Genomic DNA, 57,671 nt, shown 5'->3' on the forward strand with positions numbered 1-57,671 from the left:
CGAGTCCACCAGATAACACCGCACGCCCGCATAAGGATGTACGCTGTTTCCGCAAGTCAGGAAAGCGGCAATTGCGGATATCGGATAACCGCCGTTTACTGCGCGGAGGCGTAGGTATCGGCCAAGGCCGAGGCCTGGCGCATATCGGCTTCGTTCAGCAGGTGGCTGCCGTCTATGGTCTTCATCAGGTTCTGCCCGTCGGGATCGCCGTCACCGGCCGCCAGCAGCGCCCAGGCATAGGCTTTCACCCTGTCCTGCGGCACGATTTCGCCGACATAGTAGAGACCGGCCATGCGGCTTTGCGCCAGGGGAAAGCCCTGTTTCGCCGAGGCTTCCACCAGGCCCAGCCCTTTGGCCGTATCCTTGTCGACGCCATGCCCGGTCAGGTACATGTTGCCGAGATTGTAGCGCGCCGGTGCATTGCCCTGGTCGGCGGCCTTCTGATACCAGTCACGCGCCGAAGCGAGGTCCTGAAGCACGCCCTGCCCCGCCTCGAACATGGTAGCGACATTGAACTGGGCGATATCATAGCCCTGCCGCGCCGCCTTCAGATACCAGTCGAAGGCGGTCTTCAGGTCGGCCTCGACCCCCAGGCCGTTATCATAGGCGACACCGAGATTATACTGCGCCCCGACATAGCCCTGCTCAGCCGCGATGCGCGTCCAGTGGATGGCTTCCTTGTAATCGACCGGCGTGACGTCATAGCCCTTGGCATACATCAGGCCCAGTTCGGTCTGGGCTTCCGGATTGCCGGCATTGGCCGCCTTCCTGTACCAGTCGAACGCCTTGGCATAGTCCTGACCTATGCCATTGCCGGTGAAATAATCATCGGCCAGTTGCACCTGGGCGTTCACGTCCCCGGCCTGCGCCTGAATTTGAAGGGTGGCGATATCGGCGGTTTCGGCCTTGAGGTTCTGATCGACCACGGCTTGCGGCGGCAGGACGCCGGAGGTCTGCGCCAGCACCGGCGTAGAGAAGACCATCAGGGCCGCAAGGCCGATAAAGGAATGAGGTTTCATGACGTATCTCGCCGTTCGATATGGCGATTATATGGATGGTCAGGCCAAATTCTGCCAGTATGGAGCGAGCAACATTATCGCATTGCAACACTATTGCCACGCACCTGCGGCATCATGGCCACAGTTTGACGCGCTTTCTGTGCGATTCTGGCCGGATATAGTCATAAATCGCCAGGCCGGCATCCGGATCGCTGAAGGTCCGCCAGCTTGTTTCGGCCACGGCTATGCCGGCGTCATGACGGCCGTCATGCCAGTGCTCCTCCAGTGAGGCGCGCCAGAATTCGTAGTCCTTGGACTGGATCTCGCGGCGGTTGGCCCGGTTGATGATATGGACCAGACTGACCCGGCCGCTGTAGAGATCGGTCGGTTCGTCGCTGCCGCACAGGCTTTCCAGCACGTCCGCCGGCACATATTTCGCCAGTTCGCGCACCGCCTGGCGCAGGCGGTATTTCTCCAGGAAAGCGTCGGTATTGAGGCGCGTCCGGCTGGAATAGGTGATGTCCTTCATCCGCTCCTGCACCTCGTCCATGGTGGCCGGTTCCGGCCCTTCGGCGCTGAAGAGGTCGATCTGGAAGATCAGCGTATCCTTCGCCACCCCGGCATCGAGCACATAGGACAGCGGCGTGTTGGAGACCAGGCCGCCATCCCAGTAGGCTTCGCCATCGATATGCACGGCCGGAAAGCCTGGCGGCAGGGCGGCACTGGCCATGACATGTTCCGGGCCGATGCGGCGATCGCGGTTGTCGAAATAGACAAAATTACCCGTCTTGATATGGACCGCGCCCAGGCTCAGGCGCATAGGCCCGGCATTGATGCGGTCGAAATCGACATGGCGCTCCAGGCTTTCGCGCAGAGGCGCCGTGTCATAAAAGCTGGTCGCTTCCGGCGTGCCCGGCTTGTTGAACCAGGGCGGCAGAAACCATGGCCGGTAGAAATTCTGCACGCCGGCCATCAGGCCCAGGAATCCGCTCATCTGGCGGAAGGTGAAATCGCTGATATCGTGCGTACGGGCCAGGTTTTCACCCGGCATGACGGTGGCGATATCCTTCCAGAACTGCCGCAGGTGGGAAATGCGGTGTTCCGGCGCGTTGCCGGCGATGATGGCGGCATTGACGGCACCGATCGAGATACCGGCCACCCACTCAGGCTCTACACCGTTTTCATGCAGCACTTCATAGGCGCCGGCCTGGTAAGCTCCAAGCGCGCCGCCGCCCTGCAGGACCAGGACGGTCTGGTCATAGGCGGCGGTCAGGCGCTCGGCTTGCGCGGTCTGCTCGAAAGACATGATGGCCCCGCTTTCATCTGAAACCGAGTCCTATATTGCGCCGCAATATGTCTATTTCAAGATCGCTTATTCCGGTGCCGGCAAAGCCACGCCCTCCTTCACCGGCGCGCCGAAAACCGGTTTGCCATCGGCGCCGAAGGTAAAGGGCTGGATATGCGGTGCGCGCGCCGGCGTACACTTCATGTCCGGACCGGAATTGGCGTGATAGATGATCCAGTTCGTCCGGCCATCCGGCGAGGTGAAGAAGCCGTTATGGCCCGTGGCATAGACACTGCTTTCGACCGACTTGGCCAGAACCGGCTTAGGCGATTTTGTCCAGGCCCCGGCATCCAGCGGATTGCTGCCAGCCGGTGCGCTGAGGAGGCCCAGCGCATAGTCATCCGACCAGCAGGCGCTGGCCGAATAGGTCAGGAACAGGTCACCGTTCGGCCCCTTGAGAAATTCCGGGCCCTCCAGAATCTGCCGTCCGCCCTGGCGCTCCCAGGGCAGGCCTGGATGCGCCAGAGTCGTCTCTGCGCTATCGAGCGTCCACGGATTGGCCATGTGGGCGATATTGAGCACACTGTCCGGCCCGACATAGGGCGAATAGACGAAATAGCGCTGGCCGTTATATTCAAAAGTGGTGCCGTCTATGCCGGTATGGGCGGTATTGATTTGCCCCTTATCGATCCATGCGCCGGTGGTCGGGTCGGCGGACGCATTTTCCAGCACGAAGACACCGCGATGGGCGTCATCGTCATGACCGGCGGCCGCGGCGCTGTAATATATGTACCATTTGTCGTTGATGCGATGCAGTTCCGGCGCCCAGATCGATTGCGCGTTCGGACCGGTCCTGGGGGGCGTCCAGACGATAGTTTCCGGCGCATGAGCCAGATCGGCTAGGTTTTTCGTCTTCCAGATGGCCAGGCGATTGCCCAGGGTGTGCATGTAATAATAGGTATCGCCGTCACGCGTCACCCAGGGATCGGGGCCGGAAGGCAGAAGCGGATTGGTGTAAGTCGCCGGCGGCGCCGACTCAGCCAGAAAAGGTGCCCCCGCCAGAACAAGGGCCAGGACGGAAAGGCCGGCAATGGCAGGTAAACGGATCATGGTTCGGCTCCCAAATTATTATAATATTTATCATATAATATTGAAGCGCGGAACGAGGCAACAGAAAAATCCCGGCCACGTCTTGCGAGGCCGGGATGTCGAGGATCAGTTCAAGCCGTAGACCACGCAGGCTTTCGCCTCCAGCCGTTGCAGCGGCGGCGTCTGGATAAACGGATTTTGCAAAGCCTTGGCTTCGAGATATTCGGCGGAGCCAGCTTCATAATTTGCCATAGCCAACGGCGCCGGCGGTGGGGGAGGTGCCGTCATGCGCGCCTGAATAACTGGTGGCGCATAATTTGCCTCAGTGTCATCGCTATAATTATCTGCACCTCGCGCCAGGATATCCGTCTCACACGCCCGGCCGGTGGGGTCGATCACCTTGATGCCGCCCAGCTTACCGCCTGCTGCCACCGCCGATTGCAGGGCACGCGTATGGGCGTCCTTCACCGCCTCGGTATAGAGCCAGGTATTGGTCTCATTATCCGGCTGGAGATTGAAATTGATCGGGGTCGATGAGGTCGGCGCCGCCGCCAGCACCAGGGCATAGGCCCGTTCCAGCAGGGCGGTATCGCGCACCTCGACCGAAAGATTCAGAGACACCTGATACTTTTCGATCTTGTCGCCGCGCTGATCCTCGATGCGGTTGCCGTTCTTGTCGCGGTACTGCTCATAAAGCGCGCGCATGAAGAAACTGGTGCTGATCCGCACCTTGTCCTTGCCGAGCTTGTCGAGCGCCTGATTGAGGCCCTTCGTCTGGGCAATGGCCAGGTTCTGCGCCTTTTCGGCCGTATCGGCCACAGTCAGGAAGGTGGCGGAAAAACTGGCGCGATTGGCGGGGATTTCGGTAAAGACATAACCCGTCTGGGTGATGACACTTTCCTTCATCCACCACGGCGCGCGGTCATAGGGCGAAGCCTGCGGCACCACCGCCTGGGCAGAAGCAGTACCCGCCAGGGCCAGGCCCGCCACAACGGTCATAAGTAAGATTTTACGCATATCACCCTCCCAAATATGTCAATCCCGACACTAAACCGTCGCCTTGCGGCAAAACTGAGACCGCCGGTCGCTTAGGGCTTTCTTATATTAGCCTGACGTCAAATCCATCGAAATTTACCGCACGGCGTGTCTAGCCTGCCGCATGTCCGATCCCTTCAGCCACGGTCTGTTTGACGGTATCAATCCGACGCTTTTCTACGCCGGATTGGTGCTTGTGCTGGTCGTGACCCTTGGGCTGGCGATCCGCGACCTGTGGCTTGAACGGCTGCAATTTTCCCGCAAACCCACGCCTTACCTGCTGGCGTGGCGCAAGGCGCGCAAAGGCAACGCCAAGGCGTGCCTCGATTGCGCCGACATGCTCGAAAAAGGCACGGGCGGCGCCTGGCACGATCCCGGACGGGCGCGTCAGTTCCTGCATCGGGCCCTCGATATTTACCGCCGCGACGCGTGCAACGACAACGGCTATGCCTGGCTCAAGATGGCGGAAATCCATAACCGTCATCACAAGGGCCACGGCTTCGCTGATCTGGCCGACCGCGCCTATAACAAGGCATGGAAGCTGCATGTCCGGCAGGCAGAGGAAGGCAATATCGACGCCCTGTTCTATGCCGGCTACCAGTATCGCTACGGCATGGGTATCCCGGCTGATCTCGACCGGGCGGCAGACTATTTCGAAGCCGCGGCGCAAGGCGGTCATGCCGGCGCCATGAAACACCTGGGCGATCTCTATCTGCTGGGCTTCAAGGGCAAACCGGAACCGGTCAGGGCCGCGCAGCTTTACCGTCAGGCGGCGCTGAAAGGCGATACCGAAGCGCTGGAGCGCGTCGGCGACAGCTATTTCGGCAGTGCGGGCGAAACCCACAGCCGCGAGAACGCCTATTTCTGGTACTCCCAGGCCGTGCGCAAGGGCCGCGACACCGCCCGCGACAAGCTGCGCCGGGTCTCGGAAAACTGGTCGCCCAAACACCTGCGCGAGGTACAGGCGCGGCTGCAAACCTGGGAACCGGCTTAAACGCAGGCCCAGGCTTCAGGAAGGAATCCACAGATTACACAGATTTTTCTGTGCCTTGTGGATAAATTTCCGGTGCGAAGCACCATCATTCTGCTGGCAATACCCCGCCCGGACAACCAGCCAATAAAGCTCTGAAAAATCTGTGTAATCTGCGTAATCTGTGGATCACCTTTAAAGCTGCCCACCCCCTGACAAATCGGGGCTAGGGTTTCCACCTCAGATCAAGCGTATGCGGATAGTCCGGATTAATGACCAGCGGCGGGATTTTTACCTTGCCGGCCGTATGGGTCGGGGCCTCGAAGCGCGACAGGCGGCGGCCCTCCGCTTCATTCTCGTTCAGCGGCAGGGTATCGTAATTGCGCCCGCCGGGGTGCATGACATGGTATTTGCAGCCGCCGAGTGACCGTTGCAAACGCGCATCCAGCACGTCGAACTTCAGCGGTGTATTAACCGGCAGATTAGGATGCAGGCTCGACCACGGATTCCATGCTTTATAACGGATGCCCGCCACCTGGATATTGCCGTCTCGCGTGGCCGAAAGCGGCAGGCGCAGGCCATTGCAGGTGACGACATGTTGCGAGGAGACCGCGCCCTTAAGCCGGATTTCCATGCGCTCAACTGAAGAGTCCACCCCGCGCGAGGTGCCGCCACCGCTCTGCTCTTCACCCATCACCGGCCAGGGTTCGAGGGCATTTTTCAACTCCAGGGTCACATCGCCGATCTGCACGGTGCCGACCGTAGGAAAACGAAAATCGAAGAACGGAATGAACCAGTCCGGCGAGAAATTGAAACCGCTGCCGTGTAAGTACCCCAGCACCTCCATCATGTCTTCATGGACATAGTGGCCCAGCATGAAACGATCATGCAGTTGCGTGCCCCAGCGCACCAGCGGCGCGGTGTAGGGCTTTTGCCAGAAGGCGGCGACCAAAGCCCGGATCAACAGGGCCTGGATCAGGTTCATCTGCGGATGCGGCGACATCTCGAAGCCGCGCATCTCTAACAACCCCAGACGGCCGCGGTCGCTGTCCGGCGAATAAAGCTTGTCGATGCAGAACTCGGCGCGGTGGGTATTGCCGGTCAGGTCGACCAGCAGGTTACGCAGCAGGCGATCGACCAGCCAGGGCGATACATCGCCACTAATCGGAATAGATTTGAGCGCGATTTCCAGTTCGTAGAGGCTCTCGTGGCGCGCCTCGTCTATGCGCGGCGCCTGCGAGGTCGGCCCGATATAGAGGCCGGAGAACAGATAGCTGAGCGAGGGATGGTTCTGCCAGAAGCGTATCATCGAGGCCAGTACGTCCGGCCGACGCAGGAACGGCGAGTCTTCCGGCTTTGAAGCGCCCATGACGATATGGTTGCCACCGCCGGTGCCGACGCGCTTGCCGTCGATCATGAACTTGTCGGCGACGAGGCGCGATTGTGTCGCTTCTTCGTAGACCGTGGTGATGATCGATTTCAGCTCCGGCCACGATTTCGCCGGCTGGATATTGACCTCGATCACGCCGGGATCGGGCGTGACCGACATCGACTCCAAGCGATGATCGCGCGGCGGCGAATAGCCTTCGATCACCACCGGGGTTTTCAGCCATGACGCCACGGCCTCAATGGCGTGGGTCAGGTCGAGGTAATGCTCGATATAGGAAAGCGGCGGCAGGAAGAGGAACAGAGTGCCGTTGCGCACCTCGGCGCAGATGGCCGATCGGATCAGGCCGTTAACTCCCTCCTCCCCTGTAGCGAAGCGTGCGGGGGAGGTGGCGCGCGAAGTCGCGCCGGAGGGGGCCTCTTTGTGCGACACGCCCCCTCCACCACTTCGTGGTCCCCCTCCCCCGCTTTGCAGGGGAGGAGAAGAAAGAACGGCTTCATAGGCATCCACCGCCTTTTGAGCATCAGCCAGTGCTTCCGTCTCGGCAAAGGGCGAACGTGGCGGAAACAGATGTTCATCCACCAGAGCCTGATCGACAAACGGCAGCGCCCCCAAAGGCAGGCGCAGGCCCACGGGGGAATCACCCGGAATAAGCATCATCTTCTCAGTGCGGAACTTCCAGGCATTGCTCATCCAGCCATTGCTCTTGGCTGAAAAGGCCAACGGCAGGACATAGCCCGTGGGCTTGCCGACATTCTCATCCAGTTTCGCTTGCAGACGCTTGCGCTCAGCGGCTTCAAACACATCCGCCTTGAGCATTTCGCCTTCCAGAGGGATACGCTGCTCTTTCCACAGCAGATAGGGAATATCCTCATAGGCAGGCAGCACATAATCCGCGCCGACGCCCAGGGCACTGGCCAGATGGCGCAGGAATGCGCCCGCCAGGTCGGCTTTCGCATCACCCTTCACTTCCGGATCGGCCAATAATGACTGATCCAGCCAGATCGGCTGACCATCCTGACACCAGTACATGTTCATCGCCCAGCGCGGCAGGATTTCGCCCGGATACCATTTGCCCTGCGCGTGCTGCGCCAGGGCGCCATTGGCGAAGCGGGCGGACAGCCGCTGGAACAGATCGTAGCCCAGCTTCTTCTTGGTGTCGGACAGCGCCGAGAAGTGCCACTCATCGCCTAAGCGATCGTCGAGCGACACAAAGGTCGGTTCGCCGCCCATGGTCAGGCGCACATCCTGCGCCACAAGCTTTTCATCAACCTTATCGCCCAGCGCGTCGATATCGACCCATTCGGCTTCTGAATAGGGCCGTGTCACGCGACGGCTCTCATAGATGCGCGTCACGCTCATCTCGTGCGCGAAGGTCGATTCCGCCTGTTCGTGCGCGCCACTGATTGGCGCCGCCGAGGTCGGGTTCGGGGCGCAGCACAGCGGGATATGCCCCTCGCCGGTGAACATGCCGGAGGTGGCGTCAAGCCCGATCCAGCCGGCACCCGGCAGATAGACCTCATACCAGGCGTGCAGGTCGGTCACGTCTTCCGAAACACCCGACGGCCCATCGAGCGACTCCACATCCGCCTTGAGCTGGATCGAATAGCCGGAGACAAACCGCGTCGCCAACCCCTTGTGACGCAGCACCTGGCAGGCCAGCCAAGCCATGTCACGGCAGGAGCCCTGCAGGAGATTGAGCGTCTCGGTCGGCGTCTGCACGCCGGCCTCCATACGCAGGGTGTAGTTCAGGTCGGCATTGAGCTTCTGGTTGAATGAGACCAGAAAATCGACCGTGCCCATCGGTTCATCGGAAATCGATGCCACATAGTCCATCAGCACCGGATCGCGGTCCTTGATCTCCAGATAGGGCGCCAGTTCGTCCTTCAGCGCGTCATCATATGTGAAAGGGAATTTCGTCGCCGAATCCTCAAGGAAGAAATCGAACGGATTGAAGACCTTGATCTCCAGCACGAGATCGACCGTCACCTTGAAGCTTGAGGTCTTTTCCGGAAAGACGATGCGCGCCAGCCAGTTACCGAAAGGATCCTGCTGCCAGTTGATGAAGTGGTTGGCCGGCTCGACCTTCAGCGCATATGACTGGACATGCGCCCGTGTATGCGGTGCCGGGCGGAGACGGATGACCTGGGGCCCCAGACTGATCGGACGATCATAGCGATAATCCGAAACATGATGCAGCGCAGCCAGAATACTCATCGAATCCTTCCGGTGATGCCGTAACAACCCGGTTACGGAATCGCAAAAAAAGTGTCATCTACAAGTCTTTAGGGACTAGACAGCCGCAAATTAAAAAAGTCTAGTTGCAATGCAACAATACGTGAAAAAGACGCTTTTTCACTGGGGCAGCATGGGAAGCAATTTCTTTGAGCGCGATTTCGAGTGACATCCTGGCTTTCAGTTTCGACGGTTTGAGTTCGCCGGCGATCGACCTCAAGTTCCGCAAGGCGGGCGTGAAGGGCGAGCACACACTGGGCTGGGGCCTGACCTGGTATCCGGGAGATACCAAGGCCGCCATCGTGGCGAAGGATCCGTCGGCACGCGATACCAAGTCCCTGCATGGCGCTATGCACGACTGGGACAGCTTCCGCTCCACCGTCTTCTTCTGCAAGGTGCGCGGCGCCGCTTCCGGCTACACCCATCTGGAGACTCAGCCTTTTTCGCGCAGCTTTGCCGGCCAGGACTGGGTGTTCATGCACAATGGCGATCTCGACAAGACCGCCATGCAGAAACTGCATTTCAACAAGTCGATCTTCCTCGAACCCATGGGCCGCACGGATTCGGAACTGGCCTTCTGCTTCCTGCTCGGCAAGGTGCAGGACTATGGCGCCCGGACGCTTGCCGATGTCGATCATCAGGTGCTGCTGAGCTGGTTCCTGCAGCTGGACGATATGGGCAGCGCCGACATGGTGATCTCCGACGGCACCAGTGTGGCCGCCTTCTACGGCTCCCAGTCGGAAAGTCATCTGTATTACGGCCGCCTGACACCGCCGCATGGCGAGCGCGGTTATCATTCGGACTCGGCCTCCTTCGCGCTCAATAATCCACGCGATACCTTCCGCACCGGCCTGGTCTTCTGCTCCTCGCCTTTCCGCGAAGGCGAATGGAAGCCGATGCAGAAGGGACAACTGATCATCGCCCGCCGCGGCGCCCTGGTCTGGACCAATAAGAAGGACAGCAAGACGCAACCGGCACAGCAGCCGGTGCATGAACAGGAAGGCCACCTGCAGGGCGCGCGCACGATCCAGCCCAACCTGTTCGCCGACCAGCAGGCCCAGGCGCAGCAGCTCTCCATCCTGCAATCGCTGCAGCAGATGAAGTCGGTGCAGCACAACATCCTCAATGCGCGCTCCCTGACCCATGCGCCGGATGGCTCGCCCCTCACCTACCGGCTTTATGACGTCATCCATTCGACCGAATATACCTACGAGCAGGAGGTCGAGCACTCGACCCACAGCTTCCGCCTGATGCCGATGGAGGACGCGCTCCAGGAGGTGGTCAATTCCACCCTCAGCATCTCCGCCGAGGGCGAGGATATGCGTTTCGAGGATGTCTTCGGCAACCAGACCATCCATTACAGCATCATCAAGCCGTACAAGAAGTTGACCATTTCCTGCCGTTCGCTGGTCAAGATCTATGGCCGCGCTGCGGACGACCTGTCGCCTGAAAAGCGCCAGCACTTCATTCCGCTGTCGCTGATGCCGTGGCAGCAGGTGATGATGGAGCCCTATCTGCGCTCGCCCGAACTGCCGGAAACCCAGATTTCCGAACTGCTGGTCTATGCCATGAGCTTCGCAGAGCGTAACGGTCGCCACCTGATGGATACGCTTAACGATATCAACCAGACCATCTACCGCGACTTCCGTTATGTGCCGGGCTCGACCTCGCTGAAGACGACGCCGTTCGATGTCTATGCCTCGCGCGAAGGCGTCTGCCAGGATTTCGCCAACCTGTTCATCTGCCTGGCGCGCCTGCTCGGTATTCCGGCCCGCTACCGGGTCGGCTACGTCTTCACCGGCGCCGACTACGAAAACAAGATGCAGTCCGACGCCAGCCACGCCTGGGTGGAAATCTATATCCCCTATCTCGGCTGGCGCGGCTTCGACCCTACTAACGGCATATTGGTGACGCAGGATCATATCCGCGTCGCCTGCGGCCGAAACTACCTGGATGCCACCCCCACGGCGGGCACGATCTACCGAGGTGGTGGTAAGGAAACCCTGCGGGTCCAGGTCACGATGAATGAGGTTTTTGGATAAGCGCTTTCCCAAAAGTGTGACGCACTTTTGGGATTAAAAAGCGCGACAAGGCAAAGAGTAAGCACCCTGCCTCATGCCCGCGTATCTGGTCCTGAGGCGATTATATTACCGGATTAGAACGTGGCGCTGGAAACCTATAAGACCGATGGCTTCTATGACGAGCTTTTTGCCGATAACGGCGTGGCCCATCCGGGCGCCCGCCCGCTGGTGGCGCAACTGGACACGCTCAGTCGCGCCGAACTGAAACGGCGGCAGAAACTAGCCGAGGATATCCTTTATCAGTCCGGCAACACCTTCAATGTCTATGGCGACAAGAAGGGCACCGAGAAGATTCTGCCCTTCGACATCATCCCGCGCATGGTTTCCGGCGCCGACTGGGCGAAGCTGGAACGCGGCATCGCCCAGCGCATCACGGCGTTGAATCTGTTCATCCAGGATATATACAACGATCAGAAGATCCTGAAGGACAAGGTCATCCCGGCCGAACTGATCTTCTCATCGGCCTGCTATCTCAAGCCCTGCGAGGGCCTGAAGCCGCCCAAAGGCGTCTGGACGCATATTTCCGGCACGGACTTCGTGCGCGATGGCGACGGCGAGTTCTATGTGCTGGAAGACAATCTGCGCTGCCCGTCAGGCATTTCTTATGTGCTGGAAAACCGCGCCGTGCTGAAGCGCATCCTGCCGGCAGCTTTCCATACTCTGAAAATCCGGCCGGTGTCGGATTACGGCGATCATCTCTACAAGACGCTGAAGCATATCGCGCCGCACGGGAAGGATGATCCCAACATCATCGTGCTGACGCCCGGCATATATAACTCGGCCTATTTCGAGCACGCCTACCTGGCGCAGCAGATGGGCGTGCCGCTGGCGCAGGGCTCCGATCTCGTGGTCGAGGACGATATCGTCTACATGCGCACCACCGAAGGCCTGAAACAGGTCGATGTCATCTATCGCCGCATCGATGACGAGTTCATTGACCCGCAGATTTTCCGCAAAGAATCGCTGCTCGGTGTGCCCGGCATCATGAATGCGTACCGCAAGGGCAATGTGGCGCTCGCCAATGCACCTGGCACTGGCATTGCCGACGACAAGGCGATCTATGCCTATGTGCCGAAGATCATCAAATACTATCTCGGCGAAGAAGCGATCTCGCACAATGTGCCAACCTATATCTGCGAAGACGACAAGGAACGCGCATACGTGCTGGCCAATCTCGACAAGCTGGTGGTCAAGGCGGTCAATCTCTCCGGCGGCTACGGCATGTTGATCGGCCCCAAATCTACCAGGGCCGAGCAGAAGGAATTCGCCGCCCTGATCAAGGCCAAACCGCGCGACTATATCGCCCAGCCGACCCTGTCGCTTTCCCGTGCCCCCACCTTGATCGGTAACAGCATCGAAGGCCGACACGTCGATTTCCGCCCCTATTCGCTATATGGCGAAGAGATATTTACCCTGCCCGGCGGCCTGACCCGCGTGGCCCTCAAGAAAGGCTCTCTGGTGGTCAATTCCAGCCAGGGTGGCGGCTCGAAAGATACGTGGGTGCTGGAAGAGGAGGCTGGACAATGAGAACAGTGTCCAACTTCGCCCTCCCCATTCATGGGGTTTGGCGTAAGCGAAAGTATAGCTTTCGCCAGCCATGGGGACCATCGCTTGCGATGGTGGGCGGGGCTTCCTTCCGCGGAACAGCCCCTTCCGTCACGCGCTTCGCGCGCGCCACCTCCCCCATGAATGGGGGAGGCGAAATTGCCCGGAGCCTTCTGCCATGCTGAGCCGTGTCGCCAACTCCATCTACTGGATGGCCCGCTATCTCGAACGCGCCGATTGCGTCGCCCGCTTCATCGACGTCAACACGCACCTGATGCTGGACCTCGCCCTCGATCAAAACACGGCGCAGTGGTATCCGCTAATCGCCACCTCCGGCGATGACGAGGACTTCAACCAGCGCTACAGCCAGGCCGACGAACGGGCAGTGGTCAGGTTCATGACCTTCGACCAGAAGAACCCCAACTCCATATTGCAATCCATCTTCCGCGCCCGTGAAAACGCCCGCACGGTACGAGAGGTCATTCCGGTTGAGATGTGGGAAAAGATCAACGAAATCTATCACCTGACCCAGAGCCAGAGCCGCAAGCGCTCAGTGGCCGATCTTCAGGACTATTACCGCGAAATCCGCCAGTCGGGACACCTGTTTACCGGCCTGATGCACAACACCATGAGCCGCGAACAGGGCTGGCAATTCGCCCACATGGGCCAGATGCTGGAACGCGCCGACAAGACGGCCCGCCTGCTCGATGTGAAGTACTTCCTGCTGCTGCCGCATAACGATGTGTGGAAGGACAGTGCCTATGATGCCGTCCAGTGGGGCGCGGTGCTGAAATCGGTCAATGCGCTGGAAATGTACCGCCAACAGTTCCACACCATCAACTATAGGGACGTCACCCAGTTCCTGCTGTTCTCGAAAGCCTTCCCGCGCTCGGTGCAGTTCTGCCTGGAAAACGCCGAGGCGGCGCTGAAGACGCTGACGAACGGGAACGGTGACAGCAAGGCGGCCCGTGAAATGGCGACCCTGTGTCGGACGATCCACACCTCCGACACCAGCCATATTATCTCCGCCGGCCTGCACGAGTTCATCGATATCTTCCAGGCCAATCTCAATCTGGTCGACGAAGCGATCTATGAGAGCTATTTCAAGGTCTAAATGAATGTGTTACTCCCGTAATGGGGGGAATCTCATGCGCATCATCTGTATCGGCCTGCTGGCTGTTTTTTCCGCTTCGTCTGCCAGCGCGGCAGATATTACGCCACACACGCTTATGGTCCGTCTGCCTGATGGCGCCAAATGGCAACAGGATTTTGTCACGCATCGGAATGGCGCCGATATCTTGCCGGATGCGCCCTTGCCGGTTACCCTGAACCTCAAGGCGTCTTTCAGTTACGCGCTGAAGGTGCGGGATGGCGGCTTCAGTATATCACGCCGGACTCTAAGCTATAACGAAATTACCCCACTCGATACTACCTTTGCAGACCTGGCGAAAATCCGTCACGACCAGGCCGTGATCACGAACGATCTCGACTACGGAACCGACACCCGCCTAAAACCGCAGACCCTGGATAATTGGACAGACATCCAGAGCCGTTCACGCGCACTGACGGTCGCCACCTTGGGCGAAGACATGGCCGTCATAGGTGATGAGGAAGAGGCCGCAAACCCCGACCCCAAGCATACACCACAGTACCTGCTAGCGGAAACCCTGATGCCCGAATACCTGATGGCCGAACTTTATCTCCATCCGCATGTAATCGGGTCTGCGTCCACCCGCCGCGATATCATTATGTCGTCGCTGACTGGCGAAGCCTTCTCCGCCGATATCACCGTCACTTTAGATGCTTGGGATGAAGCCACCGACCGCGCAAAATACAGAATGTCGATCACGCCCGTCGCGGAGGCGAAGGCCGATGCCATCAAGCATTATCTGGCCGATTTGTTATATCCACTGCATACGATGACTGAGGGCGAGCCGGAGCAAATTCAGGCCAGGGTTGTCGAAATTGCCGCGCAAAGCACTTATGACGACCACCTGATTTGCAACTTTTCCGCCAGCATAGGCAACGGCTTCGTAACCCTGGGTGAATGTCGTGAGGAAATGCACCTCACCACGCCGCTGAACAACGAAAACGTCGACGTGACATTCAGTCTTACCCAGTCGTTGCTGCCGTGATCAGCACCGCGCGGCTTTAAAATAGTACTTACATTTTCGCTAGACAAGCCCTGTAGATGTATATGGGGCATGGCTTTGCCTGAGAATACTGAGGCGGCGCTGAGGCCCCGGACTAACAGGAACGGAGACATCAAGGCGGCCCTTGAAATGGCGACCCTGTGCCAGACAATCCACAATTCCGACACCAGCCATATTATCTCCGCCGGCCTGCACGAGTTCATCGATATCTTCCAGGCCAATCTCAACCTGGTCGACGAAGCGATTTATGAGTCCTATTTCAAGGATTAGCCGTTTTGCCGGCCGCGCGTCCTGACGTGACCAAGGCGTATGTGAAAAGATCACCGCCATAATTTGACGAGCGAAAAGGACCGCTCCACCGAGCCTCTGGCGTTCAGTGAATCCTTCGTGCCCTGACAGAAACCGCAACGTCCGGGCACAAGATTGATCTTACAATTTCAAACGATAAGCCTTATAGACTAAAAGTGAATCAGAACGCCTGCCGGTTGAGCAAATGACCGCGGGGGCGACTAAATCAAGCGTCGGTCAAGGCGCGATAAAAACAAGCCCTTAGCGGAATATCAGCGCGGGGAAGACGCTAATACTTACCCCCGGAGGGGTTGCTTATGGGTGCGGATCAAAGGGGCGGGGATGAACAGGTGGGCAAGGGCCGGCCGGAGCCCAGGGGACACGCGCTCGGCGATTCACTTTCCGGCACCAATTTAGAGCGCGCCGGCGATCACAATCAGCGGGTCACCCTTCAGGCCATACGCGCTGCCGGGGGGCCGATCACCCGCGCCGATATCACCGAACTGACCGGCCTCACCGCGCCTGCCATCGCCAATATCACCAAGCGCCTGCTCAATGACGGCATGATCCTGAAAGCCGGTCGCCAGTTGGGCGGGCGCGGCCAGCCGGCCACCAAGCTGGTGGTCAATCCGGATGGCGCCTTCTCCATCGGCCTCAATATCGACCGCGACCATATTGCCATCGTAGCACTCGATTTCGTCGGCAATGTGCGCGCCCGCGTCTGCCGTGAAGTTCACTTCGCCATGCCCGATGAGGTCGTCGCCTTCTTCAAGACCGAGGTCGACAGGATCGTGGCCGACAAGGCCATCGATATGTCCCGCCTGATCGGAATTGGCATCGGCATACCTGACGATCTCGGCCGCGTGCCCGTGGCCAATCGCCCCGACGCCTACCACATCTGGTCGGAAATCGATGTCGCTGCCCTGTTCGCCGAAGTACTCCCGGTGCCGGTCTATGTCGAGAATGACGCCGCCGCCGCGTCTATCGGTGAAATGCAGTTCGGCCATGGCCTCAGGCATCGCAGCTTCATTTACACCATTATCAGCGCCGGTCTCGGCGGCGGACTGGTGATAGACGGACACTATTATCGCGGCGCCGATGGACGTTCGGGCGAGATCGGTTTCCTGCCCGTGACCGATGAAAACGGCCAGCCGCAAACCCTGGAAGACATGGTCTCGCTCTATTCGCTTTACGATTACCTGCGCAAGGCCGGCATCAACGCCTCCACGCCCGAAGACCTGGAATCTTTAGGCGCCTCCGCGCAGGCCCGCGTGGACGCCTGGCTCGACCGCGCCGCCGACAAGCTGTTCGAGCCCTTCCTGGTCATGAGCTGCGCCATCAATCCGGAAGCCCATTTTATCGGCGGCCGCCTGCCCGCGGCCTATATCGAACAGCTTTGCATCCGCCTGAACCGTAAATTCGCCGCCTTTAAGGGCCGCATCAAAACCCTGCCGCCGGTGATGCGTGCCGATCTGGCCGTCGATGCGGCCGCCCGTGGTGCTGGCATTCTGCCGTTCAACGACCGCTTCCTGCCGATCCGCGAAGCTCTGATGAAGACGGGCTGACATGGGAAGATTACTGATGTCAATACTCCTGACGTTTGTGGGGGTAACCTGCATCTTCATAGCTATTCTGGCATGGCTATATGCCCAGTAACTACCAGCGCAGCAGTTTCCCCCCCAGCAGGGCCGCAATCCCGGTAAGGATCGCCACGGCCATACCGTAGACCAGCAGCAGATAGACCGGCGCATCTCCCTGGCAATGCAGGGCATAAGCCGCCGCCATCAGCGAGGCCGTCGCCAGACCGCTCAAGGCACCGAGGCTCACAGGATGCGAGGTCGCCGAGCGCCGGAGCCACAGGCGCCACAACACGATCAGCCCCGCCATGCCCCCGCACAGGATGGTCATGTAGCAGATCAATACGCCATCACTTAGATTGGCCATGGTGCTGTCCCAGCCATCGCGCTGAAACTCAAACAGCAGGGCGCCAAACACGATCGCGCCGATGATCAGCACCGGAAGCAGGTAGCGCAGTTTCGGCCGTCCTTCCGGACGGACCAGGCCGGACGCCCCCAGAAGGGCGCTGATACCGAGCGCCAGGAACATCAGGGGTTTGACGACCGGCATATGGCTGCGCGGCCACTCGCCGTCCATCAGCGCCACCAGTTCCGGGCGCGGCCCGTACAGGAACCAGATGTAAAGCACGGCTATCACCAGACCGGCCAGAACCCCAAGCCACAGAGGCCGGCTGCGCAACGGCTTTACCGGCTTCAGGCCATCGGTCAGGCTGTCAATAAGGTCACTCATTGACGCCTCCCTTTATACCCACGAGCGATTGCAGCTTTTTCAGCCCGCGATGGACGGTGACCTTGACCGCCGAAGCGCTCTTGCCGGTCTGCCCCGCCACCTCCTCGACGCTCAGGCCATCCAGCTTGTGCAGCTTGATGATCCGCGCCTGGTCCTTCGGCAACTGCGCCAGCAGAACCGCCACGTCGCGCGCCGCCAGGTCGGGCTGCATCCCGTCTTCCAGGCCCAGTTCCTCGTTCAGTTCGACATGGACATGACGGCCGCTCTTGCGGACAAAGTCGATCAGTTTGTGACGCGCCACCGCCGAGATCCACGGCAGGAAAGGCGATCCGGGATCGTAGGTATGGCGTTTCTCATGCAAACTTAAAAGCGTCATCTGTACTAAATCTTCACCATCGCTGCCCATCAGGCGCCGCCGGAAATAGGCCACCAGCCAGGGTCTCAGGGCTTCCAGCAGCACGCGATATGCCGCGGCATCACCGGCCTGCGCCCGGCGCATCAAAGCCTGCCATTCACTGATATTATACGAGGCCATGCGCGTTAAGGTTACGTTCCGCGGTTGAGGTGCTTGTTATTAACCGTCGAACAGGTCCGGCGCAATGGGGGGTGAGGCCGGCGGCGTCAGCCCCAGGTGCAGGTAGGCACGTGCGCAGGCCGTCCGTCCGCGCTGGGTGCGCTGGATAAAGCCCTGCTGGAGCAGATAGGGCTCGATCATGTCCTCCACCGCATCTCGCGCCTCGGCAATGGCGGCTGACAGCGTTTCCAGCCCCACCGGCCCGCCGCCATAGTTTTCAATCAGCGCCTTAAGATAGCGGCGGTCGGAATGGTCGAGCCCCACAGGATCGACCTCCAGCCGTGCCAGCGCCTTGGACGCCGCCTTTTTATCGATGATCTCCGCCCCTTCGGCATGGGCGAAATCGCGCACCCGCCGCAGCAGACGCCCGGCCACGCGCGGCGTGCCGCGCGAGCGCGAGGCGATCTCCAGCGCACCGTCTTCGGATAGCGGCGCGCCCATCTTGCGTCCGGCGCCCATGACCACGCGCACCAGTTCTTCCGGCGTGTAGAATTCCAGGCGCAGCGGAATGCCGAAGCGGTCGCGCAAGGGGGTGGAGAGCAGGCCGGCCCGCGTCGTCGCGCCCACCAGGGTAAAGGGCGCCAGGTCGATACGCACCGTGCGCGCCGCCGGCCCGTCACCGATGATCAGGTCGAGCACATAGTCTTCCATCGCCGGATAGAGGATTTCCTCGACCGCCGGATTAAGCCGGTGGATTTCGTCAATAAACAGGACATCGTTCGGCTCCAGATTGGACAGGATGGCCGCCAGATCCCCTGCCTTGGCCAGCACCGGCCCGGAGGTCGCACGGAAACCAACCCCCAGTTCCCGCGCCACAATCTGCGCCAGAGTGGTCTTTCCCAGGCCCGGTGGCCCGTAAAACAACACATGATCGAGCGCTTCCTTACGCTGCGCCGCCGCAGCCACGAAAACCTTTAGATTGGCCTTCAGCGGCGCCTGGCCGACGAAATCGTCAAAGGTCTGCGGCCGCAGGGCGCGGTCCTGCGCGCGCTCTTCGTAATCGTTGTCGGATTCGCCGGAGATTAATCTAGCCATCTTAATATCTCACGCCAGATGCGCTTCGCGCATCGCTCCGATGGGGCGCGCCATCAGGCGCGGCGCCCGGTCGGGCGCTTGAAATATCCTGCAGACGATTACTCACCCTACTCATTTCCCCAAGCCTTCAAGGCGGCGCGGATCACGGCCGGCAGTTCGGCATCAGCACCGAGTTGCACCAAAGCTGTTTCCACCGCCAGCCGCGCGTTCTGTTCGGAGACGCCCAGCCCCATCAGTCCCGCCACCGCCTCGCCATTGACGGTGGCTTTAACCGTTACACCTGCCGGTGCCTGAATGACCGGACCGAATTCGGCATTGGTCAGCACCTTGCCCTTCAGCTCGATAACTATACGCTGTGCCAGCTTCGGCCCCACGCCGGAGGCGCGCGCCACGGCCGTCTTGTCCTCGTGTGCCACCGCCTGGACCAGTTGCGGCGGGGTCAGCACATCGAGCACGGCCAGGGCCGCCTTCGGCCCCACGCCCTGCACGCTTTGCAAGGCTTCGAACGCCTTGCGCTCATCCTTGTTGAGGAAACCATATAGCCGCGTGCCGTCCTCGCGCGTCTGGCTGTCGATATGCACGATCACCTCCGTGCCGATCTCCGGCAGGGCGGCGATCGTCCGCACGCCGCAGCGCACGATATAGCCGACGCCGGCGCATTCGATCAGCGCCTCCTCGTCGGTGGTTTCCAGCAGCAGACCGCGCAGACGACCGATCACGCGAGCATCCTCTTCAGATTATTCACCTTGCGCTTGTGCGCGTGAGTAATGGCGCAGGCCAGGGCATCGGCCGCATCCGCTTTCATGGTCGCGTCCGCCTTGGGCAGCAGGCGCTTTACCATGAAAAGCACCTGGTCCTTGTCGGCCTTGCCGGCCCCCACCACCGATTTCTTGATGTCGAGCGCGGCATATTCCGCCACCGGCATCCCGGCCTTTGCCGGGGCCAGCATGGCGGCGGCACGGGCATGGCCCAGTTTCAGGGTCGATGACGGGTTCATATTGACGAAGGTTTCCTCGATGGCGGCTTCGTCCGGCGTCCATTCGGCAATGACCGCCCCCAGCCCCTCAAACAGGTGCAGCAGGCGCACCGACAGGTCAAGACCGGTCGGCGGCTCTATGACGCCATGCGCCACCCACGAGAGCCGCGCGCCCTCGACATCGATCAGCCCCCAGCCGAGACGTCTCAGTCCCGGATCAAGCCCCAATATGCGCACAACGTTCTTCATATGTTCGCTTGTATCCGCAACGACTGACTCGTGCAAGCCCGCCGAAGCTCTATGGCCAGAAAGTTGCAAGACTGCCGCGAAAGGCCGCTTAATTCGCCTTTTGGCACAGGTTTTGGAATTTACCTTTGCCATAAAGCCAAAGCTGGGGTTAATGTTTTATGAAGATAAGCGTTGCGGGGGCCGTATGAGCAGTTCGAATCCGACAATGGGTGCCGTAAGCGGGACGCGCCGGAGCAGTCCGGCGGGTTTTTTCGTGCTGATCGCGCTGGCTGTCGCCCTGGCGGCTTTCGCGCTTTACAAGGGCCAGGCGCCCGTGCGCACCCCCTTCCCGGAAGACTGGATCATCTGGGCGCGCGGCACCGCCACCTGGGCCGGTGCCCTGGCCGTTGGCGTGGTCGTGCTGCTGATCGGCGTCATCGGCCTGGTGATCAACCTTTTCAGTGCGGCCCGTCCGGCGCGCAAGACGCACCCTAAGGCCATGCCGGCCGAAATCGAACTGGCCGCCGCACCCGCCGTCGATCTCCAGACTGCCACGCGTGCCAGTGAAGGCCGGAATAGTGAGAGCCGGGGCAATCTGCGCTTCAATGCGCAGAATGTGGCCACCCTTGGCCTGTCCGGGGATCATCTGGAAACCGTTGCCGCTGCACCGTCCCTGGAGGTCCAGTCGCTCGAACCGGCCATTTTCAGCGATCACGGCGCCTTTTCCGATAACGCCTCCGACAGCTTCATGACGCGGATGCCGGAAGCGCCTGTCGAAGCAGCCATCGAAGCCCCTACCCAAACCCCACTCCAGCCCCCACTCCAGCCCCCCGGCGAAGTCCCTGCCTTTGACGCCACAGCCGCCCTTTCCGAGACGCACGGCCTGCACATTCATACGCCCACGGCCGAAATCGTGCCGATCCGCCCGGATATAGTCTTGCCGGTCGAAGCCGAACATGATCCGCTGGCAGCCGCCCTGCTGGCCGAAACGCCGGATGTCGTTACCCATGCCCCGCAAGGCGATATCAACGCCGTGATCAGTTCGGCCATGCGGTTCGCGCCGCAAAGCGAACCGCAACCGGAAGCGATGATTCATCCCGTCGAGGCCGTGGCCGAAACCATTGCCGCGCCCGCTGCCGAAATCGTCCCCGATGTCGTGCCGGCGCCCACGCCCGAACCACTGCCCGTGCAACTTGATGACGAAGCCGAAATCCGCCAGGCGGCTCGTACCGCATTGTCTGTCTGGCCCGATTCCACGCGCGCCATTGCCGCTGATGAACTGAGCGCGCGGATATCGCACCTCTATTACGACAAGTCACCCGCCAGCCAGAAAGCCTTCCAACTCATCGCATCCGGTGACCTGTCCGCCGCCGCCGCCGCCCTCGCCGCCCAGGCGGATGCCTTGGCCGAGGCCGGTAATCATGCCGCCGCCGCCGAACTGTGGCGCGTCTCCGGCGCCCTGCATATGGGCCGTGACGACAGCAAGGCCATGGCCGCATACGAGCATGTCTCGGAACTCGATCCGAACGACGCCAACATTCATCTCTATCTGGCGCGCCGCTACCAGATGGCCGGCGATATTGCCCGCCAGCCCGCTGTCATCGCCCGTGCGCTTGGCGTCATCAGCGATCCGGCTATCCGCGCCGAACTGCTGGCGCCCTATGCCGATCTCAAGCTCAAGGCCGGCGACGCCAAAGCCGCCGGTGATGCCTTCGAGGAACTGAGCCGCCTGCATGAAACCGAAGCCTATCTGCGTCCGGATGATGTCGGTGTCCGCTCCACCCTGGCCATCACGGTGGCTCGCCTGGCCCAGGCGCGCGAAATGCAGGGTGCCTTTGAAGAAGCCGGTCCGCTGTATCGCAAGGCCCACAAGGTTTTTGCCGACCTCTCGGCCCTGAAACCGGAACATCCCGGCCTGCGCGCCATGGCGGATAACGCCCTGCGAGATGCCCAGCGCTTCAATATTGCCTGATCCCTATTGACACTTTGCACGTCAGCTAAGAAGCAGGACGCTTCACCGTCCGGAGTTTGCCGTGCTCAAAATTTCTCCCCCCTTCGCCACCATTGGCCTGCTTATCTGCTCCAATCTGTTCATGACCCTGGCCTGGTACGGCCACCTCAAGTTCAAGATGGAAAAACTGTGGGTGGTCATTCTGGTAAGCTGGGGCATCGCCTTTTTCGAATACTGCTTCCAGGTGCCGGCCAACCGGATCGGCTACGGCACCTTTTCCGCGGCACAGCTCAAGACCATCCAGGAAGTCATCACCCTGACGGTCTTCGTCATCTTCTCGGCCGTCTATCTCGGAGAACCGTTAAAATGGCAGACGGCGGTGGGCTTCACCCTGATCGCCTGCGGCGCGGGGTTCGTCTTCTACAAGCCGTGATTTCACCTCACGCCTGAATTGTGTGACAATCTGAAAACTTCATGATAACGCTGTCATCAATACAACCGCGCGCACAGTTCGCGGCCAGAAAAGACAACGGGAAGAACCATCATGAAGCCGATATATCCCGCGCTCACGGCGCTCGGACTGACCCTGCTCATTACCGCCTGCGGTGGCGGCGGTTCGGGCGGGAGTTCCGGCGGCGGCGGTGGTTCATCCAGTTCGTCTTCAAGCAGTTCTTCTTCATCCAGCAGTTCGTCCTCGTCCGGCGCACTTATCGAGCCCTCAGTCCCGGCAGCCGCTGCGGTCAGTTTCGAAATTCACAGCGACCAGGACCGCAAGGCTATTTCGCCGCTGATTTACGGCACCAATTCCGGCGACTTCACCAATGCCCGCCTGCGCCACCTGACCTTCAACCGTGCCGGCGGCAACCGCATCACCGCCTATAACTGGGAAACCAACGCCTCCAACGCCGGCAATGACTATTTCAACCAGAATGACGACTTCCTGAGCGCCAGCAATACGCCCGGCGCTGCCTTTACCACCCAGATCCAGGACACGCTGAATGCCGGGGGCGACTATGTCATGAGCCTGCCGATGATCGGCTATGTGGCGGCCGGCAAGAACGGCGGCGGCGATGTCAACCAGACAACCGATTTCATCCATACGCGCTTCAACGTCTCGCTGCCGGCCAAGGGCGCGGCCTTCACCACCACGCCTGACCTGACGGACGGCAAGGTCTATCAGGATGAGTTCGTTTCCTTCCTGAAAACGAAGTTCCCGGCCGCCTTTACCGGCACGACGGCGCGCATCAGCTTCATGCTCGATAATGAGCCCGACCTGTGGGCCTCGACCCACCGCCGCCTGCGTGGTTCCAGCACCTCGGCGGAAGGCACCAAGGCGACCTATGCCGAGATATTTCAACTGACCAAGGACTACGCCAAGGCGATCAAGGCGGTGGCACCGAACGCGCTGGTCTATGGTCCGGCCAGCTATGGCTGGGGCGGCTATGTCGATTTCCAGAGCGCGCCGGACGCCGCCAGCCGTGACTTCATCAATACCTATCTCGACGAAATGAAGAGCTATGAGGCAGCCAACAGCCAGCGCATCCTCGATGTGCTGGACCTGCACTGGTATCCCGAAGCCCAGTCGAGCACCGGCGTGCGCATTACCGATAATGACAATTCTGCTGCCGTGGTGACCGCGCGCCTCCAGGCCCCCCGCTCGCTTTACGATTCCACCTATGTCGAGAATAGCTGGATCAGCCAGTATTCGGCGGCGGGCGGCGTTATCCGCCTGATCCCGCTCATGAAGGACAAGATCGCTGCCCACTATCCCAATACGAAGCTGTCCTTCAGCGAGTATAATTACGGCGGCGGCAATCATATTTCCGGCGGCGTGGCCGAGGCCGATGTTCTGGGCATATTCGGCCGTGAAGGCGTGTATTCCGCTAATATGTGGCCGCTGCTGAGCGATAATTCATTCATCTTCGGCGGCTTTGACATGTATCGCAATTTCGATGGCGCAGGCAGCGCCTTCGGCGACACCTCGATCAAGGCCACCACCACGGATGGCGCCAATACGGCCATCTATGCCTCCATCGACGCCGCCCATCCCGAACGCACGGTCATCGTGCTGGTCAACCGCGGCGGCACAGCCGTCACCACCAATGCCCGGTTGTGGCAGACCACGGCCTACAGCACGGGCCATGTCTGGCGACTGGAAGGTACGACCTCGACACCGCAGGACAAGGGCACGGTCGCGGTGTCCGGCAACAGTTTCTCTATGAGCCTGCCGGCCTACAGCGTCACGACGATCGTTTTCGGATCGTAACCTTGTCGACTGTCTGAACGGATAGGGCGCCGGAGATAACTCCGGCGCCCTTGCCTTGTCTGCATGGGTTCAGGCAACCTTACTACTATTTAATGATATATACCTTGCATCAAAAGGTAGCTTGTCATATTCAATGACTAAGCCGCCGCCTCCCCGGTTGCGACACCCAGCGCCTCCAAGGAAACAGAGATGCCTGAAACCATTGATATCCAACTGAAAAAGGGCGTGCTTGGCCTGTGCGTGCTGGCGGTGCTGGCTCGTAACGAGAGCTACGCCTATGAGATCGCCAGCCATCTTTCCGATGCCATCGGCATGGGCGAGGGCACGATCTACCCGCTGATGCGGCGGATGCAGACCGACGGCCTGGTCGCCACCTATCTGGTGGAATCGCCCGCCGGACCCTCGCGCAAATATTACAAGCTCACCGATGCCGGCCGCGCCGCGCTCGAAGCCCAACGCGACGAATGGCGCGGCTTCGCCAGCGCCGTCGATGCGCTGCTTGAGCCGCTCCCCGCCCCATCCGCTCCTTTAGAAGAGGCTTAAGCCATGACCCGTATCGAATTTCTGGACCGGCTGTGTAAGGGCCTGAAGGGCCTTCCGCCTGCAACCCTCAAGGAAATCATGGCCGACTACGAGGCCCACTTCAAGGATGCCGCCGAAGCCGGCCGCGCTGAATCCGAAGTGGCCGAGGCCCTGGGCGATCCGGATCGCCTGGCCCGCGAACTCCGCGCCGAAGCCGGCGTCAAGAGCTGGGACGAGGCCAAGACGCCCTCCAATGCCAGTTCCGCCATTATCGGCATACTGGGCCTGGGCGCCATCGACATCCTGATCCTGCTGCCGCTGGCCGGCGGTGTGATCGGCACCCTGATCGGCATTTTCGCCGCGGCCATCGGCGCCTTCATCGGCGGCGGGGTGCTCTTTGCCGCCGGTCCGTTCATGGGCCTGCCCGGCGGGATCGCGGCGGCGCTTCTGGGCGGCTTCGGCGTCATGGCCCTGGCTGCCACGATCGGCGCCATCACCCTGGCCCTGACCATCTGGCTGGTCAACGGTCTCGTCTGGTACGCCCGCCTGCACTATCGCGTGCTCAAACCCGCCCTCGAAGCTTAAGGAGAAGCTCTCATGATCCGCAAACTGTTTCTCTTCTCCGGCGGCGCCTTCCTGGTGGCGCTGGTCTGCCTGGCCGGGGCCGCCGCCCTGGTCTCCAACGAAGTCGGCACAAAGGGCTGGAATATCGGCCTGATCAAGGATGGCGACCACCTGCGTATCGGCAAGGGCGAGGCCGGCAAGCCGGAACCGAGCACCAGCAAGACCATCGCCTGGACCGGTGGCGACCTGCTGGCCGTCGATCTGCCCGCCGATGTCGTCTATACGCAGGGCCCGGCCGCTTCGGTCACCGTCACCGGCCCGCAGTCGCTCGTCAACCGCATCACGCTCGATAATGGCCGCCTGTCGATCGCCGATGGCCCGGAACACCGCGAAAGCCTCAATTTCACCTGGGGCAAGGATGGCTTCGAGGCCCGCACCAGCCACCAGGGCGCGCGCATCACCGTCACCGCGCCGAACGTCAAGCGCTTCGAGATGACCGGCAGCGGCGATCTCGACCTGCGCGGCTATGACCAGCCGTCGATCGACATCAGCATCGCCGGCTCCGGCTCGGTCCATGCCGTCGGCCGCACCCAGGCCCTGAAACTCAATGTATCAGGCAGTGGCAGCGCCGATCTGGCGGCCCTGGAGACGAAAGATGCAGATGTCAGCGTCAATGGCTCCGGCGACGCCACCATCCACGCCACCGGGCAGGCCAAGATCGATATTTCCGGCTCCGGCAATGTCGATCTGGCCACCAAGCCGGCCAAGATCGACACCACGATTTCCGGTTCCGGCACAGTGGATAATGGCGAGGACGCCAGCGACAATTAAGGACTGACGTCAGCCCTGCCCAAAGCGCCGGTTCGCATGAGTCGGCGCCTTTTTGCCCTCGTGGCGGCATAAGAATGCAATCCGTTTTTGCCCGCTGCGGGGCGGCGCCATGATAATCCCGCTCGATGACACCATTCTTACCGTGCTGCGTGAAGGCCCCTACGGCGCTTTTGCACATATGCCGTTATCTTTGCCCCTGTCATTCCCCGACACGCAAACGAAGAGAGTGCGAACATGGTAACCATCAACAATTCCCAACCACCGGCCCAGGTCAATAACAGCAGCAATGCCGGCCTGATTATCCTGGCCCTGGTCATTCTGGCCGCCGTGATCGGCGGCATCTGGTACTTCACCACCTATGGCCCAATCGAATCCACCCACACCAATACGGTCGACCGGACCATCACCCGTATTGAAAAGGCCCCCGCTGCCGTGGGTAATGCGGTCGATAATGCGACCAACAACCCGGCCAACACAACCCCGCCGTCGAATACCGAGCCAGCCCCAGCCCAGTAAGTAAATGAAAAAAGCGCCAGTCTCACGATTGGCGCTATTTTCATTTTCAAGACTTGGGCGGCGGAAAAGCGCCTATATTGTCAACTATATACTGAAAAAGAAGTGCCGACAAATTGTCTTCATAAGCAAAAAAACGTTGATCAAGGGGCTCAAGTTTATCGCGGATTTCCTGGTCCATTGCTTCAATCGCTGCCTGGCGCGCATCCCAGTCATGCCAAGGTTTATTGCCAATGATTTCCAGAGCTTCGCTAACTATTTCAAAGGTTGCATTCGCCTTGATAGCCTTAAGCGCCCCAAGCACAAAAGGTGCGCCCTCGCCGCTGCCATTATAGGCATACTGCCAGAAGCCACCATTGCAGACTTCAGACTCAAGCTCCCAAATCAGGACAAAGATTTGACGTGGCCCCGACATCTTAGCCACGCTTGTAGTCCATAGATCGAGATCGGTTCGTTCTGCCGTCCCCAGCAAAAACATCCGCATTTGCTCATCAGTAAAAGTGTCGTTCATCGTTTCCCCCATGACTATTTAGGGAGACTATAAGGCGCATAAGAAAAAGCGCCAGCTTTTCCAGCCGGCGCTTTTTCTTATGTTTAAGGGGTGCAGAGACCGTGGCCCTGCTTATCGAGAGAATTTCTGGAACTTGATCCGGTGCGGGATCAGGCTATCCGTGCCGAGGCGACGCTTCTTGTCTTCTTCGTACATCTCGAAGTTACCTTCGAACCACTCCACATGGCTGTCGCCCTCAAACGCCAGAATGTGCGTGGCCAGGCGGTCCAGGAACCAGCGGTCGTGGGAGATGACCACGGCGCAGCCAGCGAAGTCTTCCAGCGCCTCTTCTAGCGCCTGAAGCGTTTCGATATCCAGGTCGTTGGTCGGTTCGTCGAGCAGGATGACATTGCCGCCGGCGGCCAGGGTCTTGGCCAGGTGGACGCGGTTGCGCTCACCGCCGGAAAGCAGTCCGACCTTCTTCTGCTGGTCGCCGCCCTTGAAGTTGAACCCGCCGACATAGGCGCGCGAATTGATTTCCTTCTTGCCCACCACCATGATGTCGGTGCCGCCGGAAATGGCCTGCCAGACGGTGTGGTTCGGATCGAGGTCGTCACGCGACTGGTCGACATAGGCCAGCTTGACGGTTTCGCCGAGCTTGATCGTGCCGGCATCGGGCTTTTCCTGGCCGGTGATCAGCTTGAACAGGGTCGACTTACCGGCGCCGTTCGGGCCGATGACCCCGACAATGCCGTTGGGCGGCAGGCGGAAGGTCAGGCCCTTGAAGAGCACCTTATCGCCATATTCCTTTTCCAGGTCGGTGACTTCCAGCACGACATTGCCAAGGCGCGGGCCGGGCGGGATCTGGATGGTGGCGAAGGTCTGGGCCTGACGCGAATTTTCCTGTTCGCGCACCATGTCCTCATAGGCGGCCAGACGGGCTTTCGACTTGGCCTGGCGGGCTTTGGCGCCGGAACGCACCCATTCCAGTTCCTTGGTAAGGGCGCGCTGGCGGGCTTCGGATTCCGACTGCTCCTGCACGACGCGCTTCTGCTTCTGCTCCAGCCAGCCGGAATAGTTGCCCTCGTAGGGCACGCCCTTGCCGCGGTCAAGTTCGAGCGTCCACTTGGTCACCTGGTCGAGGAAGTAACGATCGTGGGTGACGAGAATGACGCAGCCTGGGAAGTTTTCCAGGTGGTGCTGCAGCCAGGCCACCGATTCCGCATCGAGGTGGTTGGTCGGCTCATCCAGCAGCAGCATGTCCGGCTTGCTGAGCAGCAGGCGGGCCAGGGCGACCCGGCGCTTTTCACCGCCGGAAAGCTTGGTGACGCCCGAATCGTTCGGCGGGCAGCGCAGGGCGTCCATGGCCATTTCGATGCGCGAGTCGATGTCCCACAGGTCGCCCGCGTCGATCTTTTCCTGCAGGGCGTTCATTTCTTCCATGAGCTCGTCGGAATATTCCTCGCCCATGAGTTCGGCCACCTTGTTGAAGCGGTCGAACGTCTTCTTTTCCTCGCACCAGTCGATGACGTTTTCCCAGACGGTCTTGGTCTCGTCGAGGTGCGGCTCCTGCTCCAGGTAGCCCATCTTGGTACCTTCGGCGGCCTTGGCCTCGCCGGAGAATTCCTTGTCGATACCGGCCATGATCTTCAGCAGGGTCGATTTACCCGAGCCGTTGACCCCGACCACGCCGATCTTGGCGTCGGAATAGAAGGAGAGCCAGATGTTCTCGAAGACCTTTTTACCGCCGGGGTAATGCTTGGTCAGGCCCTGCATCTGGAAGATATATTGTTGCGCCATGGGGAGCTTGCGCCCTTCTGAAAAGAATGCGTTTTTAAGGATGCTGTCGTTTAGCGGCTTAGGCGCAAAAGCGCAATAATTAGATGCAGCACAGCTAAGGGGACGAGATAATGGCCGATTTCATATTTTTGATGCACGACACGCCGAACGAAACGCCTGACGAAGCGAACACCTGGCCGGCCTATCTCGACAGCCTGGCGCGCGGCGGCCATTTGCGCGGCGGCAGCGCTATCGGCAATGGCGCGGCCTTTCGCAAGGACGGCGCCGCCCCTTCAATTACGGCCCATCTGACGGGCTTTATCCGTATCGAAGCCGACAGCCTTGCCGCCGCGCAAACCCTTTTGGTCGGTAATCCGGTTTACGAAGCCGGCGGGATCGTGGAAATCCGGGAATTGCCCGAAACAGACTAAACAAAAACAGCCTTCATTAGCTTTTCGAGATTTTCCGCGTCTTCTGCGTCGTAGGTGCCAAAGCTTTCGGAGTCGGAATCGAACACCGCGATCAGTTCCCCCGCCGCATCGAACACCGGCACGACGATCTCGGAATTGGAGCGCGAATCGCAGGCGATATGATCGGCGAAAGCATGGACATCGGGCACTACCTGGGTCTGGCCCGTGGCCGCCGCAGCGCCGCAGACCCCCCGCCCGAAGGCGATGCGCAGGCAACCTAAAGTGCCATTGTAGGGGCCTACCACAAGCTCATTAATCCCGGCAGATTTCTTAACCTTATCCACGACATAGAAGCCGGTCCAGAACCAGGAATCGAACGCCTGGTCAAGCAGCGAGACCACGGTCGCCATGCGCGCCGTCACATCCGGCTCGCCGTCAAGCACCGCCACCGCGTCCCTTATAACTTCTTGATATTTTTCGCCTTTGGACATCATTGCCAAAGCCTCGTTAACCATATAACTCAATATTGTCTCCTGATTTTTCCCCTCACACGGGCATTTCGGGACGGGGTTTGCGGGCTTTGGCGCGCAAAACGCGAAATCGGCGCGGGCTGGAGCTTATTAACACTTTTTTCTGGCCAAGACACCGCTTTTGACGCATGATGACTATGCGCGCGTATCGGCGTAAGTGGGGTATGGGTTATGAGGGGGTTCCGCGCAATTCAGGCGCGACAATCCGGCAACGCTCAACAAGATTAAGTCAGTCGCTAGCTGCATTGGGGGGCCAAAGCTTGACACTCTTCGTAATCCTTAACAAAAGATGTATTAACCATGTTTGCCGACGCTGTCGGAGCGATGACTGATGTCAGAATGTGATCAGGCAAGATCAACCCGGTCCGCCTCAAATGGGCATACCGGCGGGGTCTTTAAAGGCCGGAAGGCGCTCGCCCGCGCGGGGGTGACGCTGATGGCGGGCCTGTGCGTCAGCATGTCCCTCTCCGGCTGCGACATGCGCGACTGGCGGTGGCTTCCGGGCTACAAGGCAAACATCAACGGCACCTATGCCTGCCCGCGCCCGCCCGATCCCTTCCAGACGCAAGGCTTCAACGGCCAGGAACGCGAAATTCGCTACTATCGCCATCTCGCCTTCAGCAATGATTTCTTTGCCCAGCTCGAACTGGCCAATCGCTACGCAGCGCTCGATGCTTCGGATAAAAATCTCGAAGACCATATTGAATCCTCGGTCTGGCTGGTGATGGCCCTGGCCAACCAGCAGGGCTATGCGCCGGCCAGCCGCGCCATGGACCCGCGCGGCGGCGTCCTGGCCTCGCGTTACGACAAGTGCCGCGCTTTCGAGCGTGAGCGCGCCTACCGGATGCTCGACAATGAACTGTCGATGATGGATTCCGGCGAACGCGACAAGGTGCGCGACCGCGTCATCTACATCCAGTCCACCCTGGGCGCCGATGGCTTCCGCACCCTTGGCCGGCTGTATGATGATCAGTACGGCCCGATGGGCGAACCGGCCGATAATCCACAGGCCATCCGCGCCATGATGCGCGGCCGCAATTACGGCATGTCGAACGTCCGTACACTGTTCGAGCGTTCGGATGTCGACGCCTATCTCTATAATTATAAGGCGTCGGAAACCGGCGATGTCGGGGCCTATGTCCTTTTGAAGGATTTCGAGAAATCGGCGCCCACCCGCGCCAAATATTCCTCCTTCGTCGAATCCAAGGCCCGCCGCTGGGTGGCACCCTATGAGTTCTATCCGCCCGAGGCCCCGCAAGGCGGCGTGCCGCATTCGGATGAAAGCCGTCCGGATGACGCCGCCTCCTATGCCCTGTCGCGCATGGAGGAACTGCCCTTCATCCATGTGGTGCGCGCGCTCGATTACCTGAACCTGCTCAATGTCGCCTGTTTCGAGCCGAAGGACGTGCCAAAGCAGACGATTGACGGCCTGCGGTCGATGATCGGAATGCCGGGCGGCGAGCGCCTGACCTATCTCGATCGTGTCCGCGCCATCCAGTTGGCGGCCGTGAACGGCGATTCCCGCTCGCAGCTCGTCCTGGCGGTCATGTATTCCGAAGGCGTGGGGGTCGAGGTCGATTATGCCCGCGCCTTCTACTGGTATCAGAAGGCCGAAAGCCAGGGGTCGCCCGAAGCCCGTTACGCCATGTCAACCTATTTCGACCTCGGCATGAAGGGCGTGGCTGACCAGAACAAGGCCGAGTCCGTCGTCATGCAGCTTGATGCGGCGCTGGCCGGCTTCAAACCCTCCGCCGGCCGCCTGCAAGCCGTGCTGGCGCAAGTATCGCGTACGCCTGAAAATTAATACGGCGCGGCCCCTCATACCGGGGCGGCGATTTAAGGAAAACGAAGATGTGGATGCGTAAGGACCGTCAAACACGTTCGCAAAGGGGGCAAAGCCTTGTGCTGAGCCTGGCGATCCTGGTCGTGACCGCCGTCATATCGCTGTCCGCCCCGCAAGGCGCCATGGCCGGTTCCAATGTCGCCGCCCGCGTCAACGCCACTATCCGTCCGTGCTTCGGCGTCCTGCTCGATCCCGAACTGCGCACCTGCCGTTCGCAGCGGCGTTATGACGGCTATGGTTATGGTTACGGCTATGACGACTGGAGCCGCCGCTTCCGTAACGGCACGGTCGCGCATTTCGATTGCAGCGAAGGCCCTTATGCGCTCGATCGTCTGCTGGCCCGCCTGCCCTCCGGCAGCACGCTTTACCTGCGCGGATCCCGCGGCTGGCGCACCTCCAATGGCCTGGGCGCCGCCGACCTGCCGGAAGCCTACGCCAATTACAGCGTCTGCGAAGTCAGCCTGCGCCTGCGCAAATCCATCATCATCCAGCCTGAAACCGGGCCGGGCTATGACAACCACCCGCTGGTGCTGAAAGCGCCGCAGGGCGAAAACTGCATCCGCGTCGAGCCGACCGCCGACATGGTCATCGTTCGTAACCTGACCCTGATGTCAACGCGTGGCGCCAGCCAGTCCTGCATCTCGGCTTCGGGTGGCGAGTTCACCCTGGAAAACGCCAACCTGCGCTATGACGGCGAACGCTCCGCCGTGGCCATCGAGGCCGGGCGCTTCAACATGTCGGACACCAACCTGATCGCCCGCACGGAAGACGCCGCGCTGGAGATCAATCACGCCGCCCTCTATATCTACAACAGCCGCGTCGCCAGCACCTATAACGGCATCCGCGGCGATATCACCAATGACAGCCGCCTGCTGGGCGTCACCGTGCTGCAACTGGGTGACTGGCAGGGTTTCGAGCGCGGCGAAAACGCCAGGGCGATCGATCTCAGCCTGGAAACCAACCGCAGCATCATCACCATCGACCAGACCAAGACGCTGTTCTATGGCAATGGTCTCTATCTCGATGGCGTCGGTGAAGCCCTGGTCTCCAACTCCCTGTTCTATTCCGACCACGCCATCACCAGCAATCTGGAGCGTGTCCGCATCCTCAACAACTACATCTTCGCCGATGAGGTGGGCATCAATCTGGAACGCGGCACCGCCTATGTCGGCAACAACCATATCCGTCTGGTGCGCACGGCGGCGATTCTGAAAAAGCCGGGCGCCATGCTGCGCGCCGTCAATAACCACATCGAAACCGAGCGTTGCGAGGATCTGAGCTGGGGCGATGTCCCGCCGGAATTCCGCAACTGTACGCCCTGGCATCAACAGGCCGCCTTTGGTATTCCCGGCGGCGGGGTCGACTGGAGCATCTATGACCTCCTGAGTGAAGCCTGCGCGGATTCGCCCTCTGATGGCCATGCCGGCGCGGTGTGCAGCCGCTTCCACGCCACGACCTTCAAGACTCTGAACAAGGAACGCACCTATGACGATCGGTCCTACAGCGAACTGATCAAGGCCGGATGCAGCCGCAACATGACTCAGGTGACCGCCGTCTCGTGGCAGCAGTGCCAGGATTACCAGAAACTGCGCCTGCCGGCTGACAGCGGCAAGGTCGATCAGGCCGTCGAGGAAGCTTCCTACCGCGCGCTGAAGGCAATCTGCACACAAAAACCGGCCGATCCGGCCTGGGGTCAGCGCTGCGATACCTATACCAAGAGCGCCAATGCCGAGATCAACAGCGGAGACCAGTATCCCTTCGAGGATGACGACACCAACCTGGCCCTAGCCGATGGCAAGGAATGGCTGTCCCAGGAACTCTACAGCAATGAGAATAACCTCTATTCCGTAAACGCCGGCACCTTTATGCCGCTGTTCGATACCTACCTGCCGCGTCCGCCCTATCGCATGGCGAGCTCTAATGTAGCCGGTCCGAACTCGCCAGATAATCCGGAATCGAGCCAGGGCGCCCCGCCGCCGCGCAATCCGTCACCGCGGCGTGATGCGCCCGCCGTGCCGAACCCGGTGCCGCCCATCCCGCGTATAAACTAACGAAAAGCCGGACCATCTGGTCCGGCTTTTTTATTACCCAGTGCCGAAATGAAAAAGGCCCCGATCGATATCGGGGCCTTTCAAATTCCTGATTTTAGAGGTCAGTTATCGTCGCCGTCATCATGGTGACGACCCCAGTGCCAGCCGCCTTCCTGCTTGTCCTTGGCCTGGAGACCAAGCACCGCACCGGCAACTGCACCCCCCGCCGCATCATTGGTGTCTCCGTTGGCCCCACCGATCAGGGCGCCGGTCGCCGCGCCGAGAGAAATGGCGTTGGAATCCCCGGCATTCAGGCTGGAGCCCATGGTGGCGCCAATCACCGCGCCCTGCTGGGCGCCCTTGGAATTATTCGTCACCACGCTGCCGACAACCGCCCCGGCGACCGCCCCCACGATGACCGGATTGGGGCCGCCGCGCACGAAATCAACGCCATAGGCGCCGCGCCGCGTACAGACATAGCTGCCATCACGCGGGTTCTGGGCATAGGGATCGAGGCCGACCGCATTGCGGGTGGCATTGGACGACATGACCGGCAGGTCGCTCGTCCGCGTCACGCGGGTCTCGACGTGCGTATAGGGATCGTAGGTCATGATCTCCGGCGCCTGGCCGTTAAAATCGGACCGGCAGGCTTCATCGGCGCGTGCCGTATTGATGGCACGCGGCTCCGGTGTGGTAACGCAGGCGGATGTCGCCAGCCCCGCACCCAACGCCAGACCTGTAAGAATAAAACGTGACGCCTTCATCGCATCCCCCGACCACGGCATTAAAGATGGTTAACGCGGCATAGTCGCACACTTTCCGGCTCAAGCAAAGGCTTGAATCGGCGCGGGAACACAATTGAAATAACCGCAGTTACCCAGGCGCAACGCTTTTATAAGCAAGCTATAAAGACGGCGCAGTCCCTCAGCCCAGGGCTTCGTAATCCTCGTCCGAGATTTCGAAATTGCCGTAGACATTCTGTACGTCGTCATCATCGTTCAGGGCGTCGATCAGCTTCATCAGGGTGCGCACCGGATCGCCGGTGATCGGCGTCGTGGCCTGCGGCTTCCAGACGAAACCGGTCGATTTCGGATCGCCCAGTATCTTCGACACGGCTTCGGCCACTTCGTTCAGGTCTTCAAAGGCGGTATAGATGGTGTGGCCGCCCTCGTCCTCGTCGCCATCGCCCGGATCGGTCTCGACATCGGCGGCGCCGGCCTCGATGGCCGCCTCAAAAATCTTGTCAGTGTCTCCGGCCGTCAGTGGATACTTGATCTCGCCCAGGCGGTCGAACATGAAGGCGACGCTGTTGGTATCGCCCATCTGGCCGCCGAACTTGGTGAAATAGCTGCGCACATTGCCGGCCGTGCGGTTGCGGTTGTCGGTCAGGGCCTCGACGATCAGGCCGATACCGCCAGGGCCGCGACCTTCGTAGCGGATCTCTTCCATGTTGTCGGCTTCACCGGAAGCGCCCTTCTTGATGGCACGTTCGATGTTGTCCTTCGGCATCGATTCGGCCTTGGCCATAGAAACCGCCAGGCGCAGACGCGAATTCATCGCCGGGTCCGGCATACCCATCTTGGCGGCGATGGTGATATCGCGCGACAGCTGGGAGAAGAGCTTGGAGCGCGCGGCATCGGCGCGGCCCTTCTTGTGCATGATGTTCTTGAATTTACTATGGCCGGCCATTTTTTCCTCTAGTCGCTCAAGCGCCGCGAAGGCTACCTCGCAACGGCTCGGGCGGGCAGTCGCCCTTGCCAAACGCAAACGCGTTTGGAAATGATTGTTAATGCTCCGGCTTTTAGACCGAAACCAGCGGCTTAATCAAGCTCTGCGGCAAGGTCTGGCTTAGGCGCCCACCGATCCGGATCGGTTCGATGCGCGTGGCAAGTCCTGTGCGGTCATCGCTTTCGACATAGACACCGCAGACCGTAGCCGGACCGGACGCCGGACGATAGCGTTCCTTGCCAATCCGCGTGGTAAACCGGCGAAGCGGCTCTTCCTTGTCCATGCCGATCACACTGTCATAATCAGCGCAGGCGCCGGCATCGGTCTGGTAGGCCGTGCCGTTGGGCAGGATCTGTGCATCGGCTGTCGGCACATGGGTATGGGTGCCAACCACAAGCGTGGCGCGGCCGTCACAGAAATGCCCCATGGCCATTTTCTCGGATGTCGCCTCACAGTGCATGTCCACCACTATGGCATCAGCCGCCAGGCCCAGCGGACAGGCATCCAGTTGCTTGTCCACCGCGCCGAACGGATCATCCATCGAGGCCATATGTACCAGCCCCAGAACATTCATGACCAGGATACGCTTGCCCGATTGTGTCTCGAAAAGATTGGCCCCGCGCCCCGGCGCATCGGCCAGCGGCGGATAGTTGATCGGCCGGATCAGGCGCGGTTCGCGGACAATATAGGTCAGGGCCTCTTTCTGGTCCCACGAATGGTTGCCAAGCGTCAGGCAATCGGCGCCGGCATCAAAGAGCTGACGCGCCGAATTTTCCGACAGGCCGAAACCGGCCGAAGCGTTTTCCGCGTTGATAATAACAAATTCGAGGTCAAGCTCACGCCTGAGTCGCGGCAGGTGTTCGGTAAGGCCGTCGCGTCCGGCGCGGCCCACCACATCACCAAAAAAAGCAAAGCGCATTAAAAGTCCAGTTTCTAAGTTCCGCTTCGGCGGGAACTACACCTTGGAGCGTACCTGAATGACGCCCTGATCGGTAAATATACCGTCAAGCGGCTGATCATGCACCTCAAACGGTATTTCGGCAAGTTGCTGCCCCGAAAAAGCGACCCCGTAGCCTTTTACGTCCTTCTGCGCCCGCAAACGCGCCAGCACGCGGTCGTAATAACCGCCGCCATAGCCCAGCCGCCAGCCCTGGTCATCGAAGGCCAGCAAGGGCATGAAAACGACATCGGGGGCAATTTCGTCAGACTCATCCGCCGGCTGGTGGATATCGAACGGCCCGCTGACCAGATGATCGCCCAGGCTGAACCGGCGGAAGATCATGCGGAAACCCTCTCCTTCCGCCACCAGGCAGGGCAAGGCCAGCGCATAGCCGCGCTCCTCGAAAATCTGTAACAGCGGGAAGGGATTTATTTCGCTCTGGATCGGCCAGTAGGCGCCGATGATAGCGTCCCTGTCCGGCCACGCCTGATGCTCATCGAGATGGGTCTCGGCGATCTCGGCCAGTACGTCCCCCGCCAGGGGAGAACTTGATGCGAAAGCGGCGCGGCGGCGTTTCATTTCATTGCGCAGCAGCGGCTTCTGGTCGGCCATCAGCATAGTCAGTTCTCCGGCTTGCTGATTAAGCTTAGCAAATCCGGCATAAAAAAGCACGGTTGAATGTAAGGAGGGTGGCGGCGCCATGAGAGCCGTGTCGATGCGTTTAAATCCTCTCAGACCTGACTAGTCAGGTGGGAACTAGGTAACTAGGACCACGGTCCAGATCAGAGCCAGTCCCCGTTCTAAGTGATTAAGGTCAGAAGGAATAGTGATCGCCACGCGAGCCACAGCAAGACCCGCCAAGGCCTATATAGGCCGCCATCCCGGCGAACTCAAGAACCTTCGTTTAAAGCAGGGTCGCCGCCACGGGCAGGACGGGCGGCGTCGCGGCCTCGACATTCAAAAGGCTGTCCTCGAAATCGACGAGAATATCGGCAAATTCCTGTGGCGTCAGGCGCATATGGGCCATACGCGCCCCCATGCGATAATCCCAGAACGAACCGATATGGCTGAGAATGCCGATGCTTTCGCCCAGTTCGAAGAACATCTTCGGACCGGCCAGCAGGAATTTGCGGAAAGGCGCCGGGTCAGACCCTTGCGTCAGGGCCTGGTAGGCTTCGTCATAGACCTTCAGCGCCTTGCGGGTCGAAACGATGGCAGTGATGATCTTCTTTGCCAGACGCGGCCTGACCTCGGCCAGGTAGTCGCGCGTCGCGGCATCGATCGGCCCCATGGTGCGGTAGGTCTGCAAACCGTCGATCACCTGCTTGATATCGGCCTGGAGGTGCGTCTGGCGCCATTTGAAATAAAGGAATCCGCGCCATGAGAACATGCCTTCGGCGAAATCCCCGTCGCTCATACGGAAGGTCTGCTTGAGCGGATCGAGGTCACTATCGAGATTATTGGCCAGGATTTTCGAGGTCAGCTTTATCGCCGCGGCTTCCATGCCGGCACCAAAGGCCGTCATGACCAGGTGCTCGATTTCCGCGTTGGCGAACCCAACCATCTCATTGAGATCACTTGGCGAAATCTTCAGGTAACAGGGATCGGGCTGGAAACCGAAGCGCGCCAGATGCTCGCGCACCAGGAACGGATCGAGAGAGGGGATGACATCCAGATGCTGGAGTATCTGGAGGTCGGGATTGCTGGCCAGGTTTTCGTCGCTGAAATATGAGCGCGTAAAATTGACGAAGCCGGACTGATTGACAAAGATCGATCGGCCGCCCAGGCGCAGATCGCTGGCATCGAAGGGCAGGATGATCTTGGTGGCCGTGCGGCGCGGATGGGCGAACAGCTCGCGTTCGGCCGGCCGCAGGGTGTGCTTGACCAGCAGGGCCTTGTTCAGTTGCGAATTGCGGAAGAACGGACTGCCGGCATAGCCTTCCGTGCGGCCGCTGGTGGCGAATATCTGCGAGAGGTTGAGAACCCGGCTGGTTGACGCTGTCTCGCCGAGATTGGCCAGGTTGCGGACATCACGCGCGCCCTGGCTGCCTGATTTACTGTAAGATGCCGCCCCCGCGTGCATGAATGAACTTTCTGCTCAGAAATAGCTGGGGCTTTTTGCCGCCAGACTATAGGATACACTACTGGCCTTAAGCGTAGTCAAAAACAATTAAGGCTGTATAAATTTTCCATAAAGAGGCTGCGTAAAATGGCCGTATCCCCTTCAAATACGGACGGCGCCTGCATACAGGCGCCCGGCATTTTCGCACCCGTCATCGACCGGTCGCGCTGCGAAGGCAAGGCCGATTGCGTCGTTATCTGCCCCTATGACGTTTTCGAGCTGGATATCCTGCCCCCGGAAGATCGCAAGAGCCTGGGTACTCTGGCGAAGATCAAGGGCTTTATCCACGGCTGGAAGCAATCCTTCGCGGTCAATGCCGATGCCTGCCGGGCGTGCGGCCTTTGCGTTGCCGCCTGTCCGGAAAAAGCGATTACGCTCACGCGTGTTGCCAACGGCGATTAATAGCCATTGGCAAGGGCGACCGCCCGCCCGAGCTTACGCGAGGAGCCATGCGGCGCTTGAACTGAAAAGACTCTAAGACCTCAAGGTCTTAGGAAAAATCCGCATCGCTGAGCGTTTCGCCGGTTGCCTCTTCCGCGGCCTTGGCGACCGGCATTTCGTGCGAGCGCAGCCGGCGTTCCTGCATCGACCACAGCGCCAGAAAGGCCAGTCCCATCGATACCGCCGCACCCGCAAATATGGGCTTGTAGATGCGTGCCGGATCGCTGACACGGCTCAACGTATCCGCCGACAGCGCCCCATGGAAGCTGCCGCCGAGCAGGGCATAAAGCTCACCGAACAGGATCGCGCCGAAAACCGCCACCAGCAGCGCGCCGCCCAGGGACCGGAAGAAGTTCATCACACCAGTGGCCGTGCCCATCTCGTGGCGTTCAACGGCGTTCTGCACCACCACGGTCGCCACCGGGAAGGTCGAGCCCACCGCCGCATTGGCGAAGAACAGGCCACCGATATAGGCCCAGAGGGTCAGCCGGTCCCCGATCACGGCCATGCCCGCATAGATCACCGCGCCCGCGAACAGGCCGATCATCGGTATGAGCTTGTAGCCGGTGCCCTTGCCGCGCGCCATCATCTGGCCCGACAGGATAGACCCGCCGACCACGCCAAGCGCCAGGGGCGTCATCACCAGACCGGCCTGGGTGGCTCCCATATGGTAGATCAGTTGCACATAGAGCGGGTTATAGGCGCTTACCGACATCAGCGCGCCCATGCTCAGGGTGGAGACCAGTATGGCGCGCACAATGACGCCATCCTTGAGTATGCCGGTCGGGATCAGGGGTTCGGCGGCGGTACGTAAACGCAGTGCAAACAAAACCCAGAAGACCGCAGATACGACATAGACCGCCCAGAGCGGCAGCCCCATCACCGCCGCACCGCGCGTATTGATGGCCAGCAAAAGGACGATGGCCGCCACCGCCATCAGGAGCGCGCCAAGCCAGTCGATGCGATGCGGGCGTTCATAGCGCGGCAGTTTCATCAACCCGCGCGAGACGATCCACAGCGCCACGGCGCCGACCGGCAGGTTGACCCAGAAAATCGACTGCCAGCCCAGGTGTTCGGACAGCACGCCGCCGAGGATCGGGCCGCCCAGGCTGGAAGCGGTGAAAACCGCGGCGAAAACGCCCTGAATGCGGCCGCGCTCCTTCGCTGTGACGATATCGGAAATCACGGTCTGGACCAGCGACATCAGCCCGCCGCCGCCCAGGCCCTGCACCGCCCGCGCCGCGATGAGCACATACATGTTGGGCGACAAGCTGCACAACAAAGAGCCGAACAGGAAGATTCCGATGGCCATCAGCAGGGTCGTGCGCCGGCCGTTGATGTCGGCCAGCTTGCCATAGAGCGGCGTCACCACCGTCGATGACAACAGGTAGGCCGTAACCATCCACGGCAGATGCTGCACATCGCCCAGTTCGCGCCCGATGGTCGGCAGGGCGGTCGAAACAATGGTCTGGTCAAGCGCCGCCAGCAACAGCACCGCCATCAGGCCGATGATGATGCGCTGGACGTCCTTCGGGTCCATGGCCGGGGCCGCTGCAGCTATTGTCTGGTTCATCCGGTCATCCCTGTTATTTCGGTTTACAGACTGTATTATTTTTTCAGCACGCGCAAGCCCCGGATAGAGCCTTGACGTGACGGCGCCTTTTCATCAGACATAGAGGTACAAAAAAACAATATATAACCGTTGGGAGCCGCCTGATGAAACGCCCGATCACTGCAATCACCGCCGTCCTTATAGCTGCCGCCCTCCCCTTAACCGCAATCGCCGCGCCCGATATCGCCGGCCGCATGGTCAACCATCCCGCAGCCGACCAGTGGGGGCTTTTCGGCACCGGCGAAAAGCACGAACTGGTCAAGGATACGACCGTGCGCGGCGGCGCGGCCCTGCAGGTTACCTCGGCCGGCAAGGGCGCCAATCCGTGGGATATCCAGGCCGGCATATCCAATTCAAAATCGGTCAAAAAAGGCGATGTCGTTTTGCTGGCCTTCTGGGGTCGGGCCGTCACGCCGGCCAGCGCGGCTGTTCCCGCGGTAGTGCAGCAATCCGCTGCCCCCTATACCCGTATCGGCGAGCAAAACCTGACCCTGACGCCCGACTGGCGGCTGCATTACGTCACCGCCATCGCCGACCAGGACTACCCCGCCGGCACGCTGGGCGTCAGCGTGCAACTGGCGACCGGCGCCCAGACCGTGGCGCTCGGCCCGGTCTTCCTGCTCGATTTCGGCCCCGGTTACGATCCGAAATTCCTGCCGCGCAACATTCCGTAAAAAGAGCGTTGTTACTGCAAACGTTATCAGCCCACTTCCTTTTGCTGAGCCTGTTTTTTCGCTTTTGACGCAGCGGATTTCGTCTATAAACATCCCAAGCCAGTCCGACTGTTCCAGTCGCAATAAATATGCGGTGCCGCCAAAGGTGCCCTGCGTTTAACATCTTGGGAGATACCTCATGACCTCATTCCGCCCGGCCGCCTTCGGCCCGCGACTTCTGGCGACCACAGCCCTTATTGGCGCCTTCGCCCTCGTCCCCGCCGCTCAGGCGCAAACCACCAACGCCCCGCCGCCCGCCCCGACCGTCCGCACCGATGTGCCGGCCGATCGCCCCTGGATGGACACCAGCCTGAGCGCGGAAGCCCGCGCCGACCTGATCCTCAAGGAAATGACCCTGGCGGAAAAGCTGCAACTGACCTTCGGTTACTTCTCGACCGATGCCAAATGGTCGATTACCCCGATCAAGAACTTCGTCTTCCCGGCCGAGGGTCTGCCCTACTCCGCCGGCTTCGTGCCCGGCATTCCGCGCCTCGGCATCCCCAACCAGTGGGAAACCGACGCCGGCGTCGGTGTCGCCACCCAGACCGTGCCTGAAGCCGCCCGCACCGCTGACCTGCCGCGCGGCCGTACCGCCCTGCCTTCCGGCATCAATACCGCCGCCACCTGGAACCCGGAAGTCGCCGAAGCCGGCGGCGCCATGATCGGTAATGAAGCCTTCCTGTCCGGCTTCAATGTTCAACTCGCCGGCGGCATGAACCTGATGCGTGAGCCGCGCAACGGCCGTAATTTTGAATATGGCGGCGAAGATCCGCTGCTGGCCGGCATCATCACCGGTCACGAGATCAAGGGTATCCAGTCGAACCACGTCATCTCGACCCTGAAGCACTATGCCTTCAACGGCCAGGAGACCAACCGCAACCAGATGGATCACCAGATCGAGGACAAGGCGGCGCGCGAATCGGACCTGCTCGGCTTCCAGATCGCCTATGAGACCGGCAATCCCGGCTCGGTCATGTGTTCCTATAACCGCGTCAACGGTCACTATGCCTGCGAAAACGACTGGTTGCTCAACCAGGTTCTGAAGACCGACTGGGGCTTCAAGGGCTATGTCATGTCGGACTGGGGCGCCACGCACTCCACCACCCAGGCGGCCAATGCCGGCCTTGACCAGCAATCCGGCTGGGCCTTCGACCGCTCGCCCTATTTCCACGGCGCCCTGCGTGAAGCCGTCAACAACGGCTATGTGTCGCAGGATCGCGCCAATGACATGGCCAAACGCATCCTGTGGGCCATGTTCGAGGTCGGCCTGTTCGATACGCCGGTCAAGGGCGACCAGGCCGCGACCATCGACTATGAGAAGAACGGCAAGATCAGTCAGACCGATTCCGAGGAAGGCATGGTGCTGCTTAAGAATACGCCTGGCCTGCTGCCGCTCAGCAAGACGGCCAAGTCGATCCTGATCGTCGGCGCCCATGCCGATGTCGGCGTGTTGTCGGGCGGCGGCTCCTCTCAGGTCTATCCGAAGGGCGGCTCGCCGGTGGCGGATGAATACGGCAAGGGCTTCCCCGGTCCGAAAACCTGGTATCCGTCCTCACCGATGAAGGGCATCCAGGCGCGCACCTCCGCCACCGTCACCTATCTCGACGGCAAGGACGTAAAAGCCGCTGCCGCCGCCGCGAAAAAGGCCGATGTCGTTGTTGTCTTCGGCGAACAGTGGACCGGCGAAGGCTTTGACGTGCCCGATCTGAACCTGCCGAATGGCCAGGACGCCCTGATTTCAGCCGTCGCCAAAGCCAATAAGAAAACCGTGGTGGTGCTGGAAACCGGCGGCCCGGTCGTTATGCCGTGGCTCAGCAAGGTCGGCGCCGTCATCGAAGCCTGGTATCCCGGCTCAAACGGCGGCGAGGCCATCGCCCGCGTCCTGACCGGCGAGGTCAATCCGTCCGGCCACCTGCCAGCCACCTTCCCGGCCTCGCTCGACCAGTTGCCGCGTCCGGTGCTGGAAGGCGATCCCAAGCTTGATTCCGACTCGCACCCGATGAGCAATTACAACATCGAAGGCGCAGCTATCGGCTACAAGTGGTTTGACAAGAAGGGTTATAAGCCGCTCTTCCCGTTCGGCCACGGCCTCTCCTACACCACCTTCGCCCTGTCCGACCTGACCGCCGCGCCTGAAGGCAAGGGCCTCAAGGCCAGCTTCTCGGTGAAGAACACCGGCGCCGTCAGCGGCAAGGAAGTGGCGCAGATCTACGTGTCCGGCAGTGGCTGGGAAGCGCCGAAGCGCCTCGGCGCCTTCCAGAAGGTCGAGGTCGCCCCCGGCCAGAGCCAGTCGGTTTCGGTCACGGTCGATCCGCGCCTGCTGGCCACCTATGACTCCGCCAGCAAGACCTGGAATATCGCCGCGGGCGATTACAAGGTGATGCTGGCAACCTCGGCGGCCGATATCGTCCAGACCGTCACCGTGCATCTCGATGCGCAAACCCTGGACGTCAGAGGCAAGTAATGGGCCTGCGTTTCGAGGTGACGATGGACACGGCAAAGATCGATTTCGACGCCGTCTATCGTTTCCTCAACGCAGAATCCAATTGGGCTGAGGGCATTCCGCGCGACCTGTTTGACAGGGCGATGCGGAATGCCCTTTGCTTTGCCGGCCATCTGGCGGGCGAGCAGATCGCCTTCGCACGGGTGATCACGGACCGCGCCACCTTCGCCAATCTCGTCGATGTGTTTGTCGTGCCGGAATATCGCGGCAATGGCTATGCCACCCGCCTGCTCGAACAGGTATTTGCCCATCCGGACCTGCAAGGGTTGCGGCGCTTTACCCTGGCCACCAGCGACAAGCATGGCCTCTATGAAAAGTTCGGCTTTCATGCGCCTATGCGGCCGGATACCCTGATGGAACGCTACGATCCGGACATCTATAAGAAATGAGACTTTTGTTGTGCCTCGCCGCACTGGTGTGCGCTTCTCCGGCTTTGGCCGAAGACTACCAAAGATCTCCGCCGCGCCAGCCGGCGGTGGAAAAGGACTGGGGGCCGTGGCTTGGGCCCTACCGCGCCGGCATCGTCGCTAAAATGGGCGAGGACTTCGGCGAACAATATATCTATGCCGCGCAAAATGCCGCCTTATCCCCGCCCGCCGCTAGCGAACAACGTGTTGTTTTTCTGGGCGATTCCATCACCGACCGCTGGAACCTGGCGAAGTTCTTCCCCGGCAAACCGTATGTTAATCGCGGAATCGGCGGACAGGTCAGTCCGCAGATGCTGGTGCGTTTCCATGCCGATGTCGTGGCGCTGAAACCGAAGGCCGTGGTGATCTTGGCCGGAATCAACGATATCCAGGGTGCGCTTCAGGTCGAGACGGAGGCCCAGATCGCCGCCAACTACACCGCCATGGCCGAGATCGCCGAGGCCAACGGCATCAAACCGATCTTCACGCTGCTGATGCCGGTCAACAACTATACGCCCAATGCGGTGACCATGTTGCAAGACCGCAAGCCGGAGCGCGTGGCCTGGCTCAATGTCTGGCTGTCGGGCTTTTGCCAGACCCACGGCTATGGCCTGATCGATTACGGTCCGATCCTGCGCGATGACAAGGGGCTATTGAAAGCCGAATATACCTCGGACGGCATCCACCCGAATGACGAAGCCTATGCCATCATGGCGCCTGTCGCCGAACAGGCAATCGAAGCGGCGCTGAAAAAATAGTCCCCGCCTTGAGCCACCCTGAAAAGCCTGTTAGCGTCGCGCGATTATTGGGGGAGCACAACCATGGGATTTGACCGTATCGCGGCGGCCGCCGATGAACCCGAGCGCATCGCCCGCCTGCGTCTGGCGCGCACCCAGCGCATCGGGCCGGTCAATTTCGCCCAGTTGATGCAGCGTTTCGGCACAGCCATCAGGGCACTGGAAGAGCTGCCGCATGTGGTCAGGCGCACCGGCGGATCGCTGACGCCCTACCCTGTTGCCAAACTCGACGAAGAACTGGCCCGCGCCGAAGCCGCCGGCGCCCGGCTGATCGTGCTGGGCGATGCGGATTATCCCGCCCTTCTGAAACAGATCGATGCCGCCCCGCCGGTTTTATGGACATTGGGGCCGCTCAAACCGCGCAAGAAGGCCATCGGCATTGTCGGGGCGCGCAATGCCTCCGCCGCTGGCCAGAAGATCGCGCAAGCTCTTGCCCATGACCTTGGTGATGCCGGTTTTCATGTGGTTTCCGGACTGGCGCGCGGCGTCGATACCCGCGCCCACGAGATGTCAGTGAAAACCGGCACGATCGCCGTCCTGGGCGGCGGCGTGGACGATATCTATCCGCCGGACAATCGCGGCCTGTACGAGCAGATCCGCGCCCACGGCCTGCTCATATCTGAAAGCCCGGTCGGCCACCGCGCCACGGCTTCGGATTTCCCCCGCCGCAACCGCATCATTTCCGGCCTGTCGCTCGGCACCATCGTGGTCGAAGCCGAACTGCGCTCCGGCTCCCTGATCACCGCCCGTCTCGCCGCCGAACAGAACCGCGAGGTCTTTGCCGTCCCTGGTTCACCGCTTGATCCGCGCTGTCGCGGCACCAACGACCTGCTGAGACAGGGCGCCAACCTGTGCGAAGGCGCCGAGGACATCATCCGCGTCCTGGAAGCCCAGATGGGCTTCAATGCCCCCGAAGCCAGTGCTCCCGCCTCCGCCTTGCCGGAAATCACCTTCCAGCCGCAAAATGAGGATGATATCGCCCGTGTCAGCCGCAGCCTGCTCGATCTGGTCAGCGAAACGCCGGTCCACCGCGACGACCTGCTGCGGCTATGCGGCGCGCAGACCTGGATCGGCCTGGCCGCGCTCAGCGAACTGGAGATGGCCGGGCGCTTCTCGGTCAGCGAAGGCGGCTTTTACAGCCGCTCCTGACCGCGCTCATCCTCCCGCCCGTTCGAGGCATTTCCCTCATTTGGCGAGTCGGTTCCGGTCTCGTGGGCCGTCAGCAGCGCCCGTCGGAGATCATGCCCCAGCGCGACGCAACCGGCACGTTCGGCCATCTGCGCCAGTTCCTGGGCGATTTCATTGATATATTCCAGCACATCGCTTTGTTGATGGACCAGGCTATTATCTAAGGTCGTGGACATGTAAATACTCCCCGCGATTACATGGTTAACATGTATCACTGATTGCATTTAAAAAACTATCAATTTTAGATTGCGTTCTGAAATATTTTATTAGCGTTGACAGAAAACAATTCGCTCAGCATGTATGCCGCCTGTTCCTTGAGCATCCGGCCGGCCGCGACACTTGATTAATCCGTGCGGCGCATGATCTAAGGGCTGCGTTTGTCGTCCCCATTCCTTTGTCCGCAAGCCCGTTCGCGGACACGATTTTCGCCTGACAAGAGATTTTATGACCGTTGTTATCGTAGAAAGCCCGGCCAAGGCCAAGACCATCAACAAGTATCTTGGCAAGGGTTTCACCGTTCTGGCCAGCTTCGGCCACATCCGCGACCTGCCTTCCAAGGATGGATCGGTCAAGCCGGACGATGACTTCGCCATGACCTGGGAGGTCGATCCGAAGTCCTCGAAACGACTCAACGACATCGCGGATGCCATAAAAACATCCGATCGCGTCATCCTGGCCACCGACCCGGATCGGGAAGGGGAAGCGATCTCGTGGCACGTGCTGGAAGTGCTCAACAAGAAAAAGGGGCTGATGAAGGACAAGCAGGTCCAGCGCGTTACCTTCAATGCCATCACCCAATCCGCCGTCCAGACCGCCATGGCGGCGCCGCGTGATATCGACATGGAACTGGTCGATGCCTATCTCGCCCGCCGCGCGCTCGATTACCTCGTCGGCTTCACCCTGTCGCCGGTTCTGTGGCGCAAACTGCCCGGCGCCCGTTCGGCCGGCCGCGTGCAGTCCGTGGCGCTGAAGATCGTCGTTGACCGCGAAATCGAGATCGAAAAGTTCAAGACCGAGGAATACTGGACGGTCGATGCAGAAGTCTCGGCCAATTCGCCGCCCTTCGATGCCAAGCTGTTCACCTATAATGGCAAGCGCCTCGGCAAGTTCGACCTGCCGAATGAAACGGCGGCCTTTGCCGCCCGCGACCTGGTGAAGCGCTCGCAGTTCACCGTTACCGAGGTCGACCAAAAGCCGGGCAAGAAGTCGCCACCGCCGCCCTTCACCACCTCGACCCTGCAACAGGAAGCCGCGCGCAAGCTTGGTTTCTCGGCCTCGCGCACCATGCAGACGGCGCAAAAGCTCTATGAGGGCGTCGATATCGGCGGTGAGACCGTCGGTCTGATCACCTATATGCGGACCGACGGCGTCTATGTCGAACCCGGCGCCATCAACGAGATGCGCAAGGTGATCGGCGAGCGTTACGGCGCGCCTTATGTGCCGGAAAGCCCGCGCCTCTATAAGGCCAAGGCCAAGAACGCCCAGGAAGCCCATGAAGCCATCCGCCCCACCTCTGCCTTCCGTCGCCCGGAAACCCTGCGTCTCGAAGGCGACCAGGCGCGTCTCTACGAGCTGATCTGGAAGCGCACCCTGGCCTCGCAGATGGAACAGGCGCGCGTCGAGAACACCACGATCAACCTCTTCACCGCCGACAAGCAGACATCCCTGCGCGCCACCGGTCAGGTCGTGACCTTCGATGGCTTCATGGCCGTCTATGAAGAAGGCAAGGATGATGATGGTGACGAGGACGGCGGCCGTCTGCCGATGGTCCAGGCCGGCACGATCGCCGATGTGCATACATCGAAGGCCGACCAGCACTTCACCGAGCCGCCCCCGCGCTATTCGGAAGCCACCCTGGTCAAGAAGCTGGAAGAACTCGGCATCGGCCGCCCGTCGACCTATGCCTCCATCCTGACCGTGCTGCGCGACCGCGCCTATGTCCGCATGGACAAGAACCGCTTCATCCCGGAAGACAAGGGCCGCCTGGTGACTGCCTTCCTCGACCAGTTCTTCCATCGCTATGTGCAGTACGATTTCACGGCCGATCTGGAAGAAAAGCTCGATCTCGTTTCCGCCGGCGAACTGAACTACAAAAAGCTGCTGGCCGATTTCTGGAAGGATTTCCACGCTGCCGCCGAAGGCATGACCGAACTGCGCACCACGCAGGTTCTGGACGCGCTCAATGAGAGCCTCGGACCGCTCATCTTCCCCGACAAGGGCGACGGAACAAACCCGCGCGCCTGCCCGGTCTGCGGCAATGGCCAGCTCAGCCTGAAAACCTCGCGCTTCGGCGCCTTTATCGGCTGTTCCAACTATCCGGAATGCAAATTCACCCGTCCAGTCGGTTCGCCCGATGCCGAAGGTGCGGAAAACGGCGCTTCCGGTGACCGCGAATTGGGCGTTGACCCCGAGACCGGTAAGACGGTGGCACTCAAGATCGGCCGTTTCGGTCCCTATGTGCAACTGGGCGAAGCGGAATCGAAAGAGGACAAGCCGCCGCGCTCCAGCCTGCCGAAAGCCTGGCCGGCGGCGTCGATCGATCTCGAACGGGCGCTGAAACTGTTATCCCTGCCGCGCACTGTCGGCATCCACCCGGAAGACAAGACACCGATCAAGGCGGGCCTCGGCCGCTTCGGTCCCTTCGTGGAAACCGGCGGCACCTATGCCAACCTGTCCAGCTTCGATGAAATCTTCGAGGTCGGCCTCAATCGCGCCGTTGACCTGATCGCCGAAAAGCGTGCCGGCGGCGGTGGCAAGGGCCGCGGCGCGGCGGCAGCACCGCTTAAAGAACTGGGCACCTTCGGAGAGGGCGGCGACAAGATCTCGGTCATGGCCGGTCGCTATGGCCCCTACATCAAATGCGGCAAGGTCAATGCCACCCTGCCCAAGGATGTGACGCCGGAGACCGTGACTTTGGAACAGGCGATTGAGCTGATCAACGCCAAGGGCGGCCCCACCGCCAGGGCCAAAAAAGCGCCCGCGAAAAAAGCCGCGGCCAAGAAACCAGCGACCAAGGCCGCAGCAGCGAAAAAGCCGGCTGTCAAAAAAGCGGCTGCGAAAAAGAAGACGCCATAGAATCTCCTCCCTATCGCTTGCGATGGGGAGGAGATTTTTACAGCGCCTTCCGAAACGTCAGATTGTAACGATGCCCGCCAATGGGGTGATGGCCGGCCCGCAGGGTCAGCACCCCGTGGAAGTTCTTGCGGGCTGGACCGCCCCACACCACGACATCGCCATGATGCAGCGTAATCCGCTCCACCGGATCGCTGCGTTTCAATCCACCGAACTGGAAAGTTGCCGGCAGGCCCAGCGACACCGAAACAATCGGCGCCGAATAGTCACCCTCGTTGATATCCTGGTGCAATCCCATTTTCGCGCCGGGCGCATAGCGGTTGATCAGGCAGCCATCCGGCGTGAAATCGAAGCCGGCCTGTCTCGCCGCTCGCCGGGCCAGATCGATGAATATCGGCGGCATATCCGGCCAAGGCTGGCCCGTCATAGGGTCCAGACGATCATAACGATAGCCCCTGGTATCGGCTACCCAGCCGATGCCGGCATTGGTCATGGCCACCGACATGCGGCCGCCGCCGGGCACGGTCATATGGCGAAACGGCGCAACCGCCGCTACAGCCTCAATCGCAGCTACCAGGGCCATATCATCGGCCAGGGCAAAACCGCGCAGGATCGCCACGCCTTCGCGCGTAAATGACTCTCCGAACAGATCAGGCTGCGTCATGGAAGATGATGCCGAGCGTATGCCGCCGCCCGGAACGGACCCGCGACACGCCATGCCGCATGGTGACGCGGTAATTGCCGCGCGTCCCGGAAACCGGCCGTTGCGACACGGCGAAGATCACCGCATCGCCCTGTTGTAACGGCACCACCGACGGCACAGATTGCATCCGCGGGCGCTGCTCGGTCAGGACAAATTCACCGCCGGTGAAATCCTCCTCCGGCCGCGACAACAGGATGGCCACCTGTAACGGGAAGACATGCTCGCCATAGATATCCTGATGCAGGCAGTTGTAATCATCCGCGCCATATTGCAGCAGGAGCGGCGTCGGGCGTGTTTGCCCAGCGGTATGACAGCGCGCCAGGAAATCTTCATGCGCGGCAGGAAATCGCCCCTCCAACCCCATGCGTTCCTGCCAGCGGTTGGCGATCTGCACGAGTTGCGGATAAAGCCGCGCACGCAGGTCCGCCACGGTGTCCGGAAGCGGATAGGCGAAATACTTGTACTCACCGCGCCCGAAACCGTGGCGGGCCATGTGGACCTGGCTGCGAAAGACCGGCTGATCGTAAAGCCCCGCCAGCGCCTGGCAAGCTTGCGGCGCGATCATCCCCGGCAGGACCGCGAAACCACGGTCATCGAGGTCACACCCGATGGTCTGCCATTCGTCGAATATCTGATCCGAGAAAAGATCGGCTTCAAACATTTTGGCCCTCCTTCAGCAAAAGCGCGCGCTTGCGGTCCACGCCCCAGCGATAGCCGGACAGCGCGCCATCGGTCCGCACCACGCGGTGGCAGGGAATGGCAATGGCCAGGGCATTGGCGGCGCAGGCGCCGGCCACGGCCCTGACGGCCGCCGGAGATCCGATCATCTCCGCCACCTCGGCATAGGAACGGGTTTCGCCGGCGGGGATGGCGCGCAGGGCCTGCCAGACCCGCTGCTGGAAGGCGGTGCCGCGAATATCCAGCGGCAGGTCCAACATTTGCCCCTGATCGACCAGCGCGATCACCTGCGCCACGGTCTGCTCGAAAGCGGCGTCCGCGCCGATCAGATTGGCCTTCGGAAAGCGATCCTGAAGATCGCGCGCCAGCGCCCCGGCATCATCGCCGAGCGTAATCGCGCAGATGCCCTTGTCCGACTGCGCCACCAGAATGGCGCCCAGCGAACACTGTCCGACAGCAAAGCGGATATCGCCCACCCCGCCTGTCTGGAAGGCTTTCGGCGTCATGCCGAGGATCGCATCTGAGCGTTCGTAAAACCGGCTTGAGGAGCCATAACCCGCCTCATAAAGCGCGGCCGTCACCGCCTCTCCGGCGGTCAAGCCTTCGCGCACCTTTTTTGCCCTGTGCGCATCGGCATAGGCTTTCGGCGTCAGGCCGGTGACCGCCTTGAAGCGACGGTGAAAATGGTGCGGGCTCAGCCCCGCCCGCGCCGCCATGTCATCCAGCGAAGGCGCATCTTCCGCCCCTTCGATGAAGCGGCAGATATCGGCTATCATCTCCGCCTGCCGTGCCCTCGCACTGTCACCACGCGGTTGGCAACGCTTGCAGGGGCGAAAACCAGCCGCCTCAGCATCATCGCAGGTAGGGTAAAAGCCGACATTTTCCGGCCTGGGCAAACGCGAGGCACACTCCGGCCGGCAATAGACGCCGGTGGACTTGACACTGTAGAAAAAAGCACCGGCCTCGCGGCGCCTGAGGCTTTCCCAGCGCGGATCGAGTTCGATGACGGCAGCGGTGTCAGGCATGATGTCGAGCATAGCATTTTCCTTCCCAAAAGGCGTGTGAATTCCTGTTTAGATGAAGGCGCCGACCGGAAAACTCCGGCCCTTGCGGTGTAATTCGCACAGCCGGGGCAAAATGCGAATCGTCACTCACTTTCCACATCGATTTTTTGTGCAAATTTAACGCACCAGACGTAAAGATCGCGCGCGGCATTCCCTTGCCGCATATTCCGAGGGCCCGATTATTCCTACCCCCAAGACCCGTTTTGCGTTGACCGCCACCCCAGTCATGCTGGGTCTGGGGCTTTTAGCGACGGCTGTTCAGGCCCAGGAAACGGCCCAGGAAGCGACGGCGGTCGAAGTGCCGGCGATTAAGCCGGCTCAGGAAGAAGCGCCGCCCCTGCCCGACACACCGCAGGATGCGCCGATCATCACGGATGAAGATTTCAACGCCGCCCTGCCCCCGATTGAGGCAACGGTCGCCCCATCAGCGGAACCCACACCAGAACCCACGCCAGTGGAAACGACGCCTGACGCCCTGCCCGAAGTGACCGCCACGGACGATCCCGAACTGGATGCCCCCCTGCCGGCACTGGAAGGCTATGATGTCCAGCCCAATCAGATGGCCGCCGCCGAAGAAGCCCTGCCGGAAATCCGCTATGTCACCGTGGTGGACGGCCTGCACGACATCCACCTGAATGACGAGTTCAAGCCGCTCTCCGCCCTGATGAATGGCAAGGGCAAGGCGGCCAATGTCGCCCAGGTGCGTGCCCGCGCCACCGAAGACGAGGCCCTGATCCTGCGCCTGCTCAAATCCCAGGGCTATTACGACGGCACTGTCACCACAAGCCTTGCCCAGCCGAGCGAGGCCGGCGATGCGGTCCAGGCCCATATCGTCGTCACGCCCGGCCCGGCCTATCATTTCGGGCTGGTCATGGCCGATTCCCAGCCGACCCTGCCGCCCGACCTGATCCGCAATGCCCTGCCGCTTCAGCCCGGCGAGCAAATCATCGCCACACATGTGCTGGCCGCCGAGGCCAATGTCAGCGTGGTGATGCAGCAGTCGGGCTATCCGTTCGTCAAGATTGGCGACCGCGATATCCTGCTCGATGGCTCCAAACTGACCGGCGACTATACGCTGAAAGTCGACACCGGCCACCGCTCGCGCTTCGGCGGCTTCAAATCCGATGGCAAGGAAGCCTTTGGCGCCGATCATGTCGCCGTCCTCACCCGGTTCAGCAAGGGCGACCTCTACGACAACCGCAAGGTCGATGACCTGCGCGAGGCCCTGGTCTCGACCGGCCTGTTCCGTTCCGTGGCGGTCGAGCCCGTGGCCACCGGCACCTTCGCCGATGACGGTTCGGAATATGTCGACCTCCTCGTCCACCAACAGCGCGGCCCCTATCGGACCATCGCCGGCGAATTCGGCTACAATACCGGCGAAGGCGTCACCGCAACCGCCTCCTGGCAGAATCGCAACAAGTTCCCGCCCGAAGGCGCCCTGATCTTCACCGCCGCGGCCGGCACCCAGGAACAGGGCCTGACCACCACCTTCCGTCGCTCCAACGCCAAAAAGCGTGACCGCACCTTCCAGCTCTCCTCGGCCCTGACGCACAATATTTACGACAGCTACGAAGCCTACACCTTCAATGTGGCCGGCTCAGTGGCGCGCGTCTCGACGCCGCTGTGGCAGAAGGTCTGGACGTGGTCATACGGCTTTGACCTGGCCGCCTCACGCGAAGCCACCGACGGGGTGGTCAATTTCAGCGATGCCGCCGACAACTACTATATCGCCGCCCTGCCGACAAAGATCAGCTACGACCGCTCTGACAGCCTGCTCAATCCGGCCACCGGCTATCGCCTGAGCGCCGAGGTGACGCCGCTGATTTCGCTCTCCGGCGGTGGCTCCAGTGTCCGCACCGTATTTGACGCCAGCTATTACTATCCAATGGGCGCCAAGGCCGTTATCGCCGCACGCAGCCGCCTGGGCGTCATCTATGGCGGCGAACTGGACAAGATACCGCCGTCACGCCGCCTCTATGCCGGGGGTGGCGGTTCCGTGCGCGGCTATGCCTATCAGCAACTCGGCCCGCACGACGCCACAGGTGCGGCGACCGGCGGCCTGAGCCTTTTCGAGGCCTCGGTGGAATATCGCTACCGCATGGGCGATATCGGCATCGTGCCCTTTATCGATATCGGCCAGTCCTATGCCTCGACCACGCCGTCCTTCTCGGACCTGCGCGTCGGCTTTGGCATAGGCGCGCGGCTCTATACCAATTTTGGCCCGATCCGCATCGATGTCGCCACGCCCATCAACCGTGACAAAGCCAACGGCGAGCCGCAGATCGCGCTCTATGTCGGCATAGGTCAGGCGTTCTGACATGGCGCGCAAACCGAGACAGCCAAAGCCGCCAGTAGAGCCCCAGGAAACGTCCGAGGCCCTGCCGCAACCCACACCCCATAATGACGATCTCCATCTGAACGACCGCGTGGAAGTCGCCGCCGAAGAGGTGGTCGAGACCGTCAAGGCCCGCACGGGTTTTGACCTGAAGCGAATAAACTGGTGGAAGGTATCGCGTAATATCGCGCTTTTCTTTGTCGGACTGGCTGTATTGCTGGTGGCGGCGCTTGCCGCGCTCAATACCCCGCCGGGCCGCCGCCTGCTGGTCGAATTCGCTACCGGCATCAAGCTCAATTCCGGGCTACAGATCGAGATCGGCGAGATCGACGGCTCGCTCTATGGCGAAATGACCCTGCACGATGTCAAGGTGAAAGACCTGAAAGGCGTCTTCATTCAAAGCCCGGTCATTCACCTCGACTGGCGGCCGTTCGGCTATCTCGGCAAGCATGTCGATATCCGTGATTTCTCGACGCCGAAGATCGAGGTTCTGCGCCAGCCGGTGCTTAATCCCGGCGAAACACCGAAAGACAACGGCCCGCTGCTGCCGGACCTCAATATCGATGTCAACCGCCTGAAGGTCGATGCCCTGGTGCTCAATGCGCCGGTATTGGGTGAAGCGCATACCCTAGCGCTGAATGGCCAGGCGCACCTGCGTCACAAACGCCTCAAGATCGACGCCGCCGCGATCAGCGAAAAAGGCGACCACGCCAAGGTATTGATCGACGCCGCGCCGGATAAGAACCAGCTCGATATCCGCGCCGATCTCGATGCCCCGGCTGATGGCGTGGCGGCCAAGTTGTTGGGCTTTGAGAAAGCCTTCACCGCCAAGGTCGGCGGCAAGGGCACTTGGAAACAGTGGAATGGCCGTGCTGTGGCCGATTTTGGGCCGGACAACCTGCTGAACCTCAATGTGACGTCGCAAAGCGGCACCTTCCATGTCACCGGCGCCACCCATCCGGACCTGATCCTGGCCGGTGATACGGCGGTGCTCTTCAAACCGGCGGTGATGATCGACCTGACCGCGAAGATGAAGGACCGGGTTTTTGACAACGTACTGGCCCTCTATACCGATGCCGTGCGCATCGACGCCAAGGGCACGGTCGATCTCGGCCACAACCATTTCCGCAAGCTGGAGGTTCATGCCCGCCTGCTCAAGCCCGATGTGCTCGGCAAGGATTTCACCGCCTCGGACCTGCACGCCGATCTGATCGTCGATGGCGATTTCGATAAGCCGCGCATCGATTATGATCTGGCCGCCAAACGCTTCGGTCTGGTGGGCATAAGGCTCGACGGCTTTACCGCAAAAGGCAAAAGCCGGATCACCGATGACGGCATGATCGTGCCCATCAATGCGCAACTGACCTCCCTGACCGGCATCGCCACCCAGGTCGATCCGCTGCTGACGCACCTGAAGCTCGATGGCGAGGTACGCCTCAATGATGGCAAGCTGACCAGCAACACGATCCGCGTCTCCTCCGATCGCGTCAAGGCGACGGGCACCCTGACCGGCAACCTGAAAGACAATTTGTTCCTGGCGAAGGCCAAGGCCAGCCTCAATAACTATGCGGTTGAAGGCGTTGGCACCGTCAATGTCTCGACCATCGCCGATGTTAAACTGAACAAGGGCCGTGTCAGCGTCGCCGGCACCGCCAATGCCCAGAGCACCAAACTGGAAGACGGCCTGAAGAGCTTCCTCGGCGGCAATGCCAAACTGAGCGGCGCCTATGCCTACAGCGAACAGGGCGTGGTGAGCTTACGCAATCTCAGCGGCAAGGCGCCCGATTTCACCCTGATCAGCGCCAGCGGTTCGCTGACCCCAGATGGCGCCATTTCGCTGAACGCCAAGGCCAGTTCAACCCAATATGGCCCGCTGGATGCCGTGGCATCGGGTACGCTTGATCACCCCAATGCCATCATCCACGCCGCCAATCCCGACCTGGGCGTAAGGATGGTGGACGTCACCGCCAAACTCTCCAGCACGCCGCAGGGTTTTGCCCTGCTGGCCGATGGCGGCAGCGCTTACGGTCCGTTCAACGCCGACGCCCTGATCATCACCGACGGTAAGCCCCTGCGCATTGATGTCCACAAGGCGACCTTCGCGGGTGTCGACGCCGCAGGCTCGCTGACCCAATCAGAGGCCGGTCCTTTTACCGGCACTCTGGCCATCAGCGGTTCCGGCCTCAAAGGCACGGCCCTGCTGTCAGCGCAAAATGGCGATCAGGCCGTGGCGGTTAATGCCACCGGCAATGCCGTCACCGTACCCGGCGACGTGAAAATCTATGTCGGCCGCACGATCCTCACCGCCAATATCGTGCTGCATGACCAGATGCAGTTGAACGCCGATGTCCAGATGGCCGACATGCGCTACCAGGATTTCGTGCTGGCCACCGGCCGCGCTAAAATCGCTATGACCGGCGAGCATGGCACCATTCAGGCCGTCGCCACCGGCAAAAAAGATGTGCCGTTCAATCTCGCCGTTAATGGCACGATCGCGCCGGATACCTATACATTGGCGGCACAGGGCTCGGCCAATGATATACCCTTCAGGCTCAACCATCCGGCGGTCATTCGCAAAAGCGGCGCCGACTGGGTGTTGCAGCCGGTCAAGATTGTTATGGCGCAAGGTGATATCGATCTGTCCGGTCGTTTCGGTGAAAATATCAAGGCCCAGGCCCGCCTCAACAACCTCGATCTCAGCCTGGCCAATATGGTGCAAAAGGATTTGGGCCTCACCGGCACGGCCGAAGGCGCCATCGATTTCTCCCAGGCCGGCAACGGTTTCCCGACCGCTCGCGCCAACCTCAAGATCAGCCACTTCTCGCGCGCCAGCGCCGCCGTGGTCTCCACGCCGGTCGATATCGCACTCGACGCCCAGCTTAATCCCGACCGCAGCCCGGCCAATAACTATGTCCATGCCATCATCCGGCAAGGGGGATCGGTGGTCGGTCGCGCGCAACTGGCCCTGACACCGGCAAATGGTGGCGACTGGATCGCCGATATCAACAGTGGCGGGGTGAGCGGTGGTGTGCGTTATAACGGGCCGGCAGGTATGCCGTTCTCGCTGGCCGGCCTGCCGCGCCAGCAGCTTTCCGGCGCCGTGGCCCTGGCGGCCGATATCTCCGGCCAGCTCAACGCGCCGCGCCTCAACGGTGTGGTCAAGGCCACCAGCCTGACCTATGACAATGAAAGCATCGGCACGCGCATCACCAATATCGCGCTCGATGGCCGCTTCACCAGCGACCGCCTGGAACTGACGAGCTTCACCGGTCGCGCCGGCGAAGGCACGGTGACCGGCAACGGCTGGGTCAGCCTGGCCGCCGCGCAGAAATTCCCCATGCTGATCCATGTCGAGATGAACAATGCCCGCCTGGCACGCAGCGATGCCATCAACTCCACCGTTTCCGGCACGATCGATATCACCAACAGCGAGGCCGATGGCGGGCTAATCAA

General features: G+C 60.8%; 49 protein-coding genes (1 of these 49 cut by a window edge). 26 read left to right on the top strand and 23 right to left on the bottom strand.

The window, feature by feature from the left end:
• Positions 1-95 precede the first annotated feature (95 nt).
• From ACTHND_RS01575 to ACTHND_RS01590, 4 genes are all read right to left on the bottom strand, one after another.
• A complete protein-coding gene (locus ACTHND_RS01575) occupies positions 96-1,019 on the bottom strand; it encodes an SEL1-like repeat protein (RefSeq protein WP_440175512.1) in 924 nt (307 codons plus the stop codon).
• 112 nt (positions 1,020-1,131) lie between these two features.
• On the bottom strand, positions 1,132-2,304 hold the full coding sequence (locus ACTHND_RS01580; protein ID WP_440175513.1) for a patatin-like phospholipase family protein: 1,173 nt from the start codon (positions 2,302-2,304) through the stop codon (positions 1,132-1,134).
• 66 nt (positions 2,305-2,370) lie between these two features.
• Entirely contained in the window at positions 2,371-3,393 is a 1,023-nt protein-coding gene (locus ACTHND_RS01585) for a glycoside hydrolase family 43 protein (RefSeq protein WP_440175514.1), read from the bottom strand.
• Positions 3,394-3,498: 105 nt separating this feature from the next.
• Positions 3,499-4,389, bottom strand: coding sequence for an SIMPL domain-containing protein (locus ACTHND_RS01590; RefSeq protein ID WP_440175515.1), 891 nt, complete (start codon positions 4,387-4,389; stop codon positions 3,499-3,501).
• A gap of 142 nt (positions 4,390-4,531) precedes the next feature.
• Between ACTHND_RS01590 and ACTHND_RS01595 the strand changes: the two genes are divergently transcribed.
• Complete coding sequence (locus tag ACTHND_RS01595) at positions 4,532-5,401, top strand: tetratricopeptide repeat protein (RefSeq protein ID WP_440175516.1); 870 nt, start codon at positions 4,532-4,534, stop codon at positions 5,399-5,401.
• Positions 5,402-5,603: 202 nt separating this feature from the next.
• On the opposite strand, the gene ACTHND_RS01600 is transcribed toward ACTHND_RS01595, so the two are convergent.
• On the bottom strand, positions 5,604-8,981 hold the full coding sequence (locus ACTHND_RS01600; protein ID WP_440175517.1) for a DUF2126 domain-containing protein: 3,378 nt from the start codon (positions 8,979-8,981) through the stop codon (positions 5,604-5,606).
• 167 nt (positions 8,982-9,148) lie between these two features.
• Between ACTHND_RS01600 and ACTHND_RS01605 the strand changes: the two genes are divergently transcribed.
• The 6 genes from ACTHND_RS01605 (at position 9,149) to ACTHND_RS01630 (ending at position 16,631) form a co-directional block, all read left to right on the top strand.
• On the top strand, positions 9,149-11,041 hold the full coding sequence (locus ACTHND_RS01605) for a class II glutamine amidotransferase (RefSeq protein WP_440175518.1): 1,893 nt from the start codon (positions 9,149-9,151) through the stop codon (positions 11,039-11,041).
• A gap of 120 nt (positions 11,042-11,161) precedes the next feature.
• Positions 11,162-12,607, top strand: a complete 1,446-nt coding sequence (locus ACTHND_RS01610) for a circularly permuted type 2 ATP-grasp protein (RefSeq protein WP_440175519.1) — start codon at positions 11,162-11,164, stop codon at positions 12,605-12,607.
• A 196-nt stretch (positions 12,608-12,803) separates the two neighbouring features.
• On the top strand, positions 12,804-13,739 hold the full coding sequence (locus ACTHND_RS01615; protein ID WP_440175520.1) for an alpha-E domain-containing protein: 936 nt from the start codon (positions 12,804-12,806) through the stop codon (positions 13,737-13,739).
• 34 nt (positions 13,740-13,773) lie between these two features.
• Complete coding sequence (locus ACTHND_RS01620; RefSeq protein WP_440175521.1) at positions 13,774-14,760, top strand: hypothetical protein; 987 nt, start codon at positions 13,774-13,776, stop codon at positions 14,758-14,760.
• Between the two features lie 69 nt (positions 14,761-14,829).
• Positions 14,830-15,048, top strand: a complete 219-nt coding sequence (locus tag ACTHND_RS01625; RefSeq protein ID WP_440175522.1) for an alpha-E domain-containing protein — start codon at positions 14,830-14,832, stop codon at positions 15,046-15,048.
• A 335-nt stretch (positions 15,049-15,383) separates the two neighbouring features.
• Complete coding sequence (locus ACTHND_RS01630; RefSeq protein WP_440175523.1) at positions 15,384-16,631, top strand: ROK family protein; 1,248 nt, start codon at positions 15,384-15,386, stop codon at positions 16,629-16,631.
• Between the two features lie 91 nt (positions 16,632-16,722).
• Here the strand turns inward: ACTHND_RS01630 and ACTHND_RS01635 are convergent, their stop codons facing one another.
• From ACTHND_RS01635 to ruvC, 5 genes are all read right to left on the bottom strand, one after another.
• Complete coding sequence (locus tag ACTHND_RS01635) at positions 16,723-17,373, bottom strand: NrsF family protein (RefSeq protein WP_440175524.1); 651 nt, start codon at positions 17,371-17,373, stop codon at positions 16,723-16,725.
• Positions 17,366-17,908 carry a sigma-70 family RNA polymerase sigma factor gene (locus tag ACTHND_RS01640; RefSeq protein ID WP_440175525.1) on the bottom strand — a complete coding sequence of 181 codons (543 nt, stop codon included), beginning with the start codon at positions 17,906-17,908 and terminating at the stop codon, positions 17,366-17,368. Before ACTHND_RS01640 ends, ACTHND_RS01635 begins: the two co-directional genes overlap by 8 nt.
• 39 nt (positions 17,909-17,947) lie before the next feature.
• Positions 17,948-18,982, bottom strand: a complete 1,035-nt coding sequence (gene ruvB, locus ACTHND_RS01645) for a Holliday junction branch migration DNA helicase RuvB (protein ID WP_440175526.1) — start codon at positions 18,980-18,982, stop codon at positions 17,948-17,950.
• A 107-nt stretch (positions 18,983-19,089) separates the two neighbouring features.
• Complete coding sequence (gene ruvA / locus ACTHND_RS01650) at positions 19,090-19,701, bottom strand: Holliday junction branch migration protein RuvA (protein WP_440175527.1); 612 nt, start codon at positions 19,699-19,701, stop codon at positions 19,090-19,092.
• Positions 19,698-20,207, bottom strand: a complete 510-nt coding sequence (gene ruvC / locus ACTHND_RS01655) for a crossover junction endodeoxyribonuclease RuvC (protein WP_440175528.1) — start codon at positions 20,205-20,207, stop codon at positions 19,698-19,700. The genes ruvA and ruvC overlap by 4 nt, the downstream gene beginning before the upstream one ends.
• Positions 20,208-20,391: 184 nt before the next feature.
• Between ruvC and ACTHND_RS01660 the strand changes: the two genes are divergently transcribed.
• The 7 genes from ACTHND_RS01660 (at position 20,392) to ACTHND_RS01690 (ending at position 26,836) form a co-directional block, all read left to right on the top strand.
• A complete protein-coding gene (locus tag ACTHND_RS01660) occupies positions 20,392-22,158 on the top strand; it encodes a hypothetical protein (RefSeq protein WP_440175529.1) in 1,767 nt (588 codons plus the stop codon).
• Between the two features lie 61 nt (positions 22,159-22,219).
• Positions 22,220-22,570, top strand: coding sequence for a DMT family protein (locus tag ACTHND_RS01665; RefSeq protein WP_440175530.1), 351 nt, complete (start codon positions 22,220-22,222; stop codon positions 22,568-22,570).
• A gap of 111 nt (positions 22,571-22,681) precedes the next feature.
• The gene (locus ACTHND_RS01670; RefSeq protein WP_440175531.1) at positions 22,682-24,403 is read left to right on the top strand and encodes a glycoside hydrolase family 44 protein; all 1,722 of its coding nucleotides are present in this window, start codon (positions 22,682-22,684) and stop codon (positions 24,401-24,403) included.
• A 189-nt stretch (positions 24,404-24,592) separates the two neighbouring features.
• Complete coding sequence (locus ACTHND_RS01675; protein WP_440175532.1) at positions 24,593-24,946, top strand: PadR family transcriptional regulator; 354 nt, start codon at positions 24,593-24,595, stop codon at positions 24,944-24,946.
• 3 nt (positions 24,947-24,949) lie between these two features.
• Positions 24,950-25,510 carry a DUF1700 domain-containing protein gene (locus ACTHND_RS01680; protein WP_090645556.1) on the top strand — a complete coding sequence of 187 codons (561 nt, stop codon included), beginning with the start codon at positions 24,950-24,952 and terminating at the stop codon, positions 25,508-25,510.
• A gap of 12 nt (positions 25,511-25,522) precedes the next feature.
• On the top strand, positions 25,523-26,320 hold the full coding sequence (locus ACTHND_RS01685; protein ID WP_440175533.1) for a GIN domain-containing protein: 798 nt from the start codon (positions 25,523-25,525) through the stop codon (positions 26,318-26,320).
• Between the two features lie 234 nt (positions 26,321-26,554).
• A complete protein-coding gene (locus tag ACTHND_RS01690) occupies positions 26,555-26,836 on the top strand; it encodes a hypothetical protein (protein ID WP_440175534.1) in 282 nt (93 codons plus the stop codon).
• Positions 26,837-26,882: 46 nt separating this feature from the next.
• Here ACTHND_RS01690 and ACTHND_RS01695 read toward each other — a convergent pair whose 3' ends face one another.
• The gene (locus ACTHND_RS01695; protein WP_440175535.1) at positions 26,883-27,344 is read right to left on the bottom strand and encodes a DMP19 family protein; all 462 of its coding nucleotides are present in this window, start codon (positions 27,342-27,344) and stop codon (positions 26,883-26,885) included.
• A 111-nt stretch (positions 27,345-27,455) separates the two neighbouring features.
• Positions 27,456-29,123: an energy-dependent translational throttle protein EttA gene (ettA, locus tag ACTHND_RS01700; RefSeq protein ID WP_440175536.1), complete on the bottom strand. Its 1,668-nt coding sequence runs from the start codon at positions 29,121-29,123 to the stop codon at positions 27,456-27,458.
• Between the two features lie 110 nt (positions 29,124-29,233).
• On the opposite strand from ettA, the gene ACTHND_RS01705 reads away from it, so the two are divergent.
• The gene (locus tag ACTHND_RS01705) at positions 29,234-29,533 is read left to right on the top strand and encodes a YciI family protein (RefSeq protein WP_440175537.1); all 300 of its coding nucleotides are present in this window, start codon (positions 29,234-29,236) and stop codon (positions 29,531-29,533) included.
• Here the strand turns inward: ACTHND_RS01705 and ACTHND_RS01710 are convergent.
• Positions 29,530-30,027, bottom strand: coding sequence for a GAF domain-containing protein (locus tag ACTHND_RS01710; RefSeq protein ID WP_440175538.1), 498 nt, complete (start codon positions 30,025-30,027; stop codon positions 29,530-29,532). The genes ACTHND_RS01705 and ACTHND_RS01710 overlap by 4 nt on opposite strands.
• Before the next feature lie 346 nt (positions 30,028-30,373).
• On the opposite strand from ACTHND_RS01710, the gene ACTHND_RS01715 reads away from it, so the two are divergent.
• A complete protein-coding gene (locus ACTHND_RS01715; RefSeq protein WP_440175539.1) occupies positions 30,374-31,846 on the top strand; it encodes a tetratricopeptide repeat protein in 1,473 nt (490 codons plus the stop codon).
• A gap of 53 nt (positions 31,847-31,899) precedes the next feature.
• The gene (locus ACTHND_RS01720) at positions 31,900-33,936 is read left to right on the top strand and encodes a hypothetical protein (protein WP_440175540.1); all 2,037 of its coding nucleotides are present in this window, start codon (positions 31,900-31,902) and stop codon (positions 33,934-33,936) included.
• Positions 33,937-34,037: 101 nt separating this feature from the next.
• Here the strand turns inward: ACTHND_RS01720 and ACTHND_RS01725 are convergent, their stop codons facing one another.
• The 5 genes from ACTHND_RS01725 to ACTHND_RS01745 form a co-directional block, all read right to left on the bottom strand.
• Positions 34,038-34,679, bottom strand: coding sequence for a glycine zipper domain-containing protein (locus ACTHND_RS01725; protein WP_440175541.1), 642 nt, complete (start codon positions 34,677-34,679; stop codon positions 34,038-34,040).
• A 160-nt stretch (positions 34,680-34,839) separates the two neighbouring features.
• Positions 34,840-35,604: a YebC/PmpR family DNA-binding transcriptional regulator gene (locus ACTHND_RS01730; protein ID WP_440175542.1), complete on the bottom strand. Its 765-nt coding sequence runs from the start codon at positions 35,602-35,604 to the stop codon at positions 34,840-34,842.
• Positions 35,605-35,716: 112 nt separating this feature from the next.
• Positions 35,717-36,562 carry a TIGR00282 family metallophosphoesterase gene (locus ACTHND_RS01735; RefSeq protein ID WP_440175543.1) on the bottom strand — a complete coding sequence of 282 codons (846 nt, stop codon included), beginning with the start codon at positions 36,560-36,562 and terminating at the stop codon, positions 35,717-35,719.
• A gap of 36 nt (positions 36,563-36,598) precedes the next feature.
• Entirely contained in the window at positions 36,599-37,201 is a 603-nt protein-coding gene (locus ACTHND_RS01740) for a 5-formyltetrahydrofolate cyclo-ligase (protein WP_440175544.1), read from the bottom strand.
• Positions 37,202-37,487: 286 nt separating this feature from the next.
• Positions 37,488-38,666, bottom strand: a complete 1,179-nt coding sequence (locus ACTHND_RS01745; protein WP_440175546.1) for a hypothetical protein — start codon at positions 38,664-38,666, stop codon at positions 37,488-37,490.
• A gap of 126 nt (positions 38,667-38,792) precedes the next feature.
• On the opposite strand from ACTHND_RS01745, the gene ACTHND_RS01750 reads away from it, so the two are divergent.
• Positions 38,793-39,107 (top strand): 4Fe-4S dicluster domain-containing protein, encoded by a 315-nt coding sequence (locus ACTHND_RS01750; protein WP_440175548.1) that lies wholly within the window; start codon positions 38,793-38,795, stop codon positions 39,105-39,107.
• Between the two features lie 88 nt (positions 39,108-39,195).
• On the opposite strand, the gene ACTHND_RS01755 is transcribed toward ACTHND_RS01750, so the two are convergent.
• Positions 39,196-40,719, bottom strand: coding sequence for an MDR family MFS transporter (locus ACTHND_RS01755; protein ID WP_440175549.1), 1,524 nt, complete (start codon positions 40,717-40,719; stop codon positions 39,196-39,198).
• A 143-nt stretch (positions 40,720-40,862) separates the two neighbouring features.
• Here ACTHND_RS01755 and ACTHND_RS01760 point away from each other — a divergent pair, with 143 nt between their 5' ends.
• The 5 genes from ACTHND_RS01760 to dprA all read left to right on the top strand — a co-directional run bounded on the left by ACTHND_RS01760 (position 40,863) and on the right by dprA (position 46,327).
• Positions 40,863-41,432 carry a hypothetical protein gene (locus ACTHND_RS01760; RefSeq protein WP_440175551.1) on the top strand — a complete coding sequence of 190 codons (570 nt, stop codon included), beginning with the start codon at positions 40,863-40,865 and terminating at the stop codon, positions 41,430-41,432.
• 178 nt (positions 41,433-41,610) lie between these two features.
• Positions 41,611-43,935, top strand: coding sequence for a glycoside hydrolase family 3 C-terminal domain-containing protein (locus ACTHND_RS01765; protein ID WP_440175553.1), 2,325 nt, complete (start codon positions 41,611-41,613; stop codon positions 43,933-43,935).
• Entirely contained in the window at positions 43,935-44,363 is a 429-nt protein-coding gene (locus ACTHND_RS01770; protein ID WP_440175554.1) for a GNAT family N-acetyltransferase, read from the top strand. Before ACTHND_RS01765 ends, ACTHND_RS01770 begins: the two co-directional genes overlap by 1 nt.
• On the top strand, positions 44,360-45,139 hold the full coding sequence (locus ACTHND_RS01775) for a GDSL-type esterase/lipase family protein (protein ID WP_440175556.1): 780 nt from the start codon (positions 44,360-44,362) through the stop codon (positions 45,137-45,139). The genes ACTHND_RS01770 and ACTHND_RS01775 overlap by 4 nt, the downstream gene beginning before the upstream one ends.
• A 63-nt stretch (positions 45,140-45,202) precedes the next feature.
• On the top strand, positions 45,203-46,327 hold the full coding sequence (gene dprA / locus ACTHND_RS01780; protein WP_440175557.1) for a DNA-processing protein DprA: 1,125 nt from the start codon (positions 45,203-45,205) through the stop codon (positions 46,325-46,327).
• Here the strand turns inward: dprA and ACTHND_RS01785 are convergent.
• On the bottom strand, positions 46,312-46,542 hold the full coding sequence (locus ACTHND_RS01785; RefSeq protein WP_440175558.1) for a hypothetical protein: 231 nt from the start codon (positions 46,540-46,542) through the stop codon (positions 46,312-46,314). The genes dprA and ACTHND_RS01785 overlap by 16 nt on opposite strands.
• Before the next feature lie 268 nt (positions 46,543-46,810).
• On the opposite strand from ACTHND_RS01785, the gene topA reads away from it, so the two are divergent.
• Entirely contained in the window at positions 46,811-49,441 is a 2,631-nt protein-coding gene (gene topA, locus ACTHND_RS01790; protein WP_440175559.1) for a type I DNA topoisomerase, read from the top strand.
• Positions 49,442-49,478: 37 nt separating this feature from the next.
• Here the strand turns inward: topA and alkB are convergent, their stop codons facing one another.
• Genes alkB through ada form a run of 3 tightly spaced genes read right to left on the bottom strand, consistent with a single transcriptional unit; the run spans position 49,479 to position 51,856 of the window.
• Positions 49,479-50,102: a DNA oxidative demethylase AlkB gene (gene alkB, locus ACTHND_RS01795; protein ID WP_440175560.1), complete on the bottom strand. Its 624-nt coding sequence runs from the start codon at positions 50,100-50,102 to the stop codon at positions 49,479-49,481.
• On the bottom strand, positions 50,089-50,802 hold the full coding sequence (locus ACTHND_RS01800) for a 2OG-Fe(II) oxygenase (RefSeq protein ID WP_440175561.1): 714 nt from the start codon (positions 50,800-50,802) through the stop codon (positions 50,089-50,091). The genes alkB and ACTHND_RS01800 overlap by 14 nt, the downstream gene beginning before the upstream one ends.
• Positions 50,795-51,856 carry a bifunctional DNA-binding transcriptional regulator/O6-methylguanine-DNA methyltransferase Ada gene (gene ada, locus ACTHND_RS01805; RefSeq protein ID WP_440175563.1) on the bottom strand — a complete coding sequence of 354 codons (1,062 nt, stop codon included), beginning with the start codon at positions 51,854-51,856 and terminating at the stop codon, positions 50,795-50,797. Before ada ends, ACTHND_RS01800 begins: the two co-directional genes overlap by 8 nt.
• A gap of 235 nt (positions 51,857-52,091) precedes the next feature.
• Between ada and ACTHND_RS01810 the strand changes: the two genes are divergently transcribed.
• Positions 52,092-54,200, top strand: a complete 2,109-nt coding sequence (locus ACTHND_RS01810) for a BamA/TamA family outer membrane protein (protein WP_440175564.1) — start codon at positions 52,092-52,094, stop codon at positions 54,198-54,200.
• A 1-nt stretch (position 54,201) separates the two neighbouring features.
• Positions 54,202-57,671 carry the 5' portion of a translocation/assembly module TamB domain-containing protein gene (locus ACTHND_RS01815; protein WP_440175566.1) on the top strand. 841 nt of this gene lie beyond the right edge of the window, so only the first 3,470 of its 4,311 coding nucleotides appear in the window; its start codon is at positions 54,202-54,204; its stop codon lies off the right edge, out of view.

Source organism: Asticcacaulis sp. (assembly GCF_051954415.1).
In the GTDB taxonomy this organism is placed as follows: Bacteria; Pseudomonadota; Alphaproteobacteria; order Caulobacterales; family Caulobacteraceae; genus Asticcacaulis.

Excerpts from the sequence above, each read along its gene's own strand:
- ACTHND_RS01620 (WP_440175521.1), top strand. The coding sequence starts at position 13,774 with ATGCGCATCATCTGTATCGGCCTGCTGGCTGTTTTTTCCGCTTCGTCT.
- ACTHND_RS01725 (WP_440175541.1), bottom strand. The coding sequence starts at position 34,679 with ATGAAGGCGTCACGTTTTATTCTTACAGGTCTGGCGTTGGGTGCGGGG.
- ruvB (WP_440175526.1), bottom strand. The coding sequence starts at position 18,982 with ATGGCTAGATTAATCTCCGGCGAATCCGACAACGATTACGAAGAGCGC.
- ACTHND_RS01740 (WP_440175544.1), bottom strand. The coding sequence starts at position 37,201 with ATGCTGATGGCCGACCAGAAGCCGCTGCTGCGCAATGAAATGAAACGC.
- ACTHND_RS01760 (WP_440175551.1), top strand. The coding sequence starts at position 40,863 with ATGAAACGCCCGATCACTGCAATCACCGCCGTCCTTATAGCTGCCGCC.
- ACTHND_RS01705 (WP_440175537.1), top strand. The coding sequence starts at position 29,234 with ATGGCCGATTTCATATTTTTGATGCACGACACGCCGAACGAAACGCCT.
- ACTHND_RS01755 (WP_440175549.1), bottom strand. The coding sequence starts at position 40,719 with ATGAACCAGACAATAGCTGCAGCGGCCCCGGCCATGGACCCGAAGGAC.
- ACTHND_RS01660 (WP_440175529.1), top strand. The coding sequence starts at position 20,392 with ATGAGCAGTTCGAATCCGACAATGGGTGCCGTAAGCGGGACGCGCCGG.
- ACTHND_RS01745 (WP_440175546.1), bottom strand. The coding sequence starts at position 38,666 with ATGCACGCGGGGGCGGCATCTTACAGTAAATCAGGCAGCCAGGGCGCG.
- topA (WP_440175559.1), top strand. The coding sequence starts at position 46,811 with ATGACCGTTGTTATCGTAGAAAGCCCGGCCAAGGCCAAGACCATCAAC.
- ACTHND_RS01625 (WP_440175522.1), top strand. The coding sequence starts at position 14,830 with ATGGCTTTGCCTGAGAATACTGAGGCGGCGCTGAGGCCCCGGACTAAC.
- ACTHND_RS01630 (WP_440175523.1), top strand. The coding sequence starts at position 15,384 with ATGGGTGCGGATCAAAGGGGCGGGGATGAACAGGTGGGCAAGGGCCGG.
- ada (WP_440175563.1), bottom strand. The coding sequence starts at position 51,856 with ATGCTCGACATCATGCCTGACACCGCTGCCGTCATCGAACTCGATCCG.
- ACTHND_RS01750 (WP_440175548.1), top strand. The coding sequence starts at position 38,793 with ATGGCCGTATCCCCTTCAAATACGGACGGCGCCTGCATACAGGCGCCC.
- alkB (WP_440175560.1), bottom strand. The coding sequence starts at position 50,102 with ATGACGCAGCCTGATCTGTTCGGAGAGTCATTTACGCGCGAAGGCGTG.
- ACTHND_RS01585 (WP_440175514.1), bottom strand. The coding sequence starts at position 3,393 with ATGATCCGTTTACCTGCCATTGCCGGCCTTTCCGTCCTGGCCCTTGTT.
- ACTHND_RS01695 (WP_440175535.1), bottom strand. The coding sequence starts at position 27,344 with ATGAACGACACTTTTACTGATGAGCAAATGCGGATGTTTTTGCTGGGG.
- ruvC (WP_440175528.1), bottom strand. The coding sequence starts at position 20,207 with ATGAAGAACGTTGTGCGCATATTGGGGCTTGATCCGGGACTGAGACGT.
- ACTHND_RS01640 (WP_440175525.1), bottom strand. The coding sequence starts at position 17,908 with ATGGCCTCGTATAATATCAGTGAATGGCAGGCTTTGATGCGCCGGGCG.
- ACTHND_RS01720 (WP_440175540.1), top strand. The coding sequence starts at position 31,900 with ATGCGTAAGGACCGTCAAACACGTTCGCAAAGGGGGCAAAGCCTTGTG.
- ACTHND_RS01635 (WP_440175524.1), bottom strand. The coding sequence starts at position 17,373 with ATGAGTGACCTTATTGACAGCCTGACCGATGGCCTGAAGCCGGTAAAG.
- ACTHND_RS01590 (WP_440175515.1), bottom strand. The coding sequence starts at position 4,389 with ATGCGTAAAATCTTACTTATGACCGTTGTGGCGGGCCTGGCCCTGGCG.
- ACTHND_RS01770 (WP_440175554.1), top strand. The coding sequence starts at position 43,935 with ATGGGCCTGCGTTTCGAGGTGACGATGGACACGGCAAAGATCGATTTC.
- ACTHND_RS01730 (WP_440175542.1), bottom strand. The coding sequence starts at position 35,604 with ATGGCCGGCCATAGTAAATTCAAGAACATCATGCACAAGAAGGGCCGC.
- ACTHND_RS01580 (WP_440175513.1), bottom strand. The coding sequence starts at position 2,304 with ATGTCTTTCGAGCAGACCGCGCAAGCCGAGCGCCTGACCGCCGCCTAT.
- ACTHND_RS01675 (WP_440175532.1), top strand. The coding sequence starts at position 24,593 with ATGCCTGAAACCATTGATATCCAACTGAAAAAGGGCGTGCTTGGCCTG.
- ACTHND_RS01735 (WP_440175543.1), bottom strand. The coding sequence starts at position 36,562 with ATGCGCTTTGCTTTTTTTGGTGATGTGGTGGGCCGCGCCGGACGCGAC.
- ACTHND_RS01715 (WP_440175539.1), top strand. The coding sequence starts at position 30,374 with ATGTCAGAATGTGATCAGGCAAGATCAACCCGGTCCGCCTCAAATGGG.
- ACTHND_RS01785 (WP_440175558.1), bottom strand. The coding sequence starts at position 46,542 with ATGTCCACGACCTTAGATAATAGCCTGGTCCATCAACAAAGCGATGTG.
- ACTHND_RS01595 (WP_440175516.1), top strand. The coding sequence starts at position 4,532 with ATGTCCGATCCCTTCAGCCACGGTCTGTTTGACGGTATCAATCCGACG.
- ACTHND_RS01775 (WP_440175556.1), top strand. The coding sequence starts at position 44,360 with ATGAGACTTTTGTTGTGCCTCGCCGCACTGGTGTGCGCTTCTCCGGCT.
- ACTHND_RS01670 (WP_440175531.1), top strand. The coding sequence starts at position 22,682 with ATGAAGCCGATATATCCCGCGCTCACGGCGCTCGGACTGACCCTGCTC.
- ACTHND_RS01685 (WP_440175533.1), top strand. The coding sequence starts at position 25,523 with ATGATCCGCAAACTGTTTCTCTTCTCCGGCGGCGCCTTCCTGGTGGCG.
- dprA (WP_440175557.1), top strand. The coding sequence starts at position 45,203 with ATGGGATTTGACCGTATCGCGGCGGCCGCCGATGAACCCGAGCGCATC.
- ACTHND_RS01680 (WP_090645556.1), top strand. The coding sequence starts at position 24,950 with ATGACCCGTATCGAATTTCTGGACCGGCTGTGTAAGGGCCTGAAGGGC.
- ACTHND_RS01690 (WP_440175534.1), top strand. The coding sequence starts at position 26,555 with ATGGTAACCATCAACAATTCCCAACCACCGGCCCAGGTCAATAACAGC.
- ACTHND_RS01575 (WP_440175512.1), bottom strand. The coding sequence starts at position 1,019 with ATGAAACCTCATTCCTTTATCGGCCTTGCGGCCCTGATGGTCTTCTCT.
- ettA (WP_440175536.1), bottom strand. The coding sequence starts at position 29,123 with ATGGCGCAACAATATATCTTCCAGATGCAGGGCCTGACCAAGCATTAC.
- ACTHND_RS01615 (WP_440175520.1), top strand. The coding sequence starts at position 12,804 with ATGCTGAGCCGTGTCGCCAACTCCATCTACTGGATGGCCCGCTATCTC.
- ACTHND_RS01710 (WP_440175538.1), bottom strand. The coding sequence starts at position 30,027 with ATGGTTAACGAGGCTTTGGCAATGATGTCCAAAGGCGAAAAATATCAA.
- ACTHND_RS01600 (WP_440175517.1), bottom strand. The coding sequence starts at position 8,981 with ATGAGTATTCTGGCTGCGCTGCATCATGTTTCGGATTATCGCTATGAT.
- ACTHND_RS01765 (WP_440175553.1), top strand. The coding sequence starts at position 41,611 with ATGACCTCATTCCGCCCGGCCGCCTTCGGCCCGCGACTTCTGGCGACC.
- ACTHND_RS01800 (WP_440175561.1), bottom strand. The coding sequence starts at position 50,802 with ATGTTTGAAGCCGATCTTTTCTCGGATCAGATATTCGACGAATGGCAG.